Origin of the sequence: Pseudarthrobacter sp. R1 (assembly GCF_024494415.1) — a bacterium.
In the GTDB taxonomy this organism is placed as follows: Bacteria; Actinomycetota; Actinomycetes; order Actinomycetales; family Micrococcaceae; genus Arthrobacter.
Genome location: NZ_JAMKFI010000002.1, coordinates 55,857 through 111,826 on the forward strand (window position 1 = coordinate 55,857; position 55,970 = coordinate 111,826).

General features: G+C 64.1%; 55 protein-coding genes and 3 pseudogenes (1 of these 58 only partly in view). 38 read left to right on the forward strand and 20 right to left on the reverse strand.

What is annotated here, in order from left to right; all coding sequences use genetic code 11:
* The first annotated feature begins 157 nt into the window (after positions 1-157).
* From M8J71_RS02130 to M8J71_RS02165, 8 genes and pseudogenes are all read left to right on the forward strand, one after another.
* A complete protein-coding gene (locus M8J71_RS02130) occupies positions 158-1,228 on the forward strand; it encodes a LacI family DNA-binding transcriptional regulator (protein ID WP_256246381.1) in 1,071 nt (356 codons plus the stop codon).
* Positions 1,229-1,306: 78 nt separating this feature from the next.
* Positions 1,307-2,980: an ABC transporter substrate-binding protein gene (locus M8J71_RS02135; RefSeq protein WP_256246382.1), complete on the forward strand. Its 1,674-nt coding sequence runs from the start codon at positions 1,307-1,309 to the stop codon at positions 2,978-2,980.
* 198 nt (positions 2,981-3,178) lie between these two features.
* A complete protein-coding gene (locus tag M8J71_RS02140; RefSeq protein ID WP_256246383.1) occupies positions 3,179-4,156 on the forward strand; it encodes an ABC transporter permease in 978 nt (325 codons plus the stop codon).
* 11 nt (positions 4,157-4,167) lie between these two features.
* A pseudogene (locus M8J71_RS02145) lies at positions 4,168-5,107 on the forward strand (ABC transporter permease).
* Positions 5,104-6,066, forward strand: a complete 963-nt coding sequence (locus M8J71_RS02150; protein ID WP_256246384.1) for an ABC transporter ATP-binding protein — start codon at positions 5,104-5,106, stop codon at positions 6,064-6,066. Before M8J71_RS02145 ends, M8J71_RS02150 begins: the two are co-directional and overlap by 4 nt.
* Entirely contained in the window at positions 6,063-7,163 is a 1,101-nt protein-coding gene (locus M8J71_RS02155) for an ATP-binding cassette domain-containing protein (RefSeq protein ID WP_256246385.1), read from the forward strand. Before M8J71_RS02150 ends, M8J71_RS02155 begins: the two co-directional genes overlap by 4 nt.
* Positions 7,160-8,716, forward strand: a complete 1,557-nt coding sequence (locus tag M8J71_RS02160) for a glycoside hydrolase family 32 protein (protein ID WP_256246386.1) — start codon at positions 7,160-7,162, stop codon at positions 8,714-8,716. Before M8J71_RS02155 ends, M8J71_RS02160 begins: the two co-directional genes overlap by 4 nt.
* Before the next feature lie 241 nt (positions 8,717-8,957).
* Complete coding sequence (locus tag M8J71_RS02165; protein ID WP_256246387.1) at positions 8,958-10,382, forward strand: glycoside hydrolase family 32 protein; 1,425 nt, start codon at positions 8,958-8,960, stop codon at positions 10,380-10,382.
* A gap of 91 nt (positions 10,383-10,473) precedes the next feature.
* Here the strand turns inward: M8J71_RS02165 and eda are convergent, their stop codons facing one another.
* The 6 genes from eda to M8J71_RS02195 are packed head-to-tail and all read right to left on the reverse strand — an operon-like array spanning position 10,474 to position 17,210.
* On the reverse strand, positions 10,474-11,103 hold the full coding sequence (gene eda, locus M8J71_RS02170) for a bifunctional 4-hydroxy-2-oxoglutarate aldolase/2-dehydro-3-deoxy-phosphogluconate aldolase (protein WP_256246388.1): 630 nt from the start codon (positions 11,101-11,103) through the stop codon (positions 10,474-10,476).
* Positions 11,096-12,565 (reverse strand): mannitol dehydrogenase family protein, encoded by a 1,470-nt coding sequence (locus tag M8J71_RS02175; protein WP_256246540.1) that lies wholly within the window; start codon positions 12,563-12,565, stop codon positions 11,096-11,098. Before M8J71_RS02175 ends, eda begins: the two co-directional genes overlap by 8 nt.
* A complete protein-coding gene (locus M8J71_RS02180) occupies positions 12,553-13,488 on the reverse strand; it encodes a PfkB family carbohydrate kinase (RefSeq protein WP_256246541.1) in 936 nt (311 codons plus the stop codon). The genes M8J71_RS02175 and M8J71_RS02180 overlap by 13 nt, the downstream gene beginning before the upstream one ends.
* Positions 13,489-13,535: 47 nt before the next feature.
* Positions 13,536-14,798, reverse strand: coding sequence for a D-mannonate dehydratase ManD (gene manD / locus M8J71_RS02185; protein WP_256246542.1), 1,263 nt, complete (start codon positions 14,796-14,798; stop codon positions 13,536-13,538).
* 7 nt (positions 14,799-14,805) lie between these two features.
* Positions 14,806-15,831, reverse strand: a complete 1,026-nt coding sequence (locus tag M8J71_RS02190; RefSeq protein ID WP_256246389.1) for an L-idonate 5-dehydrogenase — start codon at positions 15,829-15,831, stop codon at positions 14,806-14,808.
* Positions 15,828-17,210 carry an MFS transporter gene (locus M8J71_RS02195; RefSeq protein WP_256246390.1) on the reverse strand — a complete coding sequence of 461 codons (1,383 nt, stop codon included), beginning with the start codon at positions 17,208-17,210 and terminating at the stop codon, positions 15,828-15,830. Before M8J71_RS02195 ends, M8J71_RS02190 begins: the two co-directional genes overlap by 4 nt.
* 149 nt (positions 17,211-17,359) lie before the next feature.
* Between M8J71_RS02195 and M8J71_RS02200 the strand changes: the two genes are divergently transcribed.
* From M8J71_RS02200 to M8J71_RS02230, 7 genes are all read left to right on the forward strand, one after another.
* Complete coding sequence (locus M8J71_RS02200) at positions 17,360-18,085, forward strand: GntR family transcriptional regulator (protein ID WP_256246391.1); 726 nt, start codon at positions 17,360-17,362, stop codon at positions 18,083-18,085.
* Between the two features lie 478 nt (positions 18,086-18,563).
* A complete protein-coding gene (locus tag M8J71_RS02205) occupies positions 18,564-19,640 on the forward strand; it encodes an alkene reductase (protein ID WP_256246392.1) in 1,077 nt (358 codons plus the stop codon).
* A 121-nt stretch (positions 19,641-19,761) separates the two neighbouring features.
* A complete protein-coding gene (locus tag M8J71_RS02210) occupies positions 19,762-20,475 on the forward strand; it encodes an SDR family oxidoreductase (protein ID WP_256246393.1) in 714 nt (237 codons plus the stop codon).
* A gap of 156 nt (positions 20,476-20,631) precedes the next feature.
* Positions 20,632-21,630: an NADP-dependent oxidoreductase gene (locus M8J71_RS02215; RefSeq protein ID WP_256246394.1), complete on the forward strand. Its 999-nt coding sequence runs from the start codon at positions 20,632-20,634 to the stop codon at positions 21,628-21,630.
* Positions 21,631-21,677: 47 nt separating this feature from the next.
* Complete coding sequence (locus tag M8J71_RS02220) at positions 21,678-22,544, forward strand: alpha/beta fold hydrolase (RefSeq protein WP_256246395.1); 867 nt, start codon at positions 21,678-21,680, stop codon at positions 22,542-22,544.
* Between the two features lie 56 nt (positions 22,545-22,600).
* Positions 22,601-23,374 carry a strictosidine synthase gene (locus M8J71_RS02225; protein ID WP_256246396.1) on the forward strand — a complete coding sequence of 258 codons (774 nt, stop codon included), beginning with the start codon at positions 22,601-22,603 and terminating at the stop codon, positions 23,372-23,374.
* A gap of 72 nt (positions 23,375-23,446) precedes the next feature.
* Complete coding sequence (locus tag M8J71_RS02230) at positions 23,447-24,049, forward strand: TetR/AcrR family transcriptional regulator (protein ID WP_256246397.1); 603 nt, start codon at positions 23,447-23,449, stop codon at positions 24,047-24,049.
* 97 nt (positions 24,050-24,146) lie between these two features.
* Here M8J71_RS02230 and M8J71_RS02235 read toward each other — a convergent pair whose 3' ends face one another.
* Positions 24,147-25,652 (reverse strand): helix-turn-helix domain-containing protein, encoded by a 1,506-nt coding sequence (locus tag M8J71_RS02235; RefSeq protein WP_256246398.1) that lies wholly within the window; start codon positions 25,650-25,652, stop codon positions 24,147-24,149.
* 162 nt (positions 25,653-25,814) lie between these two features.
* On the opposite strand from M8J71_RS02235, the gene M8J71_RS02240 reads away from it, so the two are divergent.
* The 4 genes from M8J71_RS02240 (at position 25,815) to M8J71_RS02255 (ending at position 29,110) form a co-directional block, all read left to right on the forward strand.
* Positions 25,815-26,861 (forward strand): amidohydrolase family protein, encoded by a 1,047-nt coding sequence (locus M8J71_RS02240; protein WP_256246399.1) that lies wholly within the window; start codon positions 25,815-25,817, stop codon positions 26,859-26,861.
* Complete coding sequence (locus tag M8J71_RS02245; RefSeq protein ID WP_256246400.1) at positions 26,858-27,676, forward strand: iron-sulfur cluster assembly protein; 819 nt, start codon at positions 26,858-26,860, stop codon at positions 27,674-27,676. The genes M8J71_RS02240 and M8J71_RS02245 overlap by 4 nt, the downstream gene beginning before the upstream one ends.
* Positions 27,673-28,707, forward strand: coding sequence for an NAD(P)-dependent alcohol dehydrogenase (locus M8J71_RS02250; RefSeq protein WP_256246401.1), 1,035 nt, complete (start codon positions 27,673-27,675; stop codon positions 28,705-28,707). Before M8J71_RS02245 ends, M8J71_RS02250 begins: the two co-directional genes overlap by 4 nt.
* A gap of 85 nt (positions 28,708-28,792) precedes the next feature.
* The gene (locus tag M8J71_RS02255) at positions 28,793-29,110 is read left to right on the forward strand and encodes a putative quinol monooxygenase (RefSeq protein WP_256246402.1); all 318 of its coding nucleotides are present in this window, start codon (positions 28,793-28,795) and stop codon (positions 29,108-29,110) included.
* A 109-nt stretch (positions 29,111-29,219) separates the two neighbouring features.
* Here the strand turns inward: M8J71_RS02255 and M8J71_RS02260 are convergent, their stop codons facing one another.
* The gene (locus tag M8J71_RS02260) at positions 29,220-29,690 is read right to left on the reverse strand and encodes a hypothetical protein (RefSeq protein WP_256246403.1); all 471 of its coding nucleotides are present in this window, start codon (positions 29,688-29,690) and stop codon (positions 29,220-29,222) included.
* Positions 29,687-30,568: a helix-turn-helix transcriptional regulator gene (locus M8J71_RS02265; protein ID WP_256246404.1), complete on the reverse strand. Its 882-nt coding sequence runs from the start codon at positions 30,566-30,568 to the stop codon at positions 29,687-29,689. Before M8J71_RS02265 ends, M8J71_RS02260 begins: the two co-directional genes overlap by 4 nt.
* Before the next feature lie 172 nt (positions 30,569-30,740).
* On the opposite strand from M8J71_RS02265, the gene M8J71_RS02270 reads away from it, so the two are divergent.
* The 5 genes from M8J71_RS02270 to M8J71_RS02290 are packed head-to-tail and all read left to right on the forward strand — an operon-like array spanning position 30,741 to position 34,526.
* Positions 30,741-31,625: an aldo/keto reductase gene (locus tag M8J71_RS02270; protein ID WP_256246543.1), complete on the forward strand. Its 885-nt coding sequence runs from the start codon at positions 30,741-30,743 to the stop codon at positions 31,623-31,625.
* A 19-nt stretch (positions 31,626-31,644) separates the two neighbouring features.
* A complete protein-coding gene (locus M8J71_RS02275; protein WP_256246405.1) occupies positions 31,645-32,673 on the forward strand; it encodes an aldo/keto reductase in 1,029 nt (342 codons plus the stop codon).
* Positions 32,670-33,032, forward strand: a complete 363-nt coding sequence (locus M8J71_RS02280) for a nuclear transport factor 2 family protein (protein ID WP_256246406.1) — start codon at positions 32,670-32,672, stop codon at positions 33,030-33,032. The genes M8J71_RS02275 and M8J71_RS02280 overlap by 4 nt, the downstream gene beginning before the upstream one ends.
* A gap of 33 nt (positions 33,033-33,065) precedes the next feature.
* Complete coding sequence (locus tag M8J71_RS02285) at positions 33,066-33,467, forward strand: (R)-mandelonitrile lyase (protein ID WP_256246407.1); 402 nt, start codon at positions 33,066-33,068, stop codon at positions 33,465-33,467.
* 21 nt (positions 33,468-33,488) lie between these two features.
* Complete coding sequence (locus M8J71_RS02290; protein WP_256246408.1) at positions 33,489-34,526, forward strand: zinc-binding dehydrogenase; 1,038 nt, start codon at positions 33,489-33,491, stop codon at positions 34,524-34,526.
* 41 nt (positions 34,527-34,567) lie between these two features.
* On the opposite strand, the gene M8J71_RS02295 is transcribed toward M8J71_RS02290, so the two are convergent.
* Positions 34,568-35,170 (reverse strand): hypothetical protein, encoded by a 603-nt coding sequence (locus M8J71_RS02295; RefSeq protein WP_256246409.1) that lies wholly within the window; start codon positions 35,168-35,170, stop codon positions 34,568-34,570.
* 142 nt (positions 35,171-35,312) lie between these two features.
* The gene (locus tag M8J71_RS02300; RefSeq protein ID WP_256246410.1) at positions 35,313-36,209 is read right to left on the reverse strand and encodes a helix-turn-helix transcriptional regulator; all 897 of its coding nucleotides are present in this window, start codon (positions 36,207-36,209) and stop codon (positions 35,313-35,315) included.
* 154 nt (positions 36,210-36,363) lie between these two features.
* On the opposite strand from M8J71_RS02300, the gene M8J71_RS02305 reads away from it, so the two are divergent.
* The 5 genes and pseudogenes from M8J71_RS02305 (at position 36,364) to M8J71_RS02325 (ending at position 41,095) form a co-directional block, all read left to right on the forward strand.
* Positions 36,364-37,866 (forward strand): MFS transporter, encoded by a 1,503-nt coding sequence (locus M8J71_RS02305; protein WP_256246411.1) that lies wholly within the window; start codon positions 36,364-36,366, stop codon positions 37,864-37,866.
* Positions 37,867-37,904: 38 nt separating this feature from the next.
* Positions 37,905-38,456, forward strand: a complete 552-nt coding sequence (locus tag M8J71_RS02310) for a nuclear transport factor 2 family protein (protein WP_256246412.1) — start codon at positions 37,905-37,907, stop codon at positions 38,454-38,456.
* Between the two features lie 65 nt (positions 38,457-38,521).
* The gene (locus tag M8J71_RS02315; protein ID WP_256246413.1) at positions 38,522-39,343 is read left to right on the forward strand and encodes an SDR family oxidoreductase; all 822 of its coding nucleotides are present in this window, start codon (positions 38,522-38,524) and stop codon (positions 39,341-39,343) included.
* A gap of 68 nt (positions 39,344-39,411) precedes the next feature.
* Positions 39,412-40,248, forward strand: a complete 837-nt coding sequence (locus M8J71_RS02320) for an aldo/keto reductase (protein WP_256246544.1) — start codon at positions 39,412-39,414, stop codon at positions 40,246-40,248.
* A gap of 73 nt (positions 40,249-40,321) precedes the next feature.
* Positions 40,322-41,095, forward strand: a pseudogene (locus M8J71_RS02325) (SDR family oxidoreductase).
* Positions 41,096-41,187: 92 nt separating this feature from the next.
* Here the strand turns inward: M8J71_RS02325 and M8J71_RS02330 are convergent.
* The 4 genes from M8J71_RS02330 to M8J71_RS02345 all read right to left on the reverse strand — a co-directional run bounded on the left by M8J71_RS02330 (position 41,188) and on the right by M8J71_RS02345 (position 46,003).
* The gene (locus tag M8J71_RS02330; RefSeq protein ID WP_256246414.1) at positions 41,188-42,267 is read right to left on the reverse strand and encodes a tartrate dehydrogenase; all 1,080 of its coding nucleotides are present in this window, start codon (positions 42,265-42,267) and stop codon (positions 41,188-41,190) included.
* Between the two features lie 35 nt (positions 42,268-42,302).
* Complete coding sequence (locus tag M8J71_RS02335) at positions 42,303-43,250, reverse strand: phosphoglycerate dehydrogenase (RefSeq protein WP_256246415.1); 948 nt, start codon at positions 43,248-43,250, stop codon at positions 42,303-42,305.
* 116 nt (positions 43,251-43,366) lie between these two features.
* Positions 43,367-44,743: a cation:dicarboxylate symporter family transporter gene (locus M8J71_RS02340; protein WP_256246416.1), complete on the reverse strand. Its 1,377-nt coding sequence runs from the start codon at positions 44,741-44,743 to the stop codon at positions 43,367-43,369.
* Between the two features lie 93 nt (positions 44,744-44,836).
* Positions 44,837-46,003, reverse strand: a complete 1,167-nt coding sequence (locus M8J71_RS02345; RefSeq protein WP_256246417.1) for a mandelate racemase/muconate lactonizing enzyme family protein — start codon at positions 46,001-46,003, stop codon at positions 44,837-44,839.
* Between the two features lie 220 nt (positions 46,004-46,223).
* Here M8J71_RS02345 and M8J71_RS02350 point away from each other — a divergent pair, with 220 nt between their 5' ends.
* Positions 46,224-46,925, forward strand: a complete 702-nt coding sequence (locus M8J71_RS02350; protein ID WP_256246418.1) for a GntR family transcriptional regulator — start codon at positions 46,224-46,226, stop codon at positions 46,923-46,925.
* A 176-nt stretch (positions 46,926-47,101) separates the two neighbouring features.
* Here M8J71_RS02350 and M8J71_RS02355 read toward each other — a convergent pair whose 3' ends face one another.
* Positions 47,102-47,428 (reverse strand): ArsR/SmtB family transcription factor, encoded by a 327-nt coding sequence (locus M8J71_RS02355; protein WP_256246419.1) that lies wholly within the window; start codon positions 47,426-47,428, stop codon positions 47,102-47,104.
* A gap of 165 nt (positions 47,429-47,593) precedes the next feature.
* Between M8J71_RS02355 and M8J71_RS02360 the strand changes: the two genes are divergently transcribed.
* Together M8J71_RS02360 and M8J71_RS02365 are read left to right on the forward strand one after the other, a co-directional pair.
* Positions 47,594-48,328, forward strand: a complete 735-nt coding sequence (locus M8J71_RS02360; RefSeq protein ID WP_374114797.1) for an NADPH-dependent F420 reductase — start codon at positions 47,594-47,596, stop codon at positions 48,326-48,328.
* 62 nt (positions 48,329-48,390) lie between these two features.
* A pseudogene (locus tag M8J71_RS02365) lies at positions 48,391-48,570 on the forward strand (AAA family ATPase); the annotation flags it as partial.
* 128 nt (positions 48,571-48,698) lie between these two features.
* Here the strand turns inward: M8J71_RS02365 and M8J71_RS02370 are convergent.
* Positions 48,699-49,373, reverse strand: coding sequence for an HNH endonuclease family protein (locus M8J71_RS02370; protein WP_374114801.1), 675 nt, complete (start codon positions 49,371-49,373; stop codon positions 48,699-48,701).
* A 615-nt stretch (positions 49,374-49,988) separates the two neighbouring features.
* Between M8J71_RS02370 and M8J71_RS02375 the strand changes: the two genes are divergently transcribed.
* Positions 49,989-50,288, forward strand: coding sequence for a hypothetical protein (locus M8J71_RS02375; RefSeq protein WP_256246420.1), 300 nt, complete (start codon positions 49,989-49,991; stop codon positions 50,286-50,288).
* Here the strand turns inward: M8J71_RS02375 and M8J71_RS02380 are convergent.
* Genes M8J71_RS02380 through M8J71_RS02390 form a run of 3 tightly spaced genes read right to left on the reverse strand, consistent with a single transcriptional unit; the run spans position 50,285 to position 52,594 of the window.
* Entirely contained in the window at positions 50,285-51,214 is a 930-nt protein-coding gene (locus M8J71_RS02380) for a sucrase ferredoxin (RefSeq protein WP_256246421.1), read from the reverse strand. The genes M8J71_RS02375 and M8J71_RS02380 overlap by 4 nt on opposite strands.
* Positions 51,204-52,406, reverse strand: coding sequence for a cupin domain-containing protein (locus M8J71_RS02385; RefSeq protein WP_374114798.1), 1,203 nt, complete (start codon positions 52,404-52,406; stop codon positions 51,204-51,206). The genes M8J71_RS02380 and M8J71_RS02385 overlap by 11 nt, the downstream gene beginning before the upstream one ends.
* Positions 52,403-52,594 (reverse strand): hypothetical protein, encoded by a 192-nt coding sequence (locus M8J71_RS02390; protein ID WP_256246422.1) that lies wholly within the window; start codon positions 52,592-52,594, stop codon positions 52,403-52,405. The genes M8J71_RS02385 and M8J71_RS02390 overlap by 4 nt, the downstream gene beginning before the upstream one ends.
* 784 nt (positions 52,595-53,378) lie before the next feature.
* Between M8J71_RS02390 and M8J71_RS02395 the strand changes: the two genes are divergently transcribed.
* The 5 genes from M8J71_RS02395 to M8J71_RS02415 form a co-directional block, all read left to right on the forward strand.
* The gene (locus M8J71_RS02395; protein ID WP_256246423.1) at positions 53,379-53,570 is read left to right on the forward strand and encodes a hypothetical protein; all 192 of its coding nucleotides are present in this window, start codon (positions 53,379-53,381) and stop codon (positions 53,568-53,570) included.
* 99 nt (positions 53,571-53,669) lie between these two features.
* Positions 53,670-53,957 (forward strand): dihydrofolate reductase family protein, encoded by a 288-nt coding sequence (locus tag M8J71_RS02400; protein ID WP_256246424.1) that lies wholly within the window; start codon positions 53,670-53,672, stop codon positions 53,955-53,957.
* Between the two features lie 504 nt (positions 53,958-54,461).
* Positions 54,462-54,740 carry a dihydrofolate reductase family protein gene (locus M8J71_RS02405; RefSeq protein WP_256246425.1) on the forward strand — a complete coding sequence of 93 codons (279 nt, stop codon included), beginning with the start codon at positions 54,462-54,464 and terminating at the stop codon, positions 54,738-54,740.
* A gap of 203 nt (positions 54,741-54,943) precedes the next feature.
* On the forward strand, positions 54,944-55,537 hold the full coding sequence (locus tag M8J71_RS02410) for a PhnE/PtxC family ABC transporter permease (RefSeq protein WP_256246426.1): 594 nt from the start codon (positions 54,944-54,946) through the stop codon (positions 55,535-55,537).
* Positions 55,534-55,970, forward strand: the 5' portion of a protein-coding gene (locus tag M8J71_RS02415) for a tyrosine-protein phosphatase (protein ID WP_256246427.1). The gene runs 328 nt beyond the window's last position; 437 of the gene's 765 nt are visible here — the first part of the coding sequence; its start codon is at positions 55,534-55,536; the stop codon falls past the right edge of the window. Before M8J71_RS02410 ends, M8J71_RS02415 begins: the two co-directional genes overlap by 4 nt.

A 55,970-nucleotide genomic window follows, 5' to 3' on the forward strand; every position in this document is an offset into this window, starting at 1 on the left:
CACCCTCTTCGCGGCTGCCCGGGACGCCTGCAGGCTGTTGCGTGGGCCAGAAATAGACCCTTGACAGGGATCTAGTAACGCGCGTAACCTCTATCACATAGCGCAAGTAACGCGCGTTACCAACGGGCAGTACCACCGACCACCTCCGGAGCTTTCAATGGCGAAGACCACCACCCCGAACCATGACGGGGCTGCACGGCAGCGGGGTGTCACCATGAATGACGTTGCCAAGCACGCCGGCGTTTCCCGGACCGCGGTCTCGTTCGTGCTGAGCAACCGCGAAAATGCCAGTATCTCCGAGGAAACCCGCACCCGGATCTACGAAGCTGTCCATTCCTTGGGCTACCGCCCGAACGCAGGAGCACGTGCACTGGCAGCCCAGCGCAGCGACTGGTACGGGATTGTCACCGAGATCGTGACGGCACCGTTCGCCGTCGACATCATTAAGGGTGCCCAAGACCAGGCCTGGCTCGACCGCAAGTTCCTGCTCATCGCACCTTCCGACCAGGCCGATGCTGTAGGACCCAACCAGGGTATGGAAGACGCCGCAACCGAGAAGCTGCTGGAGCAGCGCGTGGAAGGGCTTCTCTACGCAGCTACGTTTCACCGTGGCGTGCATGTGCCGGAAAGCACAAAGGAAGTACCCACCGTCCTGATCAACTGCTTCGACGCCGAGGGGAAGCTGCCCTCGATTGTCCCGGACGAACGTGCCGGGGGCCGCGTCGCCGTCGAACGTTTGCTCCAGGCCGGCCACCGCAGGATCGGAGTCATCAACCTGGATCCGGACATTCCCGCCGCAATCGGGCGTTTGGAGGGTGCACGCGAAGCACTCGCCGACGCCGGACTCGAGCTGGACCCCGAGCTCGTGGTGCCCGGGTACGCAACGGCGGACGGCGGGTATGAGGCCGCGTGCCGCATCCTGGACCGCTACTCACAGGAGGACAGGCCAACCGCGCTGTTCTGCCTCAACGACCGCATGGCGATGGGCGCTTACGACGCCATTAAGGAACGGGGCCTGACCATCCCCGGGAACATCGCCGTGATTGGCTTCGACAACCAGGAACTGATTGCGGCCTACCTCAGGCCCAAGCTGACCACGGTTGCGTTGCCGTTCGAAAAAATGGGCGCCCTGGGAGTCCAGACGCTCGCAGCTCTGACAGCAGGACAGCCGATAGTTGCCGACCAGCAATTAGTCGGCTGTCCGCTGCTAGAACGCTCTTCGGTCTGACCGCGAAATCACTTTCGAAGAGCAACCCCTCCCCCACCCCTTCACCTTGCTGATGAAGATAGGAAAGAGATAACCATCATGACACAACCCCGATTCCTGAGGGCTGCCCGCATCACGGCGGCCGGCCTGGCGGCAGGCGCGTTGCTGCTGACCGGCTGTGCAGCCAACGGCAACAAGGCTGCCGGCACCGACGCCGCAGCGAACGCCAGCGCCTTCCTCACCATTCCGCGTGAGGACATGGGCACGTTCGTGCAGAACTTCAACCCGTTTGCCCCCACCGTCAACCCGATGGTCCAGCAGTCCATCTACGAGTCGCTGCTGATCTTCAACCCCGCCAAGGGTGACACGGTGCCGTGGCTGGCCACTGAATGGAAGGCCGCCGACGACGGCAAGTCCATCACCTTCACCCTGCGCGACGGCGTTAAATGGTCCGACGGCCAGCCCTTCGTGGCCGAGGACGTCGCCTACACCTTCGAGCTCCAGAAGAAGATCAAGGGAGGCTTCGAGTACCTGGAGACCGTAACGGCCGACGGGAACAAGGTCACCTTCACCTTCAACAAGCCGTGGTCCCCGGCCCTCTACGACCTCGGACAGCTCACCATCCTGCCCAAGCACGTCTGGTCCACCCTCAGTGACCCGGAGAAGGACGCCAATGCCAGGCCCGTCGGCACAGGCCCTTACACCGAGGTTGACAGTTTCCAGGCCCAGTCGTTTGTGCTGAAGAAGAACCCCAACTACTGGCAGCCGGACAAGCAAAAGATCGCCGGTATCAAGATGCTCGCCTTTGCAGGAAACGACGGCGCCAACCTCGCCGCCGCGAACGGCGACGTGGACTGGGCTCCGCAGTACATCCCGAACATCGAAAAGACGTTCGTTTCCAAGGACAAGGAACACCGGCAGTACTGGTTCCCTGCCACAGGTGCCATGATCAACTGGCAGCTCAACACCACCAAGGCCCCCTTCAACGATGTTGATGTCCGCAAGGCCCTGAGCATGGCCGTTGACCGGGAGCAGGTCACCACGATCGGCATGGGCGGCTACGCCAAGCCTGCAGACTGCACCGGGCTCTCCGGCAACTACGAGACTTGGAAGAACAAAGAGGTCCAGGACAACTGCACCTGGACCAAGCTGGATGCCCAAAAGGCCAACGAACTGCTGGACAAGGCGGGCTACCCGAAGGGTGCCGACGGCAAGCGTACCCTCAAGGACGGCAAGCCGTTCGAGTTCAAGATCTCTGTTGGTGCAACCTCGTCCGATTGGCTGTCCGTGGCCAACGTGATCTCCCAGAACCTGGCAGAAGTCGGCGTTACGGCCAAGGTGGAATCCCCGGACTGGGCAGCCGTTGTCGCCGGCTACGAGACCGGCGACTTCGACTCCGGCATCGTCTGGAGCGCCAACGACCCCAGCCCGTACAAGTACTTCAACGCCGCCATGGGCACGGCGACCGTCAAGCCCGTGGGCACCAAGACGTTTGACAACTACCACCGCTTCGGCGACACCACAGCCGACGCCCTGCTGGCAGAATTCGCTGCAGAGGCCGACGAGTCCAAGCAGAAGGACATCGTCAACAAGCTGCAGGAAGAGTACGACGACGCCGCACCGCTGGTGCCGCTGTTCTCCGGTCCGGAATGGGGCGCCTTCAATGACACCCGCTTCACCGGCTGGCCGACCCAGGACAACCCTTACGCCACGCTCTCGGTGAAGTCGCCCACCACGGTGCTTGTGCTGACCACGCTGGAACCGCGCAAGTAATCCCCACCGCCTCCCTGGCCTCGCTCCCCTTCGGCCAGGGAACCTCCCCTTACCTCCCCAAGCTCGCAAGCTCGCTCGGGGCCCCTCGGTAAGGGGCCCCGCGGCAGCGTGGGCCCACCCGCCCCACCTCAGCTGGCCGCCGGATCATCCGGCGGCCAGCCCCCCAAACTTTCCGTAATTCCCGAATGGAGGGAAACCGTGCGCTTCATCCTGCGCCGCCTGGGTTTCTACCTGATCGCCTTCTGGGCATCCGTCACCCTGAATTTCCTGCTCCCGCGCTTCATGCCCGGGGACCCCGTCTCCCGCATGTTCGCCCGCTCCCAGGACAGAATGCAGCCCGAACAGATCGAGGCCCTGCGCAAGCTGCTCGGCGTTGACGACCGGCCCCTCTGGGAACAGTACATCGGCTACATGTCCAACATCTTCACCGGGCAAATGGGCGTTTCCATCTCCCGGTTCCCCACCCCGGTCACCGAGGTCATTTCGTCCCAGATCGGCTGGACCCTCCTTCTCGGCGGAACCGCCCTGGTGATTGCCGCCGTCGTGGGTAACCTGCTGGGTGTCCTGGCCGCCTGGCGGCGCGGCGGCGCGGTGGACTCCGCGCTTCCACCGCTGCTCGTATTTATCGGCTCCTTCCCCTACTTCTGGCTCGCGATGGGTGCCCTGTACCTGTTCGGCGTCGTACTGAACTGGTTCCCCATCCGGCACGCCTTCACTGCCGGCCTGGAGCCCGGGTTTACGTGGGAGTTCATTGGCGACGTCGGCGCCCACCTGGTGCTTCCGGCACTGACCATCGTGCTGGTCTCCATCGGGGGCTGGATGCTGGGCATGCGGAACACCATGATCGCCACCAACTCCGAGGACTACATCACCATGGCCGAAGCCAAGGGACTCCGCCCGGGCCGGATCATGCTCCGCTACGCAGCACGCAACGCCATGCTCCCGTCGGTCACCAGCTTCGGCATGGGACTGGGATTCGTGGTGGGCGGTGCGCTGCTCACCGAGGTGGTGTTCGCCTACCCCGGCGTCGGCTACCAGCTCCTTAACGCCGTCCAGGGCCTCGACTACCCGCTCATGCAGGGCCTGTTCCTGACCATCACCGCCGCCGTGCTGCTGGCCAACTTCCTGGTGGACATCCTCTACGTCCGCCTCGACCCGCGCGTGCGCAGCAACTAGGGGAATCGATCATGACAACCGCAATCCTCAAGCAACCCGGCACAACGGCCGCCAAAACCCCGGCTGCCCGCAAGCCCAACCGCAGCTTCGTCCACGGCATCCTCACCAACAAAAAAGCCCTGACAGGCATGGCCGTGATGCTCGTCTTCATCGCACTGGCCCTGCTGGCACCGGTGCTCTTCCCCGGCGACCCGTCGCGGATCACTGCCATGGCCTCCCTGGAACCATCAGCCGAGCACTGGCTGGGAACTACAGCCAAGGGACAGGACGTTCTCTCGCTGACGGTCCACGACTCCCGGAGTTCGCTGTTCGTGGGGCTCACCGTTGGTTTCGCATCCACGTTCATCGGCATCCTGGTGGGACTTGCCTCGGCGTACTTCGGCAAGTTCATCGACGAAGCACTCTCCCTGGTAACCAACGTCTTCCTGCTCCTGCCCGGCCTGCCGCTGCTGGTCATCCTGGCCGCGTTCCTGCCCATCGGGGCTGGGCACCGTAATTCTTGTCCTCGTGGTTACCGGCTGGGCAGGCTCAGCACGCGTCCTGCGCTCACAGGCCCTATCCATCCGCTCCAAGGACTTTGTGGCCGCGGCCGTAGTGTCCGGCGAACGGGCAGGCCGGATCATGTTCCGCGAAATCCTGCCCAACATGGCCTCGATCGTTATGGGCACCCTGCTGGCATGCGTGATCTACGGCATCGGCGCCCAGGCGGGCCTGGAGTTCCTGGGCCTGGGCGATGCCAGCACGGTCTCGTGGGGCAACAACCTCTTCTGGGCTGGCAATGAAGGCGCCCTGCTGACGGGCAGCTGGTGGGTGTTCGTGCCCTCGGGCGTCTGCATCGCGCTGGTCGCCTTTGCCCTTGCCCTCATCAACTATGCAGTGGACGAGGTCACTAACCCGCGGCTGCGGAAGATCAAAACCCCGAAAGATACCGAAAGGAGCACCTCCAAATGACCATCTCCCAAGTGTCCTTCGGCTCCCACGAACCCGTCCTGGACGTCAAGGACCTCACCGTCAAATACATCGGCGACACCCGCTCCACCACCGCCGTCGACCGCGTTTCCTTCAGCATCGGCACCGGTGAGGTGTTCGGTCTCGCAGGGGAATCGGGCTGCGGGAAGTCAACCATCGCCAATTCGATCATGCGGCTCCTGAAGGATCCCGCGAAGATCGCAGGGGGCAGCATTTCCTTTGGCGGCAAGGACGTCCTGGCCATGAGCCCGGAGGAACTGCGGCGTTTCCGCTGGCAGGACGTGGCCATGGTCTTCCAGTCAGCCATGAACTCGCTCAATCCGGTACTGACCATCGGCGAACAGATCGTGGACATCTACACCACCCACGCCGGATACTCCCGGAAGGAATCACTGCGGCGCGCTGCTGAGCTGCTGGAACTCGTGAGGATTGACCCCGCGCGCCTCAAGTCCTACCCGCACCAGCTCTCGGGCGGCATGCGTCAACGGGCTGTCATAGCGATGGCCGTGGCGCTCAAGCCGTCCCTGCTGATCCTCGACGAACCCACCACCGCGCTGGATGTGGTGGTGCAGCAGGAGATCATGGCGCAGATCAAGGATCTTCAGCGCGAGCTCGGCTTCTCCGTCCTGTTCATCACGCACGACATGTCACTCATGGTGGAACTTTCCCACCGCATGGCCGTGATGTACGGCGGCAGGATCGTGGAAACCGGGAAGGCCCAGGACGTCTACGCCAACCCCCGCCACCCCTACACCCAGGCGCTGATGGGCGCGTTCCCGCCGCTCACCGGCCCGCGTGTTCCGCTGACGGGGCTGCCCGACGGCGTGAAGTTCCGGAACATCCCGGACCTCACCGAGGCGGCTCCCGGCCATTTTGTGGCCCCGTTTGGTGCCGACGCTGCAGTGATCGATTCCGCAACCCTGGCAGGAGCCGCACGATGAGCCAGTCCCTGACGTCCCCCGCGGCTGGTTCCACCACCAGCACCCCCGCCCTTGAAATCCGTGGCCTCGGCAAGTCGTTCCCCATCGGGGGGCTGTTCACCCGCGGATCGGTCCGCGCTCTGCACGGAGTGGACCTGACCATCGGCCGCGGCGAAATTGTGGCGCTTGTGGGCGAGTCCGGTTCCGGCAAGAGCACCCTGGCCCGCTGCGTAGCCCGGCTCGAGAAGCCGAGCTCCGGCGCCATCCTGATCGACGGCGTCGACATCCTTAAGCGGGACCGCTTCCAGGCGTCGCGTGTGTTCCGGTCCCAGCTGCAGATGGTCTTCCAGGACCCCTTCGGTTCACTGAACCCGGCCCACAGGATCGAGCACTTCCTGCGGCGTTCGCTGGCAATCCACGGCAAGGGCGGCGGCTCCGCGGAGGAGACCCGGCGGCGGCTCGAAGAACTCGTGACCACTGTTGGCCTGCAGGCCGACATGCTGAACTCGTATCCGCACGAGCTCTCCGGCGGCCAGCGCCAGCGTGTTGCGATCGCCCGTGCCCTCGCCGTTGAACCACAAGTCATCCTGGCCGACGAACCCACCTCCATGCTGGATGTTTCTGTCCGCATCGGCGTGCTGAACCTGATGCGCAAGCTCCGCGACGAGCAGGGGATCTCCATGCTCTACATCACCCACGACCTCGCCTCCGCCCGCTACCTGGCGGACCGCACGGCCGTCATGTTCGCCGGGGAACTCGTTGAGGAAGGCGAGTCCCTGGACCTGCTGGCAAACCCCGCGCACCCCTACACACAGCTCCTGGTTTCGGCAGTCCCGGACCCGGACCCGGCCCGGGCAGGCTCGTATGATCCCGTCCGCCGTGCCGGACTGCGGCAGGCGGTGATGGCTTCGACGACGTGCGCTTACGACGGCGACCCGAACCAGGCGTGTTCGTCCGAAGTACCCGTGCGCCATCAGGTGGGAGACACCCAAAACCGGCACTGGGTGCGCTGCCACCTCTACCGGCCCTGGGCTGGTAACGACGGCCATGCCCTGGCGGGCGAACCGGCACAACCCAACCTCCCGTCGTCGAACGCCCAAGAAAAGGCCTCAGCATGACTGAACTCACCCACCCGCTCGCCACCGTTCCCCAGGATGAGCTGGTTGCCCGGGCGGAAGCCGACCCCCTCCGGCCACGCTTCCATTTCCTGTCACCGGCCGGGTGGCTCAATGATCCCAACGGCGTCAGCCAATGGAACGGCACGTACCACCTCTTCTACCAGTACAACCCGGAGGGCGCTTTCCACCACCGCATCCAGTGGGGTCATGCCACCAGCACCGACCTCGTCAGCTGGACGGACCAGCCTGTTGCCTTGGAGCCGTCCGCAGGCCCCGACGCCGAGGGCTGCTGGTCCGGGGTCTTGGTGAACGACGGCGGCACGCCCACCCTGGTGTATTCGGGGCGGTTCGAGGGCAAGGAGCTGCCCTGCGTGGCCGTAGGATCCCCGGACCTTTTGAGCTGGACGAAGGACCCCGGAAATCCCGTGATCGCAGCACCGCCGGCTGGCGTGGACATCACAGCGTACCGCGATCACTGCGTCTGGCGTGAAGGAACCACGTGGCGGCAGTTGGTGGGTTCAGGCATCCGTGAGCGCGGCGGCACCGCGTTTTTGTACGAGTCCTCAGACCTGCGGCGGTGGGATTACATCGGGCCGCTGCTCATCGGCGATGCCTCGCATGGCGATCCTGCGGACAATGACTGGACGGGGACCATGTGGGAATGCGTGGACCTGTTCCGGGCGGGACAGGGTTCGCTGGGATCTGCACCTTCTGACGGGTTGCCGGATGTGCTGGTCTTCTCCGCCTGGGACGACGGCGACACCCGGCACCCGCTGTACTGGACCGGCCGGTATGCCGGGGATACCTTCGAGCCCGCGGCGCTGCACCGCCTCGACTACGGAGGCCGTTTCTTCTACGCACCACAATCGTTCCAGGACGAGTCCGGCCGGCGTGTCATGTTCGGCTGGATGCAGGAAGGCCGCAGTGACGCGGCGATGGTGGAAGCCGGCTGGTCGGGCGTCATGAGCCTGCCGCGAATCGTCACGGCGGCGGAGGACGGGACTCTCCGCTTCGCGCCCGTACCTGAACTTAAAAGGCTGCGCCGCCACCACGCCGGTCTGGCCGCACAGGTGTTGGCCGGGACAACCGTGCCCTTGGACACCGGTATATCCGGCAACCAACTCGACCTCGAACTGGACCTCCAAATCGACCCGGGCGCCCTGCTGCGACTAGGCGTACTGGGCTCCCCGGACCGTGACACGCCCGGCAGCCCCAGCGAGGAAACGATCATCGAGCTGCGCAGGGCGGCTGACGGCACCAACAACGGCATGCTCCGCCTGGACCGCACGCGAAGCAGCCTGGATCCGACGGTTGATGTGGAAGACAAGTCCGGCCCCGTTCCCATGCCCGAAGGTCGGGTGCACCTGCGTGTCATCCTGGACCGGTCCGCCGTCGAAATTTTTGCCAACGGGATGCCGCTCACAGCGCGCGTGTACCCCACGCTGGGCGGGGAACGTGTCAGCCTTGCCGCCGAAGGCACGGCACGGATACTCTCCCTCGACGCCTGGACCATGGCCAACATCCATGAGGGTACGCGGCTCCTCTTCCCCTGAACTCCCGGGGCAGTAGATCAAAAACCACTGACACGGCAGCATCGAGGCTGCCCAAAAACAAGAAGGAAACCATGGAAGATTCACCCACGGTCTCTCGTCGTTCACTCCTAACCGGAAGTGGGGCGGCGGCACTCAGCGGATCGCTCGCGCTGACAGCAGCGTTTGCTGAACCCGCCGCAGCCGCACCGGCCAGGACACCCGATCCGGGATCAAAAGGCCCACTGTCAAAGGATCACGCCGAATGCGCCCCGCCTACCACTTCAGCGTGCCGGACAACTGGAAGAACGACCCGCAGCGCCCCATCTACATAGACGGGGAATACCACTACTACTACCTCTACAACGCCAACTACCTGCAGGGCGGCGGAGGCACATCATGGCGCCGCGCGACCACCACGGATCACGTGGCGTTCACCGACCGCGGCGTCGCGATCCCCAAGTTCAGTAACGGCAACGGTGACTGCTGGTCAGGATGCCTTGTGGTCGATGAGCGGAACACCGCCGGCTACGGCGAGGGGACGGTGCTCGCGCTCGTGACGCAGGCGCCGGAAGGCCGGCAGGCCCAGTATCTTTGGTATTCAACCGACCGGGGGCGCTCGTTCCAGGCCGCCGGCACGGCCCCGGTGCTGCCGAACCCCGGAGTTCATGACTTCCGCGATCCCAAAGTCATCTGGGACGCTGACCGCGGGCAGTGGTTCATGGCGAACGCCGAGGGGCAGAAGCTCGGCTTCTACACATCGGACGACCTGCGGTCCTGGCGGCGCGTCGACGAGTTCGTACGCACGGATGTCGGGCTGCTGGAATGCCCTGATATTTTCCGCATGACCGCTGACGACGGCAGCTCACACTGGATCCTCGGCACGAGCGCCAACGGCAAAGGCCGCGGCCTGCCCGCCACCTATGCGTACTGGACAGGCGCCTTCGACGGTACATCGTTCACCCCCGATCACCCCGAGCCCGAATGGCTCGACTATGGCTATGACTTTTACGGGGCGGTCACATACCCGCATCACGACGCCTCAGGTGTAGAAGATGAGACCCTCCGCCGGGCAATTGGGTGGGCGAACTTCTGGGACTACCCCCACAACACGCCAACCCTCGAAACAGACGGCTACAACGGCGATGACATGATCGTCCGCGACATCCGCCTCAAACACACAAACGGTGTGTACCACCTCGTCTCCGCCCCCACCTCGGCGCTGCAAAACCATGTGAAGCGCACCCATCTTTTGGGCGACGTGCTTGTAAGGGGCACCCGCGACCTCGAGGTCGGCGCTTCCGCTTACGACCTCAACTGCGAGCTCGTATGGGACCCAGCTTTCCCACCTGCGAACGTGGGTCTTGAAGTGTGCCGCGCACCGGGCGGCGGAAGGCACGTCGCCGCCGGCGCATTCCTGCGGGGCCCCTTCGTCTACCTGAACAGGCGTCCCACCATCAACCCAACCGGCGGCGAAACCCAGACGCCGATTGACCCCTCGACGGGACGGCTCACCCTTCGCATCCTTGTGGACCGCACGAGCGTGGAGGTATTCGTCGGAGACGGTCGGGTGGTGCACTCGCACCGGGTATTCCCGCTTGGAGGCGACAACGGAATCCGCCTTTACGCCCATGAAGCAGCCGCCACTTTCCGGAAGCTGACCATTCACGAAATCGAGGCCACGCATTAGTCCAAGCCCCAACGCGACGATACCTTCGAAGAGGCGTTCAAGACGGTCCGCTGCAGCCGCCGCTCGGTTTTGAACCCGAAGCGGCCCCGGATTACTTCATCCGGAGTGCGGCCGCCCCTTCGGCGAGCTGGGTGATTTGCTGCCAGTTCTGGTTGTCGATGGCGCTGCGGGGGGTGAGCCAGCTACCGCCGACGCAGGATACGTTGGGCAGCGCAAGGTACGCCGGTGCGGTAGCCAGGCTGATTCCACCGGTCGGGCAGAACTGAACCTGCGGGATGGGAGCTCCAATGGCGGCGAGATAGTCGGGGCCGCCGGCGGGTCCTGCAGGGAAGAATTTCATGGTGTCCAGCCCGCGCTCGAGCACTGCCATTACCTCGCCCACTGTGGCTACGCCGGGCAGGACAGGGATACCCAGGGTCAGCATGTAGTCCAGCAGGGACGGTGTCACGCCCGGGCTGACGAGGAACTGCGCTCCGGCGGCAACCGCCGCGTCTGCCTGACCGGGGGTTAGGACTGTGCCTGCCCCGACCAGGATGTCGGGCACCTCGTTGGCGATGAGCTTTAGTGACGTAAGCGCACTCTCGGTGCGGAGCGTGAGCTCGATGATGCTGACGCCGCCGGCGGCCAGGGCCTTGGCAAGGGGAACTGCATGTTGCGGGTCATCGATGGTTACCACCGGAATGACGGGTGAAACGTGCAGGACGCTGGGGGCATTAGCCATGGTTAATCTCGTTTCTCAGGCCGTCCAGGCCTTGGGTATCAATGATGCGGTACCAGTGCAGGAGGAGCCCTGCGAAGGTGCTGTCTGCGGCGATTTCGGCGTCAAAGACGCTGCGGCAGGTAAGGAGCGCCGGAATGACAGTGTCCGCTCTCCGGTCGGCGGGAAGCACCGCTTGGAGTTCGGCGGCGAGGGGATCATTTAGCCCGGCCGCCGGTGTGGTGGCCACGTGGTGCATCCAGGCGGCGACAGCCAGGGCAGCCCACCGCGGCTCGCGGCCTGCATCAAGGTTTGCGCGGATGGTGGTCAGCAGCCGGAGCCCGATTTTCTGGGAGCCGTCACTCCCGACTTTGGCCGTGGTGTGTCCCAGGGCGGGGTTGGCAAAACGTTGCAGGATCTGGGCGCAGTAGGTTTCACCGTCCAGGCCGTCAGGCAGGCTGACGGTGGGAAGGGCGTCCTCGGCCAGCATCAGTCGGCACGCCCTGCGGAAGGAGTCCTCTCCCACGGCGTCACTGATGGTGTCCAGGCCCGCGGCAAGGCCCAGATACGCGAGCAGCGAGTGGCTGGCGTTGAGCAGTCGCAGCTTTGCAGCTTCCCAGGCGGCGACATCATGGCTGAACAGCGCGCCGGCTTCCTCCCAGGCGGGTCGGTCTCCGGCAAAGTTATCCTCAATCACCCATTGCATGAAGGGTTCGGCCACCACTGCGGCCTCGTCCCGGAGTCCCAGTTCGTGTTCGACGGCGTCCAGGTCCCTGGACGTTGTGGCCGGCACCATGCGGTCCACCATGGTGCTGGGGAACGTGACATTGTCCTCCAGCCAGGTGAGCAGCGGTGTGCGTTCGGTGTCCGGGAGGGCCGCGGCAAACGCGCGGACCAGGGTGCCGGTCAGTTCCCCGTTGCCCGGCAGGTTGTCGCATGAGACAACGGTGAGCGGCCCGCCGCCGGTGAGGGCCCGCTTCTGAATGCCGCGGGTGATTTGCCCGATGGCGGTCAGTGGCGGCTTCCCGGCGAGGTCGGCTCGAACCTGCTCGTCCGCGAGGTTAAGCGACCCGGTGTGCGGGTCGATGCGGTAGCCCTTTTCGGTAACCGTCAGCGTGACCACCCGCGTACTGTCCGCGGCGATCCGGTCCACCACGGCTTCCGGCCGATCCCTGCCGGAGATGGCTTCCACAATGCTGGAAACAACGCGGAGCGGCGCGGCGCCGCTGCCGCGCTCGGCAACGGTGAACAGCCCGTCCTGGGGTGCCAGCTGGCGTGCGACTGTGTCCGAGCGCTGGGTCACCCCAACAATGCCCCAGTCAGACGAGCCGGTGGCGAGCATGGCGTCTTCCGTGAAGACGGCGGTGTGGGCTCGGGCGAAGGCCCCCAGGCCCAGGTGGACGATGCCCGGCCGGATGGTTGTGCCCTCGGCGGCAGCACGGTGCTTGCCGTTGGCGTCGAGGGATGCGGCGCTTAGGCGTGTGATGGCGCTGCTCCTTCCGGTGCAAGGGCGCTGGAAGCATGGGCCTGGGTCTGCTCCAGCGTGGGGATTAAGCCGGTGCCGCCCTTGCCGCCCACCACCAGTGACGCCGCCGCGGCACCGTACCGGGCAGCGACGCGAAGGCTGTCACCAAGGACCATCCGGGCGGTCAAGGTCCCGACGAACGCATCGCCCGCGCCCGTCTGGTCCACCACGGCAGGTGCCGGGATGGAGTCGATCCAGGTTTTGTCCTGATCTTCACCGTCCAGCTGGATGCCCTCGGCGCCGCAGGTGACGGCCACATTCCGCGTGCCGAGGCTGCGCAGTTTCGCCGCGGCATCCTCCGGCGTGGGACAGCCCAGCAGCGCCGAAGTCTCGCCAGGGAAGGACGGGGTGGCCAGGAAGGCGCGGGGTGCCAGCTGCAGCAGCGCCGCCCTCGCCTCCTCTACCGAGGTGAGCCGCGGGCGGAAGTTGGGGTCGAAAACGAACCGCTTGGCGACGGCCGCGGCCTTCATGACTGCGGCTCGGGACGAATCCGAGATGGCGCAGGCGATGCCGCCCGCCACTACGGCGCCGGCGGCGGCGAAAACTGCCGGGTCGACGTCGTCCGGGCTCAAAGTGGACCCCACGCTGCCGCTGCGGGCGTAGGAGAACTCGCGCTGCCCGTCGGGGTCGCAGTGCACCAGGTAGACACCCTGCTGCCCGCGGCGGAACTTCAAAAGGTCAGGGGCAACGCCGAGTTCCACGATCCGGGCGGCGATTGCCTTGCCGAGGTCGTCGTCGGTCAGTACTGACAGCAAGCCGACGCGGGCACCGACTGCAGCAGCGGCGGCGGCGACGTTGAGGGCGTCGCCGGAGATCCCGAGCTGGGCGGGCACACCGTGCCCAAAGGCCACGTCGGTGGCCACTTCGACGAGGATCTCCCCCATCACGACGACGTCAAACGGCTGGTTCTCGATAGGCATTGTTGCGTCGTTCACCAGTCATGCACCGATCCATCGAGCCGCCGGTTGATGGGCAGGTATTTCGGGTCGAAGGGGAAGCGGGCGGCGGCTTCCTCGTTGAACTCCACCCCGATGCCGGGGGCGTCTCCGGGGTGCATGTAGCCGTCGTTGAAGGTGTAGGACGTTGTGAACACTTCGTTGGCCGGTTCCCGATGGCCCATGTATTCCTGGATGCCGAAGTTGGGGATGCTCATATCTACGTGCAGGGCTGCGGCGAACGACGCAGGGGAAAGGTCGCCCGCGCCGTGGGAGCCCGATCGGACACCGTACAGATCCGCCAGTGAGAAGATCCGGCGCAAGTGCGTGATGCCGCCGGCGTGCGAAACGGAGGTGCGGATGTAGTCGATGAGGCGTTCGGTTATCAGCTGCTGGCAGTCCCAGATGGAGTTGAACACCTCGCCCACTGCGATGGGTGTAGTCGTGTGCTGGCGGATCAGGCGGAACGCCGACTGGTCCTCCGCCGGCGTCGGATCCTCGATCCAGAACGGCCGGTACTGCTCCAGCGAAGCGCCCAGCCGCCCGGCCTCAATCGGGGAGAGCCGGTGGTGCACGTCGTGCAGGACATGGGTGCCGTAGCCGAATTCCTCACGGACGTGCGCCATCATCCTGGGTGCGAAGTCCAGATACGCCGACGTCTCCCAGGTGTCCTCCTGCGGGACGTTGCCGCTGGCAGGCTCGTACAGCTTCCCGTCCACCGGCGCAATGCCATAGGTTTTGTCGAGGCCAGGCACCGCAGCCTGGACCCGGATGGCCTTGTAGCCGAGGTCCAGGTGGTGCTGGAAGTCGGCGCCCAGGTCCTGCAGGGTGGAGCCGCTGGCGTGGCCGTAGACCATAACACCCTCGCGGGCCGCACCGCCCAACAGTTCGTAGACGGGCATGCCCGCTGCCTTGCCCTTGATGTCCCAGAGGGCGACGTCGATGGCGGCGATCGCCGTCATGGTCACCGGTCCGCGGCGCCAGTAAGCCCCCTTGTAGAAGTACTGCCACGCGTCTTCGATCCGTCGCGCGTCGCGGCCGATCAGCATCGGGCAGAGGTGCTCGGACAGGTAGGACGCCACCGCCATCTCACGGCCGTTGAGCGTGGCGTCGCCGATGCCGGTGATGCCGTCCTCGGTTTCGATAACGAGGGTGACGTAGTTCCGTCCGGGCGACGAAACCACTACCCGTGCGTCGGTGATCTTCACTGGTTGGTCCTTTGGATGTTGATGGAAAGTTGTATCGAACGGAACTGTCAGCTGTGGCTCAGCTGAGCTTGAGCATGACTTTGCTGCTTCCGGCAGCAGGATCTCCGAAAACCCTCATGGCTTCGGCTGCCTGGTCGATCCCGAACTTGTGCGTGATGACCGGGGATACGTCCAGGCCTTCCGCCATGGCGCGGAGGGCGTCACTGATTTCGTCCGCGAAGCGGTAGGAGCCGATCCAGGTGATCTCGCGCGTCACCAGGTCGCCCAAGGCGGCAGGTGCCGGAGCGCCCGGCAGGTTTCCGACCTGGACGAGGGTGCCGCCGCGTGCCGTGGCGCGGAGAACGCCGCCCAGCACTGCCGGAATGCCGGACGCTTCGAACACCAGCTCCATGTCCTCGGGGAGGCTTCCACCGCCGGAAACGTTCCGGACCTCATCGGCGCCCATGGCTTTGGCGATTTTCAAGGCCGCGTCGTTGATGTCGGCGGCGATGACGGTCCTGGCGCCGGCGTACTTTGCCGCAGCCACCACCAGGGAGCCGATGGGCCCGGCGCCGTTGACCAGGACGTCACGGCCGGTGAGGCTGCCGGCCCGGCCCACCGCGTGCAGGGCGACGGCGAGCGGTTCGGCCAGGGCGCCGTGCAGCGTGTCCACACCCTCCGGCAGCGGCCGGATCTGGGAGGCCCGGGCGAGCTTCCGTTCGCTGAACCCGCCGTCGGTGTGCGGGTCAAAGGCGGCAGAGCCGAAGTACCGGATCTGCGGGTAGAGGTTGGTCCGGCCGGCCAGGCGCTCCGGCATGATGCCGTCACCCACCAGTTCAGCGGGGTGCACGGTCACCGGCTGGCCCACCTCGAGGTCAGTGACGCCGTCGCCGAGCTGGGCGATCCGTCCTGCCACCTCGTGGCCGAGGACGAGCGGTGACTTCAGCGCCGCCGTCCCCGACGCGCCGTGGCGCCAGTACGAAAGGTCCGATCCGCAGATGCCGCCCCATTCGACGTCGAGCACTACTTCGCCGGGGCCGGCTACCGGCTCCGGCCGTTCGTCGATCCGGAGATCGTTGGCGCCATGGACAACAACGGCTTTCATACTGCGTCTTCCAGGCGGACCATGTCGCGGCCACGGACCTCGGGACCGACGAAGGCCGAGATGAGGGTAATCAGCGAGTACGCGATCAGCATCGCAGCCAGGGGCCACCAGTGGCCGGTGATCGCAGTGAGCGTCGCGGCCAGCAGCGGGCCGATAGCCGTAGCCAGGATGCCGCCGATTTCCTTCGCCAGGGCGAGCTGCGTGAAGCGGGTCCGGGCACCGAAGAACTCGGCCATGGTCACGCTTTCCATGGCGAACAGGCTGAGGACGCCAAGGTTCAGGCCGACGACCATCGCGATGGTGATAAGGGTGGTGTTGCCGCTGGTAACCATCATCAGCATGGGGATCGCGAAGATTGCGGTGAGCGAGCTCAGCACCAGGTAGAGCGGCCGGCGTCCGAAGCGGTCACCGAGGATGCCCATGACCGGGATGGTCAGGAAGCCCAGCAGCGAGCCGTACATGATGGCGGTGGTGCCCACGCTCTTGTCGACGAGGAGGACGGTGGCGAGGTAACCGATGATGAAGGTCTGGATCAGCCCGGAGTTGCCTGCCTGGCCAAAGCGAAGGCCGAGAGCGATCAGGAATGCTTTGCCCTTGCGCTGGTGCAGGGCGGCCTCGATGGTGCTGGTCTTTGCCAGTTCCTCTGCCGCGGCGATTTCCCGCTTGGAGAGCGCAACACCGTCGACGACGTCGGCGCGCTCCTCGAAGACGGGGCTTTCCTTGACGTGGTGGCGGACCCAGACGGCGAAGATCATCAGGACGAAGCTGAACAGGAACGGGATGCGCCAGCCCCAGCTGAGCAGCTCCTCTTCGGACAGGGTGGAGACGAGGATCGCCCAGATGGCCGAGGCGGCGAGGGTTCCGGAGTTGGTGCCCAGGCATACGAGTGAAGAGATGAGGCCGCGGCGGCGGGCGGGAGCGAACTCGGCCAGCATCACGGTTGCACCCGCGATCTCAGCGCCGGCACCGAAGCCCTGCGCCAGGCGCAGCGCCACCAGCAGGATGGGGGCCCAGATGCCGATCATTGCGTAGGTGGGGAGAACACCGATCAGGGTCGTGGAAGCGCCCATCAGGGCGATCGTAATGAAGAGGACCTTTTTGCGGCCGATCCTGTCACCCATGCGGCCGAAGTAAACGGCACCTGCAAGACGGGCAACATAGCCCACGCCGTAGGTTGCCATCGCGGCGATGAGGCCGATCACCGGGCTGACGTCGGGGAAGAAGAGCTTGTTGAACACGATCGCTGCTGCCAGCGAATACAGCTGGAAGTCCATGAATTCCATGGCGGTTCCCAGCCAGCCGGACACAGCGACCTTGGCCAGTTCCTTGGTGGGTTTTGCCTCCGGCTTGGTAACGGGCGGCGAGATGCTCTCAGTCATCTGATGCTCCTTTGCAGGCGATGAAAAACGAAGGGGAGATTCAAAAGGGGGAGGCTTGCCGGGATCAGGGGTTGTGACCGGCAACACGTCGTTTGCTACTACCATACAAGCACTACCATTCTAGTGTGTCAACCCTTTAGAATGGGTGCATGGGAACCGAGAAAAGAGGCGCCGCTCCGCGGCTGTCCGTGAGGGACAAGACGCTGGAAACGATCCGGCGCCGAATCATCTCCCTCCAGCTGCCTCCTGGAGAGCCGCTCTCAGAGAATGAGCTGGCCCAGGAACTGGGCGTGAGCCGGACGCCGGTCCGCGAAAGCCTGATCCTGCTTCGGGAAGAGGGCCTGATCCAGGTCTTCCCCCAAATTGGCTCCTTTGTCTCCCTGGTGGATCTTGGCCGCGTCTCGGAGGCCCAGTTCGTGCGCGAAGCCATCGAATGCGCCTCCTTGCGGGACCTGGCCGTGGACGCTGAGGGCATTGCCGGGCTCCGGCTAATCCTCAAGAGCCAGACGGAAGCCGATGCACAAAAAGACGTCGAGGAGTTTTTCCGGCTCGACGAGGAATTCCACCGCGAGCTCCTCCGCCTTGCCGGGCACGAGTCTGCCTGGTCCGCAGTCAACTCAGCCAAGGCACACCTTGACCGCGCCCGTCGACTGAGCCTGCTGGACACCAGGCCCATCGCAACACTGATCCAACAACACACCGCAGTAGTGGACGCCCTGGAAACAAACAACCTTGATGACGCCGACAGCTCGCTGCGCCTGCACCTGCGGGGCGTCTTCGAGGACGTCCAGAGGATCCAGGAAACCACCCCTGAACTCTTTTCCGACGGCACAGTCGCCCGGCCCAGCCGTCGAAGCGTAGCGCGCCTGTCCTGACCAGATCGGTTTAGGAGTTCAGCCAGAGCCGGGCTCGACTCGGGAACCACGCATTATGTCGGCATGCGCCACCCTCGGTCCGGATGCACAGGGCGAGGGAGTGCCGTGCTGGAGTTCCTTGGGGGTCCCCGAACACGATCTCCCGAAGGGGAGTTCGGCCGCAGTCAATCTGCTTGCCGTCGCACTCCGGTACCCGCCGAATCATCGCCACCACCGCCCCCCACACATCCCGAATGGTCTCGGCGGCGGTTCCACCTCCCGCAACGCGTCGGGCATCTGGAGTTCTGCGCGAGCAGGAGCAATTTCATTCGCTTGAGGGGCAGCGGGAAGATCAACCGGGAATAGAATCTGATTGTGCTCAGTTATGAGTTTAGTCATCACACCATCGACTCGGTAGTAACGCTGCTCCCCAGCGGCCGAACACGGGCTTGTCGCGCCGGTGATGCTCAGACACTTCGATCGCAAAAGGACTAAATCCATGACCTCGTCTTCTCTCTGGCAACCGTTCACTCTTGCCCGCCTGGACCTTCCCCACCGGCTGGCGCTCGCACCGATGACCCGAAACCGAGCGAACCCGGATGGCACGCCGGGTGAGTTGGCCGCTGAGTACTACGGGCAGCGCGCCTCATTGGGGTTGATCATTACCGAAGGGACGCAGCCGTCAGCGGATGGGCAGGGCTATATGAACACGCCGGGGATCTACACCCCTGAGCAGATCGAAGGCTGGCAAAAGGTCACCGGCAAAGTGCACGCCGGCGGTGGGGCGGTGTTCATCCAGCTGATGCATGCCGGCCGGATGTCCCATCCGGACAATACTCCCCACCATCGTCGGCCGGTGGCACCCTCTGCGATCCCCGCGGACCAGGAAATATTCACGCCAACGGGACTGCAGGAGACGCCGGTGCCGCGAGAGCTAAGCACCGAGGATATCCGGGCCACCGTGGCTGAATTCCGTCACGCCGCAGCTTCTGCCATCGCCGCCGGCGCCGACGGAGTAGAAATCCACGGCGCAAACGGCTATCTCTTGCACCAGTTCCTCTCCCCAAACGCCAACCACCGCAGCGACTCCTACGGCGGATCGGTAGAAAACCGCTCCCGCTTCGTGATCGAGATCGCCGAGGCTCTGGCCGAGGAAATAGGGGCGGACAGGGTTGGCATCCGCCTCTCCCCCGCCATGCCCCTGGGTGGAATCAACGAGGGCGACACCGAAAGCGTGCGCGCTCAGTACCGGCACCTTGTCGGTGAGCTGGCCACCCTGGACCTGGCCTACCTGCACCTACACCACGTGGGCGACGAGGAACTCCTCCGCTCCCTCAGGGATCTTTGGCCGACGGCGGTGCTGGTGGTCCGCTATGGACGTAACCGCGAGCAGGTCGCCGGAGACATCGAAGCCGGCCTTGCTGACATCGCCCCGTTGGGCCGCTTCGCGCTGGCCAACCCCGACATCGTCGAGCGCCTGCGTTCCGGCGCCCTTCTGAATGAGGTGGACCCCACCACCGTGTACGGCGGCGGAGCAGTCGGCTACACCGACTACCCAGCCCTTGCCCCCGTCTGACCGGCTTGCCCGCCCCCGCCTGCTCCCCCTCGGAGACAAGGGGCGGGCGGCCCCAAACGACCTCAGCACCATCCACACCGTCCGGGTGCGGATGCAGCCCCATAACAAGAAAGTTCGTGAAATGCCCTCACTCAATGAAGCAGTCGTCCTCGTCACCGGTGCAAACGGCGGCATCGGTACACACTTCGTCCACGACGCCCTCGCCCGCGGCGCCAGCAAGGCCTACGCCACCGCCCGCACCCCCCGAACCTGGCAGGACGAGCGGATCGTCCCGCTCACCCTCGACGTCACAGACCCCGCGTCCATTCGGGCCGCAGTCGAGGCCGCAGGCGACGTCACGGTGTTGATCAACAACGCCGGGGCCAGCGTGGCAAGCCCGGGCATCCTTACCCACACCGACGCAGAGATCCGGACAAACGTCGAGACAAACTTCCTCGGCCCACTTTTCCTCGCCCGCGCGTTCGCGCCGATCCTGTCCGCGAAGGATGACTCGGCTATCATCGACATCCACTCCGCAATGAGCTGGTACGCCGTCGGCGGCATTTACAGCGCCACCAAGGCCGCCCTCTGGTCCGCAACCAACTCGCTGCGGCTGGAACTCGCACCCGAAGGGGTCCATGTGGTGGGCGTTCACGTCGGGTACGTCGACACGGCGATGGCTGCGAACGCCACCGATCCCAAGATGGACCCGGCCGATCTCGTACGCGCGGTGATGGATGCCGTAGAAGCGGGCGAATACGAGGTGCTGGCAGACGAGACATCCGTGCAGCTCAAGGCCGGGCTTAGCGCCCCCATCGAGGTTCTCTACCCACAACTGGCCGCCAAGACCGCTTAGAACACGCGTGGCGTACAGAACCAGCCATCGCCACCTCTCCCCCGCTCGCAACCACCAGGCCTCACCCTTGACAAATATCTGAGTGCAGTCATAATTGATTATAATCATTGACAAAGCCTGACCGGCCCCTACCACCCCCCAGAAGGAGCATCCAGCATGCGAGCGTTTGTAGTCACCAAGTACAGGGAGCCGCTGCGCGAGGCAGACGTCCCCGAGCCAATCGTCGGGGACCGCGATGTGCTCGTACAGGTGCAGGCAGCGGGCCTGAACCAACTGGACGAGAAGATCCGGCTGGGCGAGTTCAAGCAGATCCTGCCCTACAAACTCCAGCTGATCCTCGGCAACGACGTCGCTGGCACTGTCCTCCAAGTCGGTGCAAACGTGCGCGGGTTCAGGCCGGGCGATGAGGTCTACGGCCGCCCCGACAAGGACCGCATAGGTACGTTCGCCGAGCGCATCGCCGTCGCCGAGGAAGACCTGGCCCTGAAGCCGGCATCGGCCAGCATGGAGGAAGCGGGCTCACTGCCGCTGGTGGCGCTCACAGCCTGGCAGGCCCTCGTTGAGCAGGGCAACGTGCGTCCAGGGCACAAGGTCCTCATTCACGCCGGCGCCGGCGGGGTCGGCTCGATCGCTATCCAGCTCGCCAAGCACCTCGGCGCGACCGTTGCAACCACCGCAAGCGGCTCCAACGCCGGCTTCGTGCGCGATCTCGGAGCTGACATCGTGATCGACTACCGCAGCCAGGACTTTGAGCAGCTCCTCAGCGGGTACGACCTCGTGCTCGACAGCCTTGGCGGGGAGAACCTCGAGAAGTCACTTCGCATCCTCAAGCCCGGCGGCAAGGCTATTGGGATTTCCGGCCCGCCGGATCCGGCGTTCGCCCGCAAAGTCGGGCTGAATCCTGTGCTCCGCCTGGCAATCGCTCTACTCAGCAGCAAGATCCGGCGGCAGGCCAAGAAGCTCGGCGTCAGCTATGAGTTCCTTTTCATGCGCGCCAGCGGGGACCAACTGCGCCAGATCAGCGCCCTGGTCGATAACGGCGTGCTGCGCCCCATAATCGGGAAGGTCTTCAGCTTCGACCAGACCCCGGAAGCGCTGCAGTCCCTGTCCACGGGCGGCATCCGCGGAAAAGCAGTGGTCGCCCTGAGCCACTGAACCGCCACCCTTAACACCTCACACAACTACGCAGGAGAAGAACCGCCATGGACAGCACCGGCACCCCGCACGAATCCCTCGTTACCTCGTATGCGAAAGCACCCACCAAAGCCCTCACCGCCGGTGACACCACCTACGCCTATCGCGAGCTGGGACCCAAGGCCGGCATCCCCGTCGTGTTCTTCGTGCACCTCGCCGCCACGTTGGATAACTGGGATCCCCGCATCATCGACCCCATCGCGAAGAACCGCCACGTCATCACCTTCGACCAGCCAGGTGTCGGCGCCTCCACCGGGCAGGTTCCGCACAGCATCGAGGCAATGGCCAACGACGCCTACACCTTCATCAACGCCCTCGGGTTCGACAAAATAGATGTTTTCTCGTTTTCCCTGGGCGGCATGATCGCCCAGGACCTGGCCCTTAAGCATCCCGATCTTGTCCGCAAGCTCGTGCTGACGGGAACCGGCCCGCGCGGCGGAAAGGATATCGACAAAGTCGTGGCCACCACCTATTGGGACATCCTCCGCGCAACCCTGACACGGTCCGACCCCAAGGAATTCCTGTTCTTCAACCGCAACACCACCGGAAAAGCCGCCGCGAAGGCGTTCATCAAGCGCCACCAGGACCGCACTGTCGACCGTGATAAGCCGATCAGCACCCGCGCATTCCAGACGCAGCTGAAGGCAATCCAGGCGTTCGGCCGCTCCGCCTCCTCGGACCTGTCCACGCTCACGCACCCCGCCCTCATAGCCAACGGCGACAACGACCGCATGGTGCCGTCGGCCCTCTCGGCAGACCTGCACCGGCGCATCAAGGGATCCGAGCTGATCGTCTACCCCGACTCCGGCCACGGCGACATCTTCCAGCACCACGCGAAGTTCGCCCCCGCCGCCGTCGAATTCCTCGCCAACTGACCTACGCGCAGAAAGAAGGCACTTTGGGCACCCCACCGTCAACCACACAACCAAATGTGAAAAAACACTTCACCTCGTCCATCCTGCTGTGGGTGCGCACCGACCAGTCCCGCCAAACCGGCATGGACTACTGGAAGGGCCCACACTCCGGCATCATCGCCGCCACGCCAGGTCTGGAGGAATACCGGCAAATCCACCTCGCGGAACACAACCCTGGCCTGTGGCCCGCCACCGCGGGGGTGGAGACCGGCATCCCGGGCGACCGGAAGATCGACGGCATCGCGGAAGTCACCTTCCAATCCCTGCTCTCCCCACTCCAGGGGCGCAAGCAGACCGCACTGGCACATACGGATGAGGCCAATGTGTTCCGCCGCACGCTTCTCTACGCCGCTCCGCCGAACTCTTCCCGCTGGTACGACGTCGCCACGCCGGCAGAGACCGTCAGCTCCCGCGCCATCGTCTTCCTCCGCCGTCGCCATGGTGTCTGCGGGAGCGCGTTCGGCAAATTCGTGAAGAAGGACCTCATTCCGGCCCTGGCGGGCACCGGCGTGCTGAAGGAACTGCGCACACAGTCCTTCATGCCATGGATCGAAAGTATGTGGGACACGCCCGACGTCGCCCACGACAACCCGATAGGCCAGCGCTTCCATGCCGCGGTCGTCCTCGGGTTCGCCGACAAAGCGGCCCGCGACACCTTCTTCAGCAGCAGCACAGTTGAAAAGCTTTCCCGCCAACTGACCCCGCTGGCCTCCGCCATCCACGCCTACGATGTCGAGTCAGCCCTGACCTACGTCAAGCACGGCCACGCCCTCCCCCACTACCAAGAGTAGAGATGCCGGGGCGCCTCGGAGGCCCGATATACTCAATACTGAGTACAGTCATTTACGCCAGGAGGAACCCTCATGCCGGTTGCATCCCAGCCGCTCGGGCGGCGCGAGCGGAACAAGCAGCAGAAGCTCGACCGCATCACTGCCGCAGCCAGCGAGTTGTTCGCGGAACACGGGGTCGAAGAGGTGACGACCCAACAGATCGCGGACAAGGCCGACATCGGCACCGGAACCCTGTTCCTCTACGCCAAGACCAAGGGCGAGCTCCTCCTGCTCGTGCAAAACGCCCACTACGCCGAAGCGCTCGAACGGGGCCGGGCTGATGCTGAAACCATCCCTGATCCGCTGGGCGCGGTAATGGCGATCGTGCGGCCGATCGTGGAGTGCAACCGCGTCCAGGTCGACAATGGGCGAACCTACCTGCGCGAGATGGTGTTCGGGGACCCGACTGAACCACGCCACAGTGAAGCCCTTGCCATCGTCGCGCAGACCGAGGAGGCCATCGCCGCCGTCCTGCGCCGGCATGAACGGGTCAGTGCCGATGATGCCGCAACAACAGCAGGCATCGTCTCGGCGATCATGTTTGTCAGCATGGCCGCAAGCGTAAACGCCGCCTTGAGTACCGAGGCGATCGTGCAGGACATCAGAACCAAAACCAGTCTGCTCCTGCCCCGCTGATACCCAGAGGCAACACAAGGACGGGGACGTTGTCCCGTGGGAGCAGTAGGGGGCACAGGCTGCCTTTTCGGATCCCCAGCGTTCATGAATGGCTTGTTTATTTCGGGATCGTGATTCCCAACTTCGCCATGCGGCGGTAGATGGTCGCCCTGCTGATGCCCAGTTCGGCTGCCGCCCCGCTTACCGTAGCCCCTGGCATGGAAAGACACCTGACGATTTCGTCGCGTTCGACAGATTCGATCCGGCTCAGGTGCAGGCTCCTTTTTCCCAAGAGGTATGCGGGCAGATGGCTGACGTCGATGGTCTCGGTCCGGGCGGCGGCGGCTTGGATGACAGTGAAGAGCTCGTCAATGTTCTCCGGCCAGGCGTGGGCCATCAATGCCTTTTCTGCCGCGGCAGTGAAGTTGATTTCCCGCAGACGGGTTTGGCGGGCTGCGTACCTGCCCAGGTGCAGGATATCGTCGCCACGTTCGCGCAGCGCCGGAACGGAAACCACTGTATCGACCATCCCCGCCAAGGGATGCGGGATGCCGTCGAGCCCCTCGGCAGTGACGGCCCATGCGAGCGTCGGTGCGCTTGCGCCCTGGGCGACAGGAAGCGACCTCAGTGCGCGGAGGGCCTGGGAGTGGAGTTCTTGTGCCGCCCAGGCGGGCAACAGGTCGACGTTTTCGACGATTACAGCGGTTGCTGGTTTGGCCAGTTCGGGGGTCCACAGCGACAGCCATGCCTCGACGTCGCCGGGGGCGGGGGCGGCGGCTGAGAGGATGCGGCTGCCCGGGTGAACGTGCCGCATTGCCTGGGCCAGCAGGGTTGCTCGCCCCGTGCCCTGCTCGCCGACGGCGGCAACAACGCGTCCGGAGGCAATGGCGTGGGTCGCCTGATCGAGGGCGTTTGTCCAGGCTGACGACATCTTGCGCAAGGTTCCGGCCGCCGGTTCCCGCTTGCCCCTCTGGATGCGGAAGACGCCACCCTTTGGTCCGGCTTTTTCCTTGCGGCCCTGTGATCTTGCGAGCATTAGGGCGGAGGTGTTGCCGGCGGCTGATTCGGCCAATGCCAGCAGCAGTTGTGGGGATGAGCGGGACCATGTGGTGATGTTGACGCTGCCTTCCAGCAATCCGGTGACCGGATCGAAGACCGGTACGGCGGCGCAGGTGTAGGTTCGGAGGCTGGCGCTGTAGTGCTCTTCGGCGCGGACGAGGGTCGGGATTCGGTCGGCCAGCGCTAGCCCCATCCCGTTGGTCCCTGCGTCCCGTTCGGAAAACGCGAACCCCGGCGCCAAGTGAACCTTGTCGAGGGCCCGTAAAAGGGACGTGTCTCCGCTGAACCTGTTCAGGAGCAAACCCTCTGCATCGGTGAGCATGAGGCTCAAGGGTTCATTCGCCAGAGTGCTGTAGAGGCCGGTGAGTACTTCCTGGCCGCACTGGAAAAACAGGGAGTCCGTCACTGCGGAGCCAGCCCACATTGGATCCACTTCTTCTGGTGAGACCCCGTATTCCTCGCTTCGCTGCCAGGAAGCAAGCAGGCGCTTGGCAGGAGTGACGAGCTGGCCGGCGTTGGGATCGCGCGCCAGTCCGACAATCCCCCCGCCATTGTTGGGCATCATTGCCGTCCTCCTCATTTCGATACTTCGAGGTTACTGCGTCGTCCCCTCCCCGGCTGAGGAGAGCCGTCTCAAAATGAGACACAGACCACATGTTGACAGCTCTTCCCTCGGCCTAGCCTCGATGGTGTCGCGACTACGGCAGTCGCGAGAAGGAGACCAGACATGTACAGCAAAGACGGCGAAAACTATTTCATTGTCGACGCCCACATCGCGTTGTGGGACGCCCGCCCAGAGAACCAGCGGAATATACATGGCAAGCAGTTCATCGATTGCTTCTACGACTACCATCGCAACCTCTCCCCCGAGGAGGAGCAGTGGTCCTACGAGGAATACCTTTACCAGGGCGGCGCACGCCTCATGAAGGATCTGTTCGAGGACGGCTACGTCGACCACGCGATCTTTCAGCCGGCCTATCTCGGCGCGTTCTACAAGAACGGCTTCGCGCAGGTCGAGGAGGCGTTCGGCCTTGCCGCGGCGAATCCGGGCAGGCTCACGTACAACCACTGTTACGACCCCCGCGACGGCGAGGCTGGCCTTGACCGGCTGCGCGCCGATCACGAAAAGATGGGCTTCAAAGGAGTAAAGCTTTACACCGCCGAATGGCACGGCGAGTCCCGTGGTTACAAGCTTTCGGACCCCTGGTCCTACCGGTATTTCGAGGAGTGCCGCAAGCTCGGCGTCAAGAACATCCACATTCACAAGGGACCTACTATCCGCCCATTGGACCGGGACGCTTTCGATGTCGCCGATGTCGACCATGCGGCATCGGACTTCACCGACTTGAACTTCGTCGTCGAGCACGTCGGTCTGCCCCGGCTGGAAGACTTTTGCTGGATCGCCACCCAGGAACCCAACGTCCATGGCGGCCTTGCCGTTGCGATGCCCTTCATGCATACCCGGCCGCGGTACTTTGCCCAGATCATCGGGGAGCTTATCTACTGGCTTGGTGAGGACCGGATCCAGTTCTCCAGCGATTACGCCCTGTGGACGCCCCGCTGGCTGATTGAGCGCTTCGTGGACTTCCAGATCCCGGAAGACATGACCGAATACGCCCCGCTCACCACGGCCCAAAAGAAGAAGATCCTGGGACTGAACGCCGCGAAGATGTACGACATCCCTGTGCCCGCAGAGCTCCAACTCCCCGATGCGGACGAGACAAAGACAGGACCGCGGCAGCCCGAACGCGCCGACCTGGCAGGCATCCGTTGACAGCCCTGCACGTCGATCCTGCACCTGAAACCCGCTGGGATGTGACCGAGGAGGACATCCGACGTGCCTTGGACGCCGTGTTCGACCCGGAGCTGGACGAACCGATCACTGATCTTGGCTTCGTTCGTTCCCTCAAGGTCCAGTCCGGTGCCGGAGGTGCACGGGTGGAAGTACACCTGCGCCTGCCCACTTCCTTCTGCTCGCCCAATTTCGCGTACCTGATGGCGTCCGACAGCAAGGACGCGATCTCGGCGCTGCCGGCTGTTACGCAGGTGGTCGTGGAACTGGACGATCACCACGACTCCGACCTCATCAACGCCGGGCTGGCCGCGGACGCAGGGTACCGGGGTACGTTCCTGCACGAGGCTGAGGACAGCCTGGACGAGCTGCGGTGGACGTTCCGCCGCAAGGCCCACACCGCTGCAATGGAGCGCTGCCTCACGGATCTGCTGCGTGCCAACGCAAATCTCGTGGAAACGGAGATGGGAACGATTCGCCTCCGGGACCTTCCGGCTGGAAGAAACAAGGAAGCGCTGCTGCGCCGACGGTCATCGCTTGGCTTGCCTGAGGCGGCCGATTCGATTGTCCTGGTTAACCACGAAGGGCAGCCCTATCCCCCTGATGCCGTTCCGATGGCACTGCGCCGGGCCCGCTCGACCCGCATTTCCATTGACGGAAACGCGCACTTCTGCCGGGGTCTGCTCCGCACACGTTATGGAGGATCCGGAGCGGACCAGAACGCGCGGCCCGAAGGCGCCGAGGCTAAAGACCACCACGAACTACTTCCGCTTATAGTCAAGGAGATTCACCCATGAACACCATGCGAGCCGTCCAGGTAGTCGGCTACCACGAGGGCCTGAAAATGGCAGAAGTCCCGGCCCCTGTAGTCACCGGCCCGTTCGACGTCGTCGTCAGAATCGGCGGCGCCGGCGTTTGCCGCACCGACCTGCACATTCTCGAAGGACAATGGGCCGAAAAATCCCAGGTTCACCTGCCGTACACCATTGGCCACGAGAACGCCGGATGGGTGCACGCAGTCGGCACCGCCGTCACCAACGTGCAGGAAGGCGACAAGGTTATCCTGCACCCCCTCATCACGTGCGGTCTGTGCCGCGCCTGCCGTTCCGGGGACGACGTGCACTGCGAGCAGAGCAAGTTCCCAGGCATCGACACGAGCGGCGGGTACGCAGAATACCTTCTGACATCCGCACGATCCGTCGTCAAAATCGACGACTCGCTGGAGCCCGCCGACGTCGCGGCCCTGGCCGACGCAGGCTTGACCGCTTATCACGCGGCCGCTAAAGCAGCTAAGCGGTTGACCCCGCGGGACACCTGCGTCGTCATCGGCGCCGGCGGACTGGGGCACATCGGGATCCAAGTCCTCACCGCGCTCACACCCGCACGCATCATCGTCGTCGACCGCAATCCTGCCGCCCTGGAGCTGGCCAAAAGGATCGGCGCGCACGAGGGCGTCCTCGCTGACGGGACCCAGGTCGAGCAGGTCCTTGCCCTCACCGACGGTCATGGAGCGGAGGCACTCATCGACTTCGTTGGCGAAGGCGGCGCAACCGCCCAAGGCGTCGCCATGCTGCGCCAGGCCGGGGATTACTACGTGGTGGGCTACGGCGAGAACATCAACGTCCCTACCATCGACATCGTCTCGGCCGAGATCAACATCATCGGCAACCTGGTCGGCTCCTACAACGACCTTCAGGATTTGATGGCCCTGGCGGCACGCGGCGCCGTCACTCTGCATACCCAGAAATACGCCCTCCACGACTTCCAACAGGCGATCAGCGACCTCGACGCGGGCAAAGTACGCGGCCGGGCCATCCTCGTACCCTAAAAACAAACCCAGGCGACTCGACGCATCACCAAAATCCATCGGAAACTGCAGACCGCGTTCTCTATCCATCACCTAAGGACCAAGATTGATTTTCATCACCGCAAAATTCCCGGTAAAGCCAGAGCACGCCGACAAATGGGCCGATATCACCAGGGACTTCACCGCAGCAACGAACGCAGAAGAAGGATGCCTCTTTTTCGAGTGGTCACGCTCCCTCGAAGAACCTGAAACTTACGTGCTGGTGGAGGCTTTCCGCGACGATGAGTCCGGTGCCATTCATGTTCAATCGGACCACTTCAAAAAAGCTACCACCGAACTTCCGCCGTACCTTTCCGCGACGCCGGACATCGTCAATGCGCGGGTGGACGGCTGGTCAAAGCTCGGCGAAATGGCAGTCGACTAACTGCCCGCCCTCCGCTCGACCCAAAACTTCGGTGTAGTGGCACGGCAAGCCCGCGCCACTACACCCATTTCGGCATCTTGTGACATCGCGATGTCCCTGGCGTTGTTGTTCACTTGGCCGCCTGCGCCTTGATACTTTGGAGGGCCGCGTTGAATCCTTGAGGTGTGCCGCTGGAACCGGCGAGTCGATCAACCTTTATCTCGTCGATGTCGCGGCCCACCACGACACCCGGCACCGCAGCGGCAAAGCGTTTTTGCAGGTCCAGTGATGTGGGGTCCGAGGCATGCGGTATCACGATGACGCCGGTAATGATGTCCCCGGAGAGGGTTACCGTCACCCCGATGGACGACGGGAGACTACCGTATTGCCCCTCGGCCGTGTACTGACCGTCAACGTAGTCCCATTCCCCGGCAGGAGACGCGCTGCCCTGCCTGCTTTCGATGGCTGGCGCCGACACTTCCACCGCCTGCACTGACCCTGGTGTTGACGCACAGGATGTCAGGGCAGTGCCGGCCGCGATTCCGGCAGTGAAGGCCGGCCCGAGTTTCACTGCCAGGGTGGCAGCCGGACCGTGGTTCATTTCGTCTCCTTAACCGCGGCCTTCGTTGTTTCACGCTGGGTGGCGGCCCAGCTGGCGAGGACTATCAGGGCGTCCTCTGAGGGGGATTCCGGCTCTGCCGTGTAAACGTTGATACGCAGTCCCGGGTCCGCGGGGAGCTCAAGCGCTTCGTAGGTGAGGTCGAGGTCGCCCACGATGGGGTGGTGGAGCCGCTTGCGGCCGGTGCGGTGGTGCTTCACGTCGTGCCGTGCCCACCGGATGCGGAATTCCTCGCTGCGCGTGGAGAGCTCTCCGATCAGGTCTGTGAGGTCCTTGTCGTACGGGTTTTTCCCGGCCGTGGAGCGCAGGACCGCGACGACGTCGTCCGCGGCGCGTTCCCAATCGGCAAAAAATTCCCGCGCTTTTTGGTTCAGGAACGTGAAGCGTGCACTGTTCGGCGGAGCCGGCCCGTCCGCCATCATGTCCAGGTAAAGGGCTCGGCCGAGTTCGTTGGCCGCGAGGACGTCACCGCGGTCGTTGCGGACCCAGGCGGGCGCCGTCGTAATTGCCTCGATGACGCGCTGGACGCTGGGCCGCACCGTCTGCGGACTGCGCTTGCGCCGCACCCGCGGTGCGATGGTGGCGGCGCGGGCCAGGTCGAAAAGGTGGGCCGTCTCGGCGTCGTCAAGCTGCAGGGCGCGGGCCAACGCTTCCAGGACGCTGTCCGAGGCGCCGGAAAGATGCCCCCGCTCAAGCCGGATGTAGTAGTCAATGCTCATTCCAGCGAGCATGGCCACTTCTTCCCGGCGCAGCCCGGTGACGCGCCGGTTGCCGCCGTACGCGGGCAGCCCGGCTTCCTCTGGGGTGAGCCTGGCGCGGCGGGAGGTCAGGAACTTCCGCACGTCGTCGCTGTGTGTCATGGCTTCCACGCTACGCGCGGCCCAGTGAACGAGGGAGGGACTGGCGTTACCCGGAACGGCCGTGACTCCCGGCCCCTAAGACATCACGGTTGCATTGAACAAACGGAACGAAGGGGGTAGTAACGCGCCCTCCCACAACCGCACGCATCCCAATACCGTGAGAGGCATGGTTATGGAACTTACCCTCAACAACGGCGTCACGATGCCCGCCCTCGGCCTGGGCGTTTTCCAAAGCGCACCGGAACAGACGACGGCGGCCGTACAGTCCGCGCTTGCCGCCGGCTACCGACACATTGACACCGCCGCCGCTTACGGCAATGAGCGGGAGGTGGGCGAAGGCATCCGCACCTCAGGTTTGGACCGCGCCGGGGTGTTTATCGAGACGAAGGTGTGGGTCAGTGACTACGGCTTTGACGAGACGCTGCACGCTTGGGATAAGGCTGTTGGCAAGCTGGGCGTGGACTACCTCGACCTGCTCATCCTGCACCAGCCTGCCCCTGACCGGTTCGAGAAAACCATCGCCGCGTACAAGGCACTGGAGACCCTGCTGGCTGACGGGCGGGTGCGGGCGATCGGCGTCAGCAACTTCATGCCGCACCACCTGAAGCGGCTGCTTGCGGAAACAGACATCATTCCGGCGGTCAACCAGATCGAGCTGCACCCCTACTTCACCCAACCGGACGTCGAAACAATCGATGGCGAGCACGGGATCCTCAACCAGGCGTGGTCGCCGATCGGCGGCATCACTTTCTATCCCGGCTGGGGCGGCCAGGACCGCCGGAACGTCATGCAGGACCCGGCGATCGCCGCCGTCGCGCATTCCCACCGGAAGACCCCAGCGCAGGTGATGCTGCGCTGGCACCTGCAGCAGGGCCGCTCCGCCATTCCCAAGTCAACCAACCCGGAACGGATCGCCGAGAACTTCGACGTGTTCGACTTCGAACTTTCGGCAGCCGAGCTCGCGGCAATCGACGCGCTTGACACCGGCGAGCGCAACGGACCCGACCCCGACGAGGCGCGGCCGGAGCGCTTCGCCATGGTCATCCCCGAAGCCTAGGACGAGAGAGAAGACCAGCATGGAATACCGTCCCCTTGGCCGCACCGGTGTGCGGGTCAGCCCCTTGTGCCTGGCCGCAATGATGTTCGGCCCCTGGGGAAACAATGACCACGCCGACGCCACCCGGATCATCCACCGGGCACTCGACGCAGGGATCAACTTCATCGACACAGCCGACGTCTACTCCGGCGGTGTCTCCGAGGAGATCGTCGGGCAGGCCCTGGGCAGCCGGCGCGACGACGTCTTCCTGGCCACCAAGTTCTTTATGCCCATGAACCAGGACGATCCCAACCAGCGCGGCGGGTCCCGCCGCTGGATCATGCGTGCGGTGGAGGACTCGCTGCGGCGGCTGAACGCCGACTACATCGACCTTTACCAGGTCCACCGGCCCAGCCCGGACACCGATGTGGAGGAGACCCTGGGCGCCCTGACCGACCTGGTCCGCCAAGGCAAGGTGCGGTACATCGGTTCCTCGTCCTACTCCGGATCCCAGATCGTGGAGGCCCAGTGGGCATCACGTGATAGCAACCTGGAGCGGTTCGTCACCGAGCAGCCGCCGTACTCCATCCTGGTCCGCGGCATCGAAGAGGACATCCTGCCCACAACTCAGCGCCACGGCATGGGCACCCTCACCTACAGCCCGCTCGCCGGCGGCTGGCTCTCCGGGCGTTGGCGGAAGGACTCCGCATCCAGGCCCACCTCCAGCGCCCGGCCCAGCGCCCGGTTCGACATGACCAAGCCAGCCAACCAGCGCAAGCTCGACATCGTCGAGGAACTCGCCCAGGTAGCCCAGTGGGCCGGGGTTACGCCCATCGAGCTGGCCATCGCGTTCGTCATCAACCACCCCGGCGTCACCTCAGCCATCGTGGGACCTCGCACCATGGAACAGCTGGAGTCCTACCTTCCCGCCGCCGATCTAACTCTGTCCACCGATATATTGGACCGCATCGACCAGCTCGTCGCCCCGGCAGTGACCGTCAACCCCGACGACAACAGCTACGGCACCCACGAACTCACGGCACACGCACGACGACGGACGCAACCATGAGCGACGCGCACCTTGAGGAGCTCCACAGTGAGCTGTGCGAGGCCATGGTGGCCGGGAACCTTGGAGAACTCGGCCCCCTCCTCGCCGACGGCTTCACGCTCACCCACATGACCGGATACGTTCAGGCCAAGGCGGAATGGCTGGAGGCCATCGATACTGGTGAGATGCAGTACCACCGGATGGAAACGGTCGACGCCACCCACAGCACTGTGGGCTCTGTGCCCGTGCTGACCGCCCGCACCCTGACCGATGCCACGATCTGGGGGGCGAGGGCAACCTGGCGCCTGACATTGCGCTCCTGGTTCGAGCCCTTCGGAGACGGGTGGGTCATCACCCGCACAGTCGCATCAACCTGGTGATAATCCCGACAAGAGACAACACGTAAGGAAACCATGCATATCGAACCTGCTGTGCCCACGACCAAAAACCCACCGGCGCAGTTCGCCGGCGACGTCTGGCTGGATCCAATCGCACTCCCCCACGAGCCCGACCAGACCATGGTAGTCGCCACCGTCCGCTTTGCCCCCGGAGCACGTACCGCCTGGCACTCCCACAAACACGGCCAGTATCTGCGTGTCACCCAGGGTGTGGGTCGTTTCGGTACCCGGGACGGAAAAATCATCGAAGTCCACCCCGGCCAGACGATCTACACCCCACCCGGCGAGGAACACTGGCACGCCGCCGCCCCCGGCTGCTTCATGGAACACATTGCCATGCTCCAAAACGGCGAAGACCCCACGAAAACGACCCTCTGGGGCGAGCACATCACGGACGACGAGTACAACGGCCAATAATCGACAAGGAGAGATAGTCAGATGCGTGCAACCTTTATGTATGGAGCCGGCGACGTGCGGGTGGAGAACGTGCCCGATCCTGTGCTGCAAGACCCCTCGGACGCACTGGTGCGGATCGTCCGTTCCTGTGTCTGCGGCTCCGACCTGCACCCCTACCACAGCATGCCGAAATCCCACCAGGGTTCGCCGATGGGCCACGAGTTCATCGGTGTGATCGAGGAGGCCGGCAAGGATGTTTCGACATTGAAAAAGGGCGACTTTGTCATTGCCCCCTTCGCCTGGTCCGACGGGACCTGCGACTTCTGCCGCGAAGGGCTGCAGACCTCGTGCCGCCACGGCGGCTTCTGGGCCTCCGGCGGAATAGGCGGCGCCCAGGCCGAGGCCGTCCGCGTCCCCTTTGCAGACGGCACCTTGGTCAAGGCGCCAGTCGGGGAGGACAGCGAACTGCTGCCCTCCCTGCTGACCCTGTCCGACGTCTACGGCACCGGCTACCACGCCGCCATCAAAGCCGGCGTCAGCGAACGGACCACCGTCACCGTCATCGGCGACGGCGCCGTCGGCCTTATGGCGGTCCTGTCCGCCAAACAATTAGGCGCCGAGCAGATCATCCTCATGGGCCGGCACAAAGCGCGGACCGACCTGGGCATCGAATACGGTGCCACAGACGTGGTGGCTGAACGGGGTGAGGCCGGGATCGCGAAGGTCCGCGAACTCACCGGCGGCGACGGCACCCACACCGTGCTCGAATGCGTCGGGCACCGGCCCGCCTACGACCAGGCACTCGGCACAGTCCGCCCCGGCGGTGTGATCAGCCGTGTGGGTGTGCCGCAGTACGAGGACGCCCCGATTGGTTTCGGCTCCATGTTCGGCCCTAACGTGACGCTCACCGGCGGCCCGGCCCCTGTCCGCGCTTACATCGACACCCTGCTCCCCGGCGTCCTGGACGGCACCGTCAACCCGGGCATGGTTTTCGACCGCACCATCAGCCTCGACGACGTCCCCGACGGCTACCGCGCCATGGATTCCCGCGAAGCCCTCAAGATCCTCATCGGCTCATAGGGAGGGCTCGAGCTGCGCGTGCATCGGAGCCCGACTAAACCTCAGTTAGAACCGCCGCCCAGTACGTCCACGTGCACGTGGTCGAGGTGACGCAAGATCTCGTTGCGGGGCTCAGGTGCGTCGTAGTAGTGCCATTGCCCGCTTGAGCTGTGCACGCTCCAGAACCGGTCATCGAAGATGACGTATTGGATGTCCAGCTCCTCGGCATGGGCGACGAGCCAGTGGGCCAGTATCCAACCCTCCCTGCGGTTCTCCTCGGTCACAGGGCGGAAGAAGATGTCAATTGCCCGGCCGTCGTAGTGCGTTGCGTCCGCTCCGTGTCCCTGGTCGATGCCGCCCGGGGCGAAGCCGCCCAGGCTTTGGTCGCCGAACACTTTGGTCATGGTTTCGCGCAACTGTTGGGCGCGCGGTGTAAGACCGTTGACGCCTGCCTGTTGTTCCTGCAGATCATTGGCCGCTGAGCCTCGACAGCTCAGGGTAGGGCCAGCATCTTCGGATGGTCCGTCAGCCAACCGCTGCAGGACTGCCTCATCGATGCCGGAGGTGTCCGGTGCCTCCATCCCGCGGGCCCGGAGCGCGACGGCGGTCGTTGCCAGCTGTGCCTCATCACGGTAGAGACCAACCTCCTCTTCAGCGGTTTGCACGAGGCACTCCGGACGCAGCAGCAGGGAGCCAGCTTCCGGGCGCAACAGCAACAAGCTGGGTCCGAAAAGCCCCAGTGCTACCGCGAGCACCCCGAGTACGAAAGACCGAAGAACAGGCCGGGCCGGGTACTCACAGCTGTCTTCAGGCGCGGTGGCGGGTAGGCACGTCTGTTGCTTTTTGACCGGCCTCACGGCGGGCGGTGGCAGCCCAGGTTGCGAGCAGGTTGAGTGCGTCGTGGCCCGGGGTGCCGGGCTCGGCGCTGTAGGCGATGAGGGTGAGGCCTTCGTTGCCGGGGAGTTGCATGGCTTGGAAGGTCAGTTCGAAATCGCCCACTACGGGGTGGTGGAAGGGTTTGGTCCCGGAGCGGTGAAGGCGGACGTTCTGCGCGGCCCACATGGTCCTGAAGTCCTTGCTTCGGGTGGAGAGTTCTCCAATGAGGTCGGTGAGGTCGCGGTTGTGGGGGTCGCGTGCGGCTTCCTGCCTCAGGATGGCGACGACGTCCTGGGCCATTGCTTCCCAGTCCGCCACCTGTTCGGGAGACGCGGGATCGAGGAAGACGAAGCGGGCGAAGTTCTGCGGCTGGTCCGGCTCGTCGTCGTTGGGGTGGTAAAGCGCGCGGGCCAGTTCGTTCATGCCGAGGACATCGAGCCTACCGTTTTGGACGAAGGCCGGGATGCCGGTCATGCCGTCGAGGAGGTGCTGGATGCTGGGGCTGAGTTTTTGCGGGCCGCGCCGGCGCTGCCTGGGCCGTTTCTGGTTTGCTGCGCGGGCGAGGTCGAAGAGGTAGGTGCGTTCGGCGTCGTCGAGTTTGAGGGCACGGGCGAGGGATTCGAGGATGCTGTCGGAGACGCCGGTGAGGTTCCCGCGCTCGAGCCGGTTGTAGTAGTCGATGCTCATCCCGGCGAGCACGGCGAGTTCCTCACGGCGCAGGCCGGGCACGCGGCGCAGGCCGCCGTAGGTTTGCAGCCCTGCCGCGTCCGGGGTGATCCGGGCACGGCGTGATTTGAGGAATTCGCGTACTTCGCTGTTGTTCGTCACGGTTTCCACGGTACGCGCGAACACAGGGCCGGTGGGAGGTACTGGCATTACATGGAACACCAGCCACTACCTCGGCAACTGGGGCGACGGTTGACTTGTTGATGAAGGGACGCGAAGCGCCTCGACATCCAAGACTTCTACGGAGAATCCCTGAATGACAGACTCACTGACCGCACATCCCGCGGACGTCACCAGGAGGCGACGCTGGATCGCGTTGGTCTTCATCTCGATCGCCCAGCTGATGGTGATCTTTGACGCCTCGATCATGAACATCGCCCTCCCTCAGGCCCAGCTGGACCTGGCGTTCAGCGACGCGGACCGGCAATGGGTGATCACCGCTTACAGCCTCGCCTTCGGGGCGCTGCTCCTGCTGGGCGGGCGGTTGTCGGACCAGTGGGGGCGCCGGCGTTCGTTCGCTATTGGACTCGTTGGTTTCAGCGCCGCCTCGGTGCTGGGCGGGTTTGCAGCGAATATCGAGATGCTGGTGGCGGCCCGGGTTCTGCAGGGAATGTTCGCCGCTCTCCTCGCTCCGGCGGCCATGTCCCTGCTGTCGGTGACCTTCCCTGCCGGCCGGGAGCGTGCCACCGCGTTTGGTGTTTTCAGCACCGTCGCTGGTGCCGGTGGCGCCATCGGCCTTCTGCTTGGTGGGGTGCTGACCGAGTTCGCGTCCTGGCGGTGGACCCTGCTGGTCAACATCATCTTCGGCGCAGTTGCCGTCCTCGGTGCCTTGGCTTACATCCGCGACCCCGGAGCTGAACATCAGCGTGAACGGCTCGATGTCCTCGGCACCGTGCTGGCCTCGGTGGGGCTCGCCGCCCTGGTCCTCGGACTCAACCAGGCCGCGACCGAAGGCTGGGGCGCAACAACCACCATCACCTCATTCGTGACCTCCGTGGTCCTGCTGGCCGTGTTCGTCGCCGTCGAAAACCGTGTTCCTGCCCCGCTGCTGCCGATGCGCGTGATCCTGGACTGGAACCGGGGCGGGGCCGACCTCAGCGTCTCCCTTGCCATGGCCGGCAACTTCACCCAGTTCCTCTTCCTCACCTACTACATGCAGTCCATCCTCGGCTTCTCCCCGCTGCTGACCGGTGTTGCCTTCCTTCCCCTCGTGGCCTGCCTGATTTTCGGTTCCACCCAGCTCGGGACACGGCTCATCGGCAGGCTTCCGGTCCGGTGGCTGATGGGCGGCGGCTACCTGGTGGGTGCCGTCGGAATGTTCTGGCTGACCCGGCTGACTGTCGAGAACGCCTACTGGCAGGTGGTCTTTCCCGCCAGCGTCATCATGGGCCTGGGCCTGGGAACCGCGTTCATGTGCTCCATGATCCTTGCCACCTCGGCGGTGGAACCGCAGGACACCGGGGTCGCCTCGGCCATGGTCAATACCTCACAGCAGATCGGCGGAGCCGTCGGAACCGCGCTCATGAGCGCTATCGCCGCCGGCGCCACCGCCGCTTGGCTGGCAATCAACCAAACCGCCACGAGTGCGGCAGCGGAGCAGGCTGCTGTTCATGGTTACGTCATAGCGTTCTGGTGGGCTGCCGGTGCCCTTCTTCTTGCCGCAGCGACGTCATTCGCGCTCGTCCGCTCCACCCGCCCCTCCGATGCAGCCACCGATGGATCGTCCACCGATTCCGCAGCCTCGCTGGTCCACAACTAAAAGTGCTTCACACGAGGCAGAGTATCGAAAGGATCACCATGCCGTTCCGCATCACAAGGCCGGCCAGCGTTTTATTTGCCAGCCTCTCCCTGGCCACGGTCCTGGCCGGCTGCTCACCAGCCGCCACTCCCCCACGTACAGAATCCAGCGAACCGATCCCGTCCCAGGCAACAACTACGGAAAGTCCCATCCCCATGAATGAGACGTCAGGTACCCCGCCCGTAAACGACGACGAAGCAGCAGTCCTTGAGGTGAACAGGGAGCGGAGCCGGTTGCTCGTGGAGCAGCGCACCGATGAACTCGATGAACTGCTCAGCCCGGACTTCGTAGCCGTGCACATCACCGGCTACGAGCAGACCAAAACCGAATGGCTGGACCAAATCCAGTCGGGACAGATGCGATATCACAGCTTCGAGGAGGTCTCCACGACCGTCACCATCGACGGCGACTCAGCCGTCGCGGTCACCCGGAACCTGGTGGACGCCACCATCTACGGCTCCCGCGGGACCTGGCCGCTGGAATCCACCACCACCTACGTCCGCGACGGCGGCACCTGGAAAGCCCAACACTCCCGGGCGACCACCTACTAACCGTCAAACCCGTTCAGCACATCCACCCACCACAGACATTCACACCAAGTAGAGGAAAACACACCGTGGCACACGAAGTAGTAGTCATCATCGGCGCAGGCAGCATCGGCGTAGCGATCGGCCGCGTCGCCGGCATCGGCCGGCGCGTCCTGCTCGCCGACTACAACGAGGAAACCATGAACACCGTCGCCGCCTCGCTGCGCGGCGAAGGTTACGACGTCACCACCCACCAGGTGGACATCTCCGACCACGACGCCGTCGCCGCACTGGCCGATACAGCCGCAGCCGCCGGGGACGTCACCCGCGTGGTCATCGCGGCCGGCGTGTCCCCCGTCCAGGCGACCACCGAACGGGTCCTGCACGTTGATCTTCTCGGCACGGCTTACCTCCTGGAAGAATTCGGCCGGGTGATCGCCCAAGGTGGTTCCGGCGTCGTTATTTCCAGCATGGCTGGCCACATGGGCGAGGGCTACCCGCGCGACATCGAACACGCGCTGGCCTACACCCCCACGGCCGAGCTGCTTGGCCTGCCGTTCCTCGCGGCCGACAAGGTTGGAGATTCCGGCGCTGCCTACACGCTGGCCAAACGCGGCAACGCCCTGCGCGTCCAGGCAGCAGCCACCAGCTGGGGCGCGCGCGGGGCACGCATCAACTCCCTGAGCCCGGGCATCATTTCCACTCCCCTGGCCCAGGACGAAATGTCCGGACCGTTCGCCGAAGGCTACCGGAACATGATCCGCACCTCAGCGGCCGGCCGCATGGGCACCCCCGCCGAAATCGCAGCCATCGCCGGGTACCTCCTCGGACCCGAAGGTGCCTTCATCACCGGCTCAGACCTCCTCATCGACGGCGGCGTCATCGCAGCAATGCGCGCCGGCCAACTCTAACCACACCACCCAACAAGAAGGAGAAACCCTCTGTGGTTGAACTCATCACCCTGAATAACGGCGTCACCATGCCCTCCATTGGGCTGGGCGTGTACCAAACCCCGCCCGATGAGACCGTCGCCGCCGTGGAAGCCGCCATTGAAGTTGGATACCGCCACATCGACACGGCCGCAGCGTACGGCAACGAACGCGAGGTCGGGGAGGGCCTGCGCCGCTCCGGTGTCCCCCGTGAAGACGTGTTCGTGGAGACGAAGGTCTGGGTCAGCGACTACGGCTTCGACACCAGGCTCCACGCCTTCGAGAAGAGCGCCAAGAAGCTCGGCGTGGACCAAATCGATCTTCTGATCCTCCACCAGGCCCAGCCCAAGACCTTCACCAAAACAGTCCAGGCCTGTAAGGCACTCGAGCGGCTCCTCGCCGACGGCGCGGTCCGAGCCATCGGCGTCAGCAACTTCAACCCGGTCCGGCTCGAGGCGCTCCTGCGCGAAACAGAGATCGTGCCGGCGGTGAACCAGATCGAGCTGCACCCCTACAACACCCGGCCGGACCTTCAGGCTGCCAACCAAGCCCACGGAATCGTCACGCAGGCATGGTCACCCATCGGCGGGATCCGGCACTACAGGGGTGACACCACCACACCCCTGACCGACCCGACGATTCAGGTCATCGCCGACAGTTACGGCAAGACGACAGCGCAGGTCATGATCCGCTGGCACATCCAGCAGGGCCGCTCCGCCATCCCCAAGTCGGTGCGCCGGGACCGGATCGCCGAGAACTTCAACGTGATCGATTTCGAACTCGCCGCCGACGAACTGGCCCGCATCGACGCCCTGCACATTGGGGACACCATGGATCCGGACCAGATCGACTTCGACAGCTTCGGCCTCACCATCCCCGAAGCCTGACCAAGCACGAATCCCGGCGCCGCCGGTGCCGCTGAACTTACTGGTTGCCCCGGCGCCAGAACAGGAAATAATCATGACCCAAGAAGCACTCACCATCCTCTTTGTAGGAGCCACCGGCAGCGTCGGCCGCCTCGCCATCGCCGAAGCCCTTCGGCAAGGCCACACTGCCAGGGCCCTGGTGCGGAATGAGCGGCGGGCCCGCACCTTTGATGACCGTGCAAACGTGGTCATCGGTGACCTCACCCGGCCAGAAACACTGACCGCCGCGGTAGACGGTGTGGAAGCCATTGTCTTCACCCACGGCGCGCCCTACGGAAGCAGTGACCTTGAAGCCGTCGACTACGCAGGCGTACGCAATATCCTCGCCGCGCTGGACGGTCGGCGGGCCCGAATCGCACTGATGACCGCGATCGGGGTCACCGCGCGAGCCGACTAGTACGACTGGAAGCGCCGCAGCGAACGCCTCGTCCGGGCCAGCGGTAACCCCTACACCATCGTGCGGCCGGGATGGTTCGACTCCAACGACAAGAACCAACTCCAGGTCACCATGCTGCAGGGCGATACCCGCCACGCCGGTAACTCTTCCGACGGGGTCATCGCCCGGCACCAGATCGCCCGGGTCCTCATCGACAGCCTGACTTGTGACGACGCTGCGCACACCACGTTCGAACTCGTTGCCGAACACGGCCCCGAACAGTCCTCCCTCGGTCCCCTGTTCGCACGCCTTACCCGCGATCCCAGCGGCGGGATCGACGGTGTCCTGGACCAGCAAAATCTACCTTTAGCCGCAGAACCCGGGTCCGTCGTCGCCGACCTCGAAGCCGCTGCCAACCGCATCCTTGCCTGAGCACGGCCAGCTCCCGAAGTGCTCTTAGGTCGAGGCCGGCACCGGCTGTCCGTAGGCGCCATAGGCCTGGCCATTCATGCCGGATGATTCGATCACGGTGCTGCGAGCGCAGAAGCCACTGCCTTGCCGAGGCTCTCCGTGGTGGAGTTGCCACCCATGTCCGGAGTAAGGGCCTGTGATCCACGGGCCAGCACTGTTTCCATAGCGGTGGTGATGGCGGCTGCGGCTTTGGGCTCCCCGAGGTGGTCGAGCATCATTGCCGCACACCAGATTTGTCCGATCGGGTTGGCGATGCCTTTGCCGGCGATGTCCGGGGCGGAGCCGTGGACGGGTTCAAAGAGGCTGGGGAACTTGCGTTCGGGGTTGATGTTGCCGCTGGGGGCGATGCCGATGGTTCCGGTGCAGGCGGGACCGAGGTCGGAGAGGATGTCGCCGAAGAGGTTGCTGGCTACAACGACGTCGAACCAGTCGGGGTGCATGACGAAGTTAGCGGCCAGGATGTCGATGTGGTACTTGTCGACATCGATCTCAGGGTAAGCAACGGACATCGCCTGGACGCGTTCGTCCCAGTAGGGCATGGTGATGGAGATGCCGTTGCTCTTGGTGGCAGAGGTCAGGTGCTTCTTGGGCCGGCTTTGCGCCAGGTCGAAGGCGTATTTGAGGATCCGGTCCACGCCGGTGCGGGTCATAACGGTTTCCTGGACCACGGTTTCGCGGTCGGTGCCTTCGAAGATCTTCCCGCCGATGCTGGAGTATTCGCCCTCGGTGTTCTCGCGCACGACGTAGAAGTCGACATCCCCCGGGACCCTGCCGGCCAGGGGGCTGGGCACGCCGGGCAGGAGTTTGACGGGCCGGAGGCTGACGTACTGGTCGAAGTGGCGGCGGAACTGCAGCAGGCTTCCCCACAGCGAGATGTGGTCAGGGACGACGTCGGGCCATCCGACGGCGCCGAAGAAGATGGAATCGAACTGGTTGAGTTCCTCGAACCACCCCTCGGGGAGCATCTTCCCGTGCCGGGTGTAGTAGTCCGCGGAGGCGTAGTCGAAGTGCTCGAATTTGAGGTTGAGGTCGAACGCTGCGGCTGCGGCGTCCAGGACGCGCAGCCCTTCGGGCACGACTTCGGTACCGATTCCGTCGCCGGGAATGACTGCGATGCGGTGGGATTTCGTCATCAGGGATCCTTCGTTGTGTTGATTAGGGGTTCGGATTAGCCGTTGACAGGGTGTGCCGGTTCCCGGTTTTCGAGCACATCGATGACGGCGTGCGCGGCGGCCAGCCCCGCCCGGGTCCGTGCCTCGGTTGTCTGGCCGGCGAGGTGGGAGGTGATGAGCACGTTGTCCAGGCTCCGGAGGGGGCTGTCCGCGGGCAGGGGTTCGTTCTCGAGCACGTCCAGTGCGGCGCCGGCGATGGTTCCGTCGTACAGTGCTTTGGCCAGGGCTTCTTCGTCCACGAGTGAGCCGCGGGCGGTGTTGATGAGGACGGCGGTGGATTTCATCGCCTCCAGCCGGGACGCGTCGATAAGTTTGCCGGCGGACTGTCCTCCGCGGGAGTGCAGGGAGAGGTAGTCGGCCTCGCGGATGACGGTGTCGAGGTCGGCGAACCGGACGGCGCTGGTGTCAGGGTCAGGGTGGGCAGTGCTCACCACGACGGTCATGCCCAGGGCGGTGCCCAGGTTTGCGGTGGCGCGTCCGCTGGGGCCGAAGCCGATGATGCCGAGGGTGGAGCCGCGCAGTTCGTTGCCGGCTTCGCGGGGCCAGTGACCTTGCCGGACAGCGGTGGTGACCTCGGAAAGGCGGCGTGCGGCCATGATGATCAGTCCGATGGTGAGTTCGGCAACGGAGTGGTGGTTGGTTCCTGGGGCGTTGCAGACCCTGATGCCTCGCACTGTGGCGGCTTGGACGTCGATTGAGTCGTAGCCCACGCCGCTGCGGGCGATGACTTTGAGCGACACGGCATGCGCGAGCATGTCGGCGGTGACCGGTTCGCTGGCGAGGATCGCTCCGGATAGGCCGTCGAACAACGAGCGGCGTTCCTCAAGGGTCCGTGTCCCCTGGGAGGGCGAGTAGACCGGTTCCAGGCCGTGCTCGCGCAGGAGCTGGTCCACGGGGTCTCCTTGGTGGAGATAGTCGGTGGTGATCAGGATGCGGGCGGCCATGGTACAGGGTTCCTCATGTGATTGCCGGGGATGATGCGCTGCCATTAGCGCTATGGTTTTTAGTTCACGAGGGCAGGGCCGCCGCGGTGTGCGCGGCGGCCCTGCCAGATGCGGTGTTAGTGGACGTCTACCTTGTCCGATTCCACAATGGTGGGTCTATTTGATTCGATGTCGTTCTTTTTCTGGCCCGCTGCGTGCAGGGCCTGACGGGCCTGTTCCGGGTCGTAGTCCTTTTCCCACTTACCCACGACGACGGCTGCCATCACGTTGCCAAGGACGTTGATGAACACCCGTCCTTCGTTCAGGAGCCGGTCGATGCCGACGATGAGGGCGAGAGCGGCCAGTGGGATCCCGCCCACGGAGCTCAAGGTGCTGGCCAGGACGATGAACGCGCCGCCGGCGATTCCAGCGGTGCCCTTGCTGGTGAGCATCATGACGCCGACCATGACCAGCTGCTGTTCCCAGGAGAGGTCCATGCCGACGGCCTGGGCCAGGAATACCGAGGCCATGGTCAGGTAGACAGCGGAGCCGTCGAGGTTGAACGAGAACCCGGACGGGATGACGATGCCCACTGTGGACTTGCCAACCCCCATCGCTTCGAGCTTCTTGATCAGCTGCGGAAGGACTGCTTCGCTGGAGCAGGTGCTCAGGGCGATCAACAGTTCTGCCTTGAAGTACCGCATGACTGTGAAGATGTTCAATCCGCAAGTACGGGCGATGACCCCCAGGACCACCAGGACGTACACGATGCAGGTTCCGGTGAACAGCAGGACGAGGTAACCGAGTTGCTGCAGGCTTTGGGTGCCGTAGTTGGCCACCACGGCGGCCAGTGCACCGAAGGTGCCGATGGGGGCAAGCCGCATCACCCAGTTGACGATCTTGAAGATGACCGTGGACAGGGCCTGGATGCCCTTGGTCAGGAAGGCGCCGGCTTCACCGGAGACGTTCATCGCGGCACCGAAGATGATGGAGACCATCAGTGCGGCGATGATGGTGTGGCCTGTCAGGGCGCCAAACAGGGACTCCGGGATGATGTTGTTGACGAACTCGATGCCGTCGAAGCCTTCGCTGGCCTTTGCGGGAACTTTGCTGGAGTCCAGCTGGGACGGGTCGATGTTCATGCCATCGCCGGGACGGAATACGTTTGCGACAACGAGGCCGATGAGCATGGACAGCAGGGACAGGGCGAGGAAGTAGCCCAGTGCCTTCACACCGATACGGCCGGCCTTGCGCAGGCTGTCCATGGATGCGATGCCAAGGGAAACAACGCAGAACACCACCGGAATGACGATCATCTTCACCAGGGCGATGAACCAGTCGCTGAGCGGGGTGAGCTGTTTGCCGACTTCGGGGAGGAGGAAGCCGACGGCGATGCCCAGGACGGCGCCCAGAACGACTTGAAACCAGAGTTCGCGCATCAACCGGCCGAACCGGGATCGCTGTTTGGGCGGGTGGGCGGAATGTTGCGGGTTCTGCATGGTGTGGGACGACATCTTGGGTGCTCCTTTGCACGACAGACAGAGAAAATTTGAGAAGTGCGGTCCCGGGCAGTGATACTGCCCGGGACCGGGGCACTACCGGAGTGGTTAGCTGTGCAGTTCGCGCAGGACCTTGTAGAACTCGGCCTTACCTTCAAGCCCGATGCCCGGGAGGTCGCCCGGGGCCACGCGGCTGTTGACGATGACAGCGTCGTCGGTGAAGCCGCCGGTGGGCTGGAACTCGCCCGGGTAGGATTCGTTTCCGCCGAGCTTGAGGGCTGCTGCGATGTGCAGCGAGAACTGGTGTCCGCCGTGCGGGATGCAGCGGCGGGAGGACCAGCCGTGCTGGGCCAGCATGTCCTGAATCCGGCGGTATTCGGTCAGGCCGTAGCTCAGCGCCGGGTCCACCTGGATGAAGTCGCGGTCCGGGCGCATGCCGCCATAGCGGATCAGGTTGCGGGCGTCCTGGAGGGAGAACAGGTTCTCTCCGGTAGCGATCGGGTTCTTGTAGTGCTCGGAGAGGGTGGCATTCAGGGCGTAGTCCAGCGGGTCGCCGACTTCCTCGTACCAGAACAGCCCGTACTGGTCGATGGCTTTGCCGTATTCCAGCGCGGTCTCCAGGTCAAACTTGCCGTTGACGTCCACCATGAGTCGGGAGCCGTCGCCGTCGAGGACCTCGATCACGGCCTCGATTCGGCGGAGATCTTCGGCTAGGTCCGCGCCACCAATCTTCATTTTGACCACGTCGTAGCCCTTGGCCAGGAAGCCGCGCATTTCGTTCTGCAGGTCCTCGAGGCTCTTGCCCGGCGCGTAGTAGCCGCCGGCGGCGTAGACGAAGACGTCCTTGTCCGGATTGCCGTCACCGTAGTGGTCCGAGATCCACCGGTACAGCGGGACGCCGGCGATCTTGGCGGCAAGGTCGTGCAGCGCCATGTCGGCCACGCCGACGGCGACCGAGCGTTCACCGTGGCCACCTGGCTTCTCGTTGGACATCATCAAGTCCCACGCCTTTTCCGGCGAAAGCTGGCCGTCATCGTCGAGAAGGTCCTCGGATGGGGCATCCATGATGCGCGGAAGGATGCGGTCCTTCAGGATGCCCGTGGCGTTGTAGCGGCCGTTGGAGTTGAACCCGTAGCCAACGAGGGGCTTGCCGTCGACGAACACATCGGAGACGAGCGCGATGATCGTGCAGTCCATCTTGGTGAAGTCAATGAAGGCGTTCCGGATCGACGAGCTGATGGGAATGGTGCCAACGTGGGCGGAAACGATTTTCATCTTTGAAACTCTCCTGTAGATCTTGATCTTATTTCTTATAAGATCCGGGCCTAGGTTAGCCCGAGATGGAAGGTCCGGAGCCCTTCGTTGCGAATATCTTATAAGACCTGCGATCAAGGTTAGCGGCGAGTGACGGGGCGCACAAGTCTTGGAGGGGATTTCTTATAAGATGTTCTGGACAGTACGACGGCGGCGATTAGCAAGATACTCGGAGCGTTGGATGAGCACCACGAACGTCTTTTCCAGTAAGGGGAGTCTGGCGTACAGCGAACTCCGCCAGCTGATCCTCTCCGGCGGCCTGGCCCCCGGCTCGCGCGTCTCCCAGTACGAACTGGCCGACAAGATGCAGATGAGCATCACTCCCCTGCGGGAAGCAATCCGCCGGCTCTCAAGCGAGGGCCTGATCATCATGGATACTCACCGGGACTCCCGTGTGGCGGACGTGAGCGCTTCGGAAGCCCGGGAACTGCTTGAAGTCCGCCTCTCGCTGGAGCCGTCAGCAACCGAGTTGGCGGCACACCGGCGGACCGAAGCTGACATTGTCGCCATGCGAAATGCAGCGGAGAAACTACTGCCGGTCACCAAGGTCTGGGGCGAGGACGCCATCACAGCACACCGTGAATTCCACCGGGCCGTGTACGCCGCCTCCCACAATGCCAGCATGATCAAGCTCCTGGATGACCTGTGGGACAAGTCCGATCGCTACCGCCGCCTTGGCCTGGAACTTCCCTCCGGCGATGAACCACGGACCATAGACCTGAACCAACACCACCAAATTCTTGAGCTTGTAGCCTCCGGCGATGGTCCCGGCGCAGCCGAACTCGCACGAACCCACATTGCCAACAGCCTCACAGCCTCGGTAACCGGAGCCCTTGAGGAAAGCGAGAACGTCCAGTCGGCAACCTTGGAGAAATCCGCTTAGTATCCGGCGCCGACGGATCCCCTTCGGTGGTCAGGAGGGCCGGCAAGCCCTGCAGGCGCTTGTCCCACATCAGCAATTAGCCCGAGACACAGCTGGACGCATGTCGCTTTTTGCATCCCATACTGGTCTCAGCGGTCGTTTGCAGGCAGTGCCTCGCGCGACATTCGCGCGAGGACTCAGGCTGTCTGCTTGTGCTCTTGAAGCACGAGCGCCAACAGACCCGGGAAGCGGCGGTCGAGCTCGTCACCGCGGAGCCAGTTTCGGTGCCGAGTGCCCTCGACTTCCTGCTTGATGATGCCCGCCTCCCGGAGAATGCGCCAATGTCGCGTCAGCGCCGACTTCGAAACGCCGTAGTCAGAACCGCTACACGCCGTGCCAGGATCCCGGGCGATGGAGTACACGATTGCCCGCCGGACAGGGTCGGCCAACGCAGACATGACCTCGAACAGATCGATTTCTTCTTCCGCAGGAATGGTCAGTGGATTTGTTAAGCGACTAGCCATGATCCTCCGCCTCGTTTCGATCGCTAATACCTGCCCTATGTACACATTGGTGCGTACATGGGCTACCGTAGATGTACGCACTAATACGTACATTATGCCTGATGAAGCGATCAGATGGTTGCCAACGTGCGGCAGGTATGACAGAACCGTAGGAGAAATACACGCATGAAAATTTCCGTAATCGGCGCCGGAGCCATTGGCGGCAACCTCGCGCGTCTGCTCAGCGAAGCAGCACATGACGTTCTTATCGTAGACGCCCGCGGCCCAGAGATTGCCGCCACCAGGGTGCTACCTTCGGGTGCCCGTGCCGTGGACCCGGAAGCCGCAATTGATGACAGGGACGTGATTATTCTGTCGATCCCCTTCGCCAAGCAGCCCGAACTCGCTGACCTCCTCACGAAGGCTGCCGCCGAAACGGTCATCGTCGACACCTCGAACTACTACCCCTTTATGAACGGCTCGGTCGAGGCAGTCGACAACGGCCAGGTCGAGAGTGTCTGGAGCGAGGAGCAGCTCGGCCGGCCGATCGTAAAGGCCTGGAACGCAGCGCTTGCTGCAACGCAGCAGACGAGGGGGCGCCCTGCTGGGGCGGCGGATCGCATCGCAATCCCAGTCGCCGCCGATTCTGACGTCGCCCGCAGGACAGTCATGCAACTGGTTGACGATACGGGATTCGATCCGTTCGACGCCGGCGTCCTCGCTGAGTCGTGGCGCCAGCAACCCGGCACTCCCGCATATTGCACGGAACTCAACTTTGTGGAGCTCGGCCAGGCTCTTGCCGCGGCGGAGAAAGGCAAGGCGCCTATAACCCGTGATCGACTGATAGAGCACTTCGGCTCACTCACGGAAGTACCGTCCCTGGATGAGACCGTTGCGATTAACCGTGCTGCCCACCATTGACAACCCTCCTTGCTAAAGAGGCTGTAGTGGCCCCCGGTCCTTAACGCACGGGGCGACTCCAGCTGTTCAAGCATGCGCTCAACCGCCAGGTGCTGCGGCTGTTGCTCAACGAGGAACAAAGTCTCGACGCGCTTGATCGTGAGGCCGTCATGACGCTCACCGCGGACGACATCATCCAGGCGGCGATGGCCTCGGGCGAGGAACCGGAGCAGAAACCGACGCCGAAACAGGAGCAGCCACGTGCGCTGGCTGGCCTGACCGGATCCGCAGCGGCTGCCAGGCAAATACACCTACCGCCCCCGCGCGGGAAAAGCACAACTATTGCACTTCGCGGCGGCACGCCACAATTGCTTCTCCGGCGCCGATGAGCCTATTTGCAGCCCTTGAGAAGGCCGGCGATGGCGTCGTGCTCGGCTTGTGTGACCCAAAGGCTGTATTTGACCTTGACTGCAGTTTGGCGGGCGACGTATTCGCATCGGAAAGCTTTGTTCGGCGGAAGCCACGTAGCTGCATCCTTGTCGCCTTTGGCACTGTTGGTAGGGCCGTCGGCGGCAATGAGATTCAGCGGGTCATTGGCGAGTTCCTTGCGCTGGTCAACGTTGAGCTGCTGTGCACCCTTTTGCCAAGCGTCGCTGAGGGGAACGATGTGGTCAATCTGGACGTCGGAGCTGGTGTCTTGGCCGCGGGTGAAGGTAATCGTGGTGCCGGTGTACTTATCGGCCAGGGTTCCTGTCATGACCACACAGTTGTTGGTGCCGGGCTTGAACGTCTCGTCCATCAGGTCCCGGGCCAAAATGTCATTGCGGGTGTCGCAGCCGTTGCGGTCCGTGTCCGCCCAGGCAGGTCCAAACTCGTCACGGGTGTAGCCGGTCTTTGGGGCGCGACCCTTCACCGGGATGCCCTCCAATTGGGCAAGGGCGTTGGCGGCCTCAAAAGCAAAAGACGGGTCTGCCGGGGCTGGCGCATCTGCTGCGTTCCGTGGAGCCGACTCGAGGATCTCAAGGGCGTTTGCGGCAGCGTCACACCCGGTGAGGGAGCCAGCCAGTAGAAGGGAGGCGACAGCGTTCAGGGTCCGGGTGGCGAAGCGGATAATCTTAGGGTCCTTCTGTTGCAGCGGGCTTTTCCACGCTAACTTCCAACACCGCCTGTTACAGACAGGCCCACTCGTGGTGCCCGTCACAGCCGGCGACTCCCTGGTCCTCATGAAGCTCACTTCGAGTGTCAATCGCGGGGGCAATTCTTAGCACTGGGCCTGGAGTCTCGTCGGGCGGCTTGCTTCAGTTCGCGGCGGCCACTCTGACTTTCCAGCAGGTACCGATGAGCCTTTCCTTCGTCACGGGCCTCCTGCCCGAGAACGAGGAATCACTACTGTCAGGGAGGATCTCGCTCAACTTTGCGATTCCCACGATGGGTTAGGAAGCGAATCAATCTTGCCTTGCCCCCAGCATGCGGTGGAAAGCGTCCGACGGTCGCTCCCCCGGCACAGGCCTGATTTTGTGCGGCACAGGAGCGCAGCTGCTTCAACTTCAACGGGCTCAAAGAATTTAGTACGTCTTCGTGGTTCCGCTTTACGGACGGATCAACAGGTCGATGTGCTCCTGGACAACCTCAACAACAGCTTTAATAACGGCGGGACGTTACGGCCACAGCGCAGCGGTTCATGCTGTGGATCGACACGGCACAAATTGCCCCGAACGGCGGCTGGCACACCAACACCGCGTACGCTTACGCCCGGCTGAAGTCCAGCACATCTTCCTACTCGCCAACGCTGCCATACGCGCCGGTCAAGGAATTACTCCTTCATGCCTCGCACGAGACAACCACGGATGGAGTGAGCAAGAACATCACCGGTTCGATGGTGTCAGTGGATCCGAAGCTTCACGCGGATCCGCCCTCCACCGGACTTGTCCTTGGCAGCGGCACCACAGCCTGCGCTCCTACCGTCAAAGGCAGCCTTTAGACTGTGCGGATCGACATGAGCTCATAGACCATGGCCGAGCTCATTGCCGGCCCGCGGCACGTCAGTTGGCGCGGCGGGGCGTGGTGGGCCTGCAGTTCGACGTCGACACGCGCCGGGTGAGGCGGGGTGCCGGTGATGCGGATCCGCCAGTAATCGCCATCGCGGGAGGTCGCCACAACCGTATAATCATTCCGGCCGGCGGGGCCGAAACGTCCGAGCGTGGCCGCGACAGCGGCCTGCTGTGCTGGGAAGAGATCCGTGTAACCGCGCAAGTACTCCGCGTGGATGCGGCCGGCGAGGTGTCCTTCGAGCGTGGCGACGGACGACTCAGCGCTCAGATTTCCGTAATACACGCCGTCGGGCGCGACAACGACATTGCCTGCGAACCTGTCACCGCCTACATGCGAGCATTCCCACACCAGCTCCGGCCAGCGCTCAGTCAGCGCACGTCCCACAGGCCGTCCCCACACGGCACAGCATTGGTCACGTTGACTGTGGGTGCACACCAGAATGACGGGCGGACGGCCGAGCTCTCCCGCGGTGCCGAGGGCCGTGGCAATCTCCGCCAGATCCTCATCCCGGCTCCACGTGCCCCATTGCTGACGATAGGCACCGGAGTTCCCATGGTGCAGCACAGCCCAATGGCTCTTACCCTCACGCCGGCGGGGGCCGGGCCGCCTCACCAGCAGCACGCGCGCCCGCGCCGCCTTGGCGGCGGAGAGCACGATAGCTTTGGTCCCAGGCTCGAGATCAAGCCCCTCGAAGCCATTGAGCGGCCACCCGCCCCGGTACTCAATGAGGACCCAGACGACACCGTGTGACGCCGTGCCGGCAAGGGGGTCGCCGCGCAACCGGGCGCCTTCAGAACAGAAGAAGCGCTCCTTGGCGGCCGCTGCGGCCAGGTTATTGGTTAGATCACTGTTCAACGGGAACGAGGACCCCCGCGCGCAGTAGTCTTTCAACGAGTTCGACGCCGAGATCACCGGCGGCGTGAATCTCCCCGTCCAGCGCGCACATCACAGACGGCAGATCGGCGTCAGGGAAGTCGAGCCAACCCACGCGCGTGGTCAGGCGCCGTCCCTCCAGCCGTGCTTCCAGTGCATCGCGAAGCCGCACCACGGACTCGGGGCTTAGGCCGTCGACAGCGGCGAGCTGGGCCAATGGTCCCAGCGGCGCGGGGCGTCCCTGTCCTCGCCGGGTGCGGTGGAACAGGGCGGTGGTATCAGCCTCAGCGAGGGCGGCCGCCAGTCGCCCACGGATGGCGTCGATCTCCCCGTTTGGCCCGTTCACGCCCAAGGGCAACGTACGGCGCATCTCGGGATCGTCGCAGAGCGCTGCCAGCGCGGCCTGCGCGAGCTGTTCGGCCAATGCGTAGCGGGTCCAGCTGTGGATTCCCAGCGTGAGGTGGATGGAGACCTCACCCTGCGCCTGGGCGGCATGCAACCAGCCGCGCGGCAGGTAGAAAACATCCCCCGGCTCTAGCACCGTGTCGATATAGGCCTCGCCTTTCGCGGCCTCGGCCACTGCGGAGCGGCGGTCGGTCCAGGGTTGGTCACGCAGCGGATCCGCATGAACCGGCTCATGAATGATCCAGCGCTTTGTCCCCTCGATCTGCAGGACGAAGACGTCGTGCACGTCGTAGTGATCGTCGAACCCCCTGTTTTGAGGCGGCGTGATGTAGGCATTGGCCTGCACCGGATGTCCGAGCTCGGTGCTCAGCCTGCTGCTGAAGTCCGCGACAGGCTCCCAGGTGCGGTGCAGTGCCTGCAGCACGAGCGTGGCACCATCCGCGAATTTGCGCCAAAGCGCTGTGTCGTCGAGCTGGTCAGAGATGGTGGCGCCGACGCCGGCGGGTGAGGTGAATGATGAGTCGGGAAATGTGGTGCCGCCCTTGGCGACGCGGAGGAAAGGTGTGCGCAGTCCACGGCGCGAGATCAGTTCGTCGACGGCCTCGGCAGAGAAGAGATCGGAGAAGTCGCTCGTGCCACGCGTGAGCAGCGCCGTGCGCCCCCAGACGTCGCCGGCAAACCTCTCACGGCCAATCGTAATTAGGCGTGTCTCCAGAACCCCGCCGCTTTCCAAGGCGTCGGGGTCCTGGTCCCTGCGGGTGGTGCTCAAAATTCAGATGCCCCGTTCTGCGGCTCCCCCATCGGCTCCCCCATCGGCACCGCTGTCAGCTCCGCCATCGGCTCCACCGTCGGCACCGCTATCGGCTCCACCGTCAGCGCCACCGTCGGCTCCACCGTCAGCGCCTCCGTCGGCACCGCTATCGGCGCCTCCGTCTGCGCCGCTGTCAGCTCCTCCATCGGCACCCCCGTCATGCATGCCGGGTACGCCAGCGGCGCCACCGTCCGCGGGGCCTTCCTGCTGGCTCGGATCCTGCTCTGGACTGGTCATGCTTCCTCCCGAGAATCGAATCGCTAGGATCAGCTCCGTCCCCGGCGCTGATCACCCAACCGGGCGATCCAACGGCACCGCCCGTGATCACCCTAACGGCACGGGCCAGCCCTGGGAACAACCTTCTTTTGATTTAGAACTGGGACAGTCCTATTGGCTGGCCGGCACAGCCATCCCGCTTCCTTTAGGAGATTGAATTCAGTGCGCATTGGCGCCGGGACACACTGCTGCCGGCAAGATTGAGCAGCATCAGAGGCGTCATTACTGCTGTGGGCTCGACACCGCCGTCGCGTGGCGTGTTCGCCCTCGAACGGGAGGTCCATGTGCCCAGGGCGTCAGACTCTGCGCCCAGGCCGGGCGCATTTTGCCGCCAGCGCGGCGTCGGCAACAAGCTGGAGCCGTTGGATGGCCTGCGCCCTTGTCAGCCGGAACCCAGCTGCCCACCAGTCGTCAACGGTGTCTCAGACACCCCGGAGGGCATCGAGTTCGCGTCAGATCGAGGTGAGAGCCGCCAGCCCTAACGAATCTTCGCCGTTGAACCGACGCGTTAGCAGGGCACCTCCATGTAAACGGTGAGGAAGGCACTGAGGATCGCGACAGGGAGTGAAACTTCCCCGTGTGCTGTCTCAGGCGGAGATCTCCTATCTGATGGATGGTTTGAGGGTTGATAGGTGCGGGGACTGGGAGCAAGAAATGGGGCACCTGATTGTTCAGGAATTCGCCAGCGCTGACGGTTTCGCCGCTGACGCCAACAACGAGTTCACCTTCTACGAATTGCTGGACGGGGGCACCACCGAATTCGACCATAGTCAACAGGAGTGGCTAAAGATCGTGGACGTGATGGTCCTCGGGGCAAACACTTACCGGGAGTTTGCCGAGTACTAGCCAACCCCGGCCTCCAAAAGTGAAATCATCGCACCGTCACTCAACGGGCTCCGCCTTGTTATTTTCTCCCGCCACCTGGCGAGGGCGCCATGGGGAGATATGGCAGAGGCTGCCGGCGACGCCGTTGAGACGATCAGGCGGATCAAGAGTGCGACCGACGGCGATATCGTCGTCTGGGGCAGTCTGACCCTTGCAGAGACATTCCTGGCTGCGGGCGTCGTGGACTCGGTGAGGCTGGTGGTGATGCCGATTGCCATAGGCGCCGGCCGCGGCGTGTTTCCTTCCGGGCAGGACCCGAACGTGCTGAACCTTCAGAGCGCAACAGTGTATGACCAAGGACTGGTTGAGCTATACGGAATCAGGGCCACACGTGTGGACCGTCTCTAACGGAAGTTCCTTTGCCGTCGGCTCTCGTTCGCAATCCTCAGAGGGCCGCTTCGTTATCGGAGTGGTTGAGTCCACGCTCCTAAACGGACGCGGCACCAGAACTGGTCTACATCCCCACACCTGTACCTATCGCCGGAGAAAGTGAGCAGGACATGGAATTGAAAGTCGCGATGAACATCAGCGTTGATGGCGTCATGCAAGGTCTTGGTGGACCCGATGAGGATCGTCGGGGCGGCTTCATACGCGGCGGTTGGGCTGGTCCGCTGCTGGACCCGAGTCCCGCCACTATCTCAACGAGGTATACGGGAATGCCACCGCATTCCTGTTCGGCAAGTGGACGTACGAGGTCTTCGCCGGTTCCTGGGGTTCGGGGATGGCCGACCCGGCGGGAGATCCGGTCGCTGCGGCGCTGAACGGCCGCCCAAAGTACGTGGTGTCATCCACGCTGTCGATCCGGAGTGGGAACCGACGGCTGTCCTAACTGGGGATATTGGATCACAGATTATGAAGCTGAAAGAGGACGGCGAGGGTGACTTGGTTGTTCCCGGCAGCCTCTCCCTTGTCCGCTGGCTGCTTGCCAACGATCTGGTGGAGCAACTGGACCTGACTTTCTATCCCGTGGTCATCGGTCAGGGCAAACGGTTATTCCCCGAGTCCGGCCCGGATCACAAGCTCCAGCTGCTCGAGTCATCCGCTACGTCCCGCGGCCTCGTCATCCAGAAATACCGACTCGCAGGCCGGCCGGAGTACGCCGTAGCTGCCGAGAGTTGGGCCAACACATAACCCAGAACGGAAGTGAGCGAGCGAAAGTGAACTGCTCGATATCGTGTCAGGGGACACTCCCTTATCAAGGTGCGGCTACGCCGGAGTGGCACGTCACAATTTTCAGGAGCGCATGACTGCGAAACTTGAAGGCGGAAACCCCTCTGACCTGCGGAAACACTGCCCGAGGTAGGACTCGAACTACACAAGCGGCACCAACTACCTTGGACCCTTCCAAACGGTTGCGCCTGGAACGGGCGTTCTCGCTGCCCCGCGCACGGTTCCTCACCGGCATACCCATCGCCGTCGTCGTGCTGCTCTGGTCCTTCTGGGGCGCTGAGTTCAACTTTGCCAAGCTGGGCGAAGGCACCCTGAACATGGGCGAGTTCCTGTCCCGTCTTTTCCCGCCGGACTTCTCCAAGCTCGGCACCATAACCGCCCTGCTGATCGAAACCATCCAGATGGCGATCGTGGGAACAGTCCTCGGCGCGGTGTTGTCCCTGCTGGTCGCCTTCGCAGCTGCGTCCAACATCGCCCCGCGCTGGCTCTATTACCCGGCCCGCTGGGTCATGAACATCATCCGCTCGGTGCCGGACCTGGTGTTCGCGCTGATGTTCGTCTCGGCAGTCGGGCTTGGACCATTCGCAGGCATCCTCGCCATGACCCTCGGGTCCCTGGGCTCCATCGGAAAGATCTTCGCGGAGGCCATGGAGTCTGTGGACCGCGGACCCATCACCGCCATGCAGGCAGGTTGCATCATCGTGCTCGTCACGGTCATCGACCAGGGCAGCGCACTCATTAGAAGGAAAATCACATGACAACACCTACCATCGACATCGAACTCAGCGCTCCGGTCAACCCCCGGGACCTCGGCGGTATCCCCATCAGAGGAGGCATCCTCCGCGAGGGGATGGCGCTCCGGGCGGATGACCTGTGCGTCATCACAGGTGAGGATGCACAGGCACTTGTGGACGGCGGACTGGCCGCCGTCATTGACCTGCGTACCAACGATGAGGCGGCACTGACCGGCCGCGGACCGCTTGCGGGCTACCGAGTTGCCTACCACCACCTGCCCCTCGTGGAGAGCATCAGCGCCGGGATGCCCGACGGCGACGCGCCCGTGATCGAGCACGTCGCCATGGGCGAGATGTACGCGAGGATGGTGGAAAGCGCCGCGCTGCAACTCGCCAGCGCCCTCGGCATCATCGCCCTCGCCCCAGGGGCCACCGCCTTCCATTGCGCCGCTGGCAG

What these genes read in the sequence shown, in the direction of transcription:
- M8J71_RS02130 (WP_256246381.1), top strand. Translation starts at nt 158, where the DNA reads ATGGCGAAGACCACCACCCCGAACCATGACGGGGCTGCACGGCAGCGG.
- M8J71_RS02135 (WP_256246382.1), top strand. Translation starts at nt 1,307, where the DNA reads ATGACACAACCCCGATTCCTGAGGGCTGCCCGCATCACGGCGGCCGGC.
- M8J71_RS02150 (WP_256246384.1), top strand. Translation starts at nt 5,104, where the DNA reads ATGACCATCTCCCAAGTGTCCTTCGGCTCCCACGAACCCGTCCTGGAC.
- M8J71_RS02155 (WP_256246385.1), top strand. Translation starts at nt 6,063, where the DNA reads ATGAGCCAGTCCCTGACGTCCCCCGCGGCTGGTTCCACCACCAGCACC.
- M8J71_RS02160 (WP_256246386.1), top strand. Translation starts at nt 7,160, where the DNA reads ATGACTGAACTCACCCACCCGCTCGCCACCGTTCCCCAGGATGAGCTG.
- M8J71_RS02165 (WP_256246387.1), top strand. Translation starts at nt 8,958, where the DNA reads ATGCGCCCCGCCTACCACTTCAGCGTGCCGGACAACTGGAAGAACGAC.
- eda (WP_256246388.1), bottom strand. Translation starts at nt 11,103, where the DNA reads ATGGCTAATGCCCCCAGCGTCCTGCACGTTTCACCCGTCATTCCGGTG.
- M8J71_RS02180 (WP_256246541.1), bottom strand. Translation starts at nt 13,488, where the DNA reads ATGGGGGAGATCCTCGTCGAAGTGGCCACCGACGTGGCCTTTGGGCAC.
- M8J71_RS02190 (WP_256246389.1), bottom strand. Translation starts at nt 15,831, where the DNA reads ATGAAAGCCGTTGTTGTCCATGGCGCCAACGATCTCCGGATCGACGAA.
- M8J71_RS02195 (WP_256246390.1), bottom strand. Translation starts at nt 17,210, where the DNA reads ATGACTGAGAGCATCTCGCCGCCCGTTACCAAGCCGGAGGCAAAACCC.
- M8J71_RS02200 (WP_256246391.1), top strand. Translation starts at nt 17,360, where the DNA reads ATGGGAACCGAGAAAAGAGGCGCCGCTCCGCGGCTGTCCGTGAGGGAC.
- M8J71_RS02205 (WP_256246392.1), top strand. Translation starts at nt 18,564, where the DNA reads ATGACCTCGTCTTCTCTCTGGCAACCGTTCACTCTTGCCCGCCTGGAC.
- M8J71_RS02210 (WP_256246393.1), top strand. Translation starts at nt 19,762, where the DNA reads ATGCCCTCACTCAATGAAGCAGTCGTCCTCGTCACCGGTGCAAACGGC.
- M8J71_RS02215 (WP_256246394.1), top strand. Translation starts at nt 20,632, where the DNA reads ATGCGAGCGTTTGTAGTCACCAAGTACAGGGAGCCGCTGCGCGAGGCA.
- M8J71_RS02220 (WP_256246395.1), top strand. Translation starts at nt 21,678, where the DNA reads ATGGACAGCACCGGCACCCCGCACGAATCCCTCGTTACCTCGTATGCG.
- M8J71_RS02230 (WP_256246397.1), top strand. Translation starts at nt 23,447, where the DNA reads ATGCCGGTTGCATCCCAGCCGCTCGGGCGGCGCGAGCGGAACAAGCAG.
- M8J71_RS02235 (WP_256246398.1), bottom strand. Translation starts at nt 25,652, where the DNA reads ATGATGCCCAACAATGGCGGGGGGATTGTCGGACTGGCGCGCGATCCC.
- M8J71_RS02240 (WP_256246399.1), top strand. Translation starts at nt 25,815, where the DNA reads ATGTACAGCAAAGACGGCGAAAACTATTTCATTGTCGACGCCCACATC.
- M8J71_RS02250 (WP_256246401.1), top strand. Translation starts at nt 27,673, where the DNA reads ATGAACACCATGCGAGCCGTCCAGGTAGTCGGCTACCACGAGGGCCTG.
- M8J71_RS02260 (WP_256246403.1), bottom strand. Translation starts at nt 29,690, where the DNA reads ATGAACCACGGTCCGGCTGCCACCCTGGCAGTGAAACTCGGGCCGGCC.
- M8J71_RS02265 (WP_256246404.1), bottom strand. Translation starts at nt 30,568, where the DNA reads ATGACACACAGCGACGACGTGCGGAAGTTCCTGACCTCCCGCCGCGCC.
- M8J71_RS02270 (WP_256246543.1), top strand. Translation starts at nt 30,741, where the DNA reads ATGGAACTTACCCTCAACAACGGCGTCACGATGCCCGCCCTCGGCCTG.
- M8J71_RS02275 (WP_256246405.1), top strand. Translation starts at nt 31,645, where the DNA reads ATGGAATACCGTCCCCTTGGCCGCACCGGTGTGCGGGTCAGCCCCTTG.
- M8J71_RS02280 (WP_256246406.1), top strand. Translation starts at nt 32,670, where the DNA reads ATGAGCGACGCGCACCTTGAGGAGCTCCACAGTGAGCTGTGCGAGGCC.
- M8J71_RS02285 (WP_256246407.1), top strand. Translation starts at nt 33,066, where the DNA reads ATGCATATCGAACCTGCTGTGCCCACGACCAAAAACCCACCGGCGCAG.
- M8J71_RS02290 (WP_256246408.1), top strand. Translation starts at nt 33,489, where the DNA reads ATGCGTGCAACCTTTATGTATGGAGCCGGCGACGTGCGGGTGGAGAAC.
- M8J71_RS02305 (WP_256246411.1), top strand. Translation starts at nt 36,364, where the DNA reads ATGACAGACTCACTGACCGCACATCCCGCGGACGTCACCAGGAGGCGA.
- M8J71_RS02310 (WP_256246412.1), top strand. Translation starts at nt 37,905, where the DNA reads ATGCCGTTCCGCATCACAAGGCCGGCCAGCGTTTTATTTGCCAGCCTC.
- M8J71_RS02320 (WP_256246544.1), top strand. Translation starts at nt 39,412, where the DNA reads ATGCCCTCCATTGGGCTGGGCGTGTACCAAACCCCGCCCGATGAGACC.
- M8J71_RS02330 (WP_256246414.1), bottom strand. Translation starts at nt 42,267, where the DNA reads ATGACGAAATCCCACCGCATCGCAGTCATTCCCGGCGACGGAATCGGT.
- M8J71_RS02335 (WP_256246415.1), bottom strand. Translation starts at nt 43,250, where the DNA reads ATGGCCGCCCGCATCCTGATCACCACCGACTATCTCCACCAAGGAGAC.
- M8J71_RS02340 (WP_256246416.1), bottom strand. Translation starts at nt 44,743, where the DNA reads ATGTCGTCCCACACCATGCAGAACCCGCAACATTCCGCCCACCCGCCC.
- M8J71_RS02345 (WP_256246417.1), bottom strand. Translation starts at nt 46,003, where the DNA reads ATGAAAATCGTTTCCGCCCACGTTGGCACCATTCCCATCAGCTCGTCG.
- M8J71_RS02350 (WP_256246418.1), top strand. Translation starts at nt 46,224, where the DNA reads ATGAGCACCACGAACGTCTTTTCCAGTAAGGGGAGTCTGGCGTACAGC.
- M8J71_RS02355 (WP_256246419.1), bottom strand. Translation starts at nt 47,428, where the DNA reads ATGGCTAGTCGCTTAACAAATCCACTGACCATTCCTGCGGAAGAAGAA.
- M8J71_RS02360 (WP_374114797.1), top strand. Translation starts at nt 47,594, where the DNA reads ATGAAAATTTCCGTAATCGGCGCCGGAGCCATTGGCGGCAACCTCGCG.
- M8J71_RS02375 (WP_256246420.1), top strand. Translation starts at nt 49,989, where the DNA reads ATGCTGTGGATCGACACGGCACAAATTGCCCCGAACGGCGGCTGGCAC.
- M8J71_RS02390 (WP_256246422.1), bottom strand. Translation starts at nt 52,594, where the DNA reads ATGGAGGAGCTGACAGCGGCGCAGACGGAGGCGCCGATAGCGGTGCCG.
- M8J71_RS02395 (WP_256246423.1), top strand. Translation starts at nt 53,379, where the DNA reads ATGGGGCACCTGATTGTTCAGGAATTCGCCAGCGCTGACGGTTTCGCC.
- M8J71_RS02400 (WP_256246424.1), top strand. Translation starts at nt 53,670, where the DNA reads ATGGCAGAGGCTGCCGGCGACGCCGTTGAGACGATCAGGCGGATCAAG.
- M8J71_RS02405 (WP_256246425.1), top strand. Translation starts at nt 54,462, where the DNA reads ATGAAGCTGAAAGAGGACGGCGAGGGTGACTTGGTTGTTCCCGGCAGC.